Source organism: Paraniabella hibiscisoli (genome assembly GCF_022512515.1).
Taxonomy (GTDB): domain Bacteria; phylum Bacteroidota; class Bacteroidia; order Chitinophagales; family Chitinophagaceae; genus Niabella; species Niabella hibiscisoli.
Genome location: NZ_JAKWBK010000001.1, coordinates 2,696,222 through 2,751,358 on the forward strand (window position 1 = coordinate 2,696,222; position 55,137 = coordinate 2,751,358).

The 55,137-nt window shown below is 44.2% G+C and carries 75 protein-coding genes, 1 tRNA gene and 1 pseudogene (2 of these 77 only partly in view); 53 read left to right on the forward strand and 24 right to left on the reverse strand.

The features are described from left to right. The 6 genes from MKP07_RS38835 to MKP07_RS17025 all read left to right on the forward strand — a co-directional run. Positions 1-498 carry the 3' portion of a glycoside hydrolase family 9 protein gene (locus tag MKP07_RS38835; RefSeq protein WP_262919348.1) on the forward strand. The gene continues 270 nt to the left of window position 1, outside the view, so 498 of the gene's 768 nt are visible here — the last part of the coding sequence; its start codon lies beyond the left edge, outside the window; the stop codon is at positions 496-498. Continuing rightward, positions 495-1,610 (forward strand): glycoside hydrolase family 9 protein, encoded by a 1,116-nt coding sequence (locus tag MKP07_RS38840; protein ID WP_317235844.1) that lies wholly within the window; start codon positions 495-497, stop codon positions 1,608-1,610. The genes MKP07_RS38835 and MKP07_RS38840 overlap by 4 nt, the downstream gene beginning before the upstream one ends. 5 nt (positions 1,611-1,615) lie before the next feature. After that, entirely contained in the window at positions 1,616-2,179 is a 564-nt protein-coding gene (locus tag MKP07_RS17010; protein ID WP_240848243.1) for a polysaccharide deacetylase family protein, read from the forward strand. Positions 2,180-2,270: 91 nt separating this feature from the next. Continuing rightward, a tRNA-Lys gene (locus tag MKP07_RS17015) sits at positions 2,271-2,343 on the forward strand. A gap of 289 nt (positions 2,344-2,632) precedes the next feature. Next, positions 2,633-3,148 (forward strand): hypothetical protein, encoded by a 516-nt coding sequence (locus MKP07_RS17020; RefSeq protein WP_317236039.1) that lies wholly within the window; start codon positions 2,633-2,635, stop codon positions 3,146-3,148. Continuing rightward, positions 3,145-3,996 carry a site-specific integrase gene (locus MKP07_RS17025; protein WP_240848245.1) on the forward strand — a complete coding sequence of 284 codons (852 nt, stop codon included), beginning with the start codon at positions 3,145-3,147 and terminating at the stop codon, positions 3,994-3,996. The genes MKP07_RS17020 and MKP07_RS17025 overlap by 4 nt, the downstream gene beginning before the upstream one ends. Positions 3,997-4,264: 268 nt before the next feature. Here MKP07_RS17025 and MKP07_RS17030 read toward each other — a convergent pair whose 3' ends face one another. The 10 genes from MKP07_RS17030 to MKP07_RS38845 all read right to left on the reverse strand — a co-directional run bounded on the left by MKP07_RS17030 (position 4,265) and on the right by MKP07_RS38845 (position 12,812). Beyond that, on the reverse strand, positions 4,265-4,789 hold the full coding sequence (locus MKP07_RS17030; RefSeq protein WP_240848246.1) for a PfkB family carbohydrate kinase: 525 nt from the start codon (positions 4,787-4,789) through the stop codon (positions 4,265-4,267). Positions 4,790-4,833: 44 nt separating this feature from the next. Next, positions 4,834-5,304, reverse strand: coding sequence for a hypothetical protein (locus MKP07_RS17035; protein ID WP_240848247.1), 471 nt, complete (start codon positions 5,302-5,304; stop codon positions 4,834-4,836). Positions 5,305-5,314: 10 nt separating this feature from the next. Next, positions 5,315-6,463, reverse strand: coding sequence for a hypothetical protein (locus MKP07_RS17040; RefSeq protein ID WP_240848248.1), 1,149 nt, complete (start codon positions 6,461-6,463; stop codon positions 5,315-5,317). Next, complete coding sequence (locus MKP07_RS17045) at positions 6,460-8,400, reverse strand: ORC-CDC6 family AAA ATPase (protein ID WP_240848249.1); 1,941 nt, start codon at positions 8,398-8,400, stop codon at positions 6,460-6,462. Before MKP07_RS17045 ends, MKP07_RS17040 begins: the two co-directional genes overlap by 4 nt. Further along, entirely contained in the window at positions 8,390-9,547 is a 1,158-nt protein-coding gene (locus MKP07_RS17050) for a phosphoribosyltransferase-like protein (RefSeq protein WP_240848250.1), read from the reverse strand. Before MKP07_RS17050 ends, MKP07_RS17045 begins: the two co-directional genes overlap by 11 nt. A gap of 3 nt (positions 9,548-9,550) precedes the next feature. Further along, positions 9,551-10,657, reverse strand: coding sequence for an HAD family hydrolase (locus MKP07_RS17055; protein WP_240848251.1), 1,107 nt, complete (start codon positions 10,655-10,657; stop codon positions 9,551-9,553). 226 nt (positions 10,658-10,883) lie between these two features. After that, positions 10,884-11,147 (reverse strand): hypothetical protein, encoded by a 264-nt coding sequence (locus MKP07_RS17060; protein WP_240848252.1) that lies wholly within the window; start codon positions 11,145-11,147, stop codon positions 10,884-10,886. Further along, positions 11,144-11,437, reverse strand: a complete 294-nt coding sequence (locus MKP07_RS17065; protein WP_240848253.1) for a hypothetical protein — start codon at positions 11,435-11,437, stop codon at positions 11,144-11,146. Before MKP07_RS17065 ends, MKP07_RS17060 begins: the two co-directional genes overlap by 4 nt. A 206-nt stretch (positions 11,438-11,643) precedes the next feature. Beyond that, the gene (locus MKP07_RS42650; protein WP_394803579.1) at positions 11,644-11,976 is read right to left on the reverse strand and encodes an RES family NAD+ phosphorylase; all 333 of its coding nucleotides are present in this window, start codon (positions 11,974-11,976) and stop codon (positions 11,644-11,646) included. 23 nt (positions 11,977-11,999) lie between these two features. Further along, positions 12,000-12,812, reverse strand: coding sequence for a HEPN-associated N-terminal domain-containing protein (locus tag MKP07_RS38845; protein WP_262919349.1), 813 nt, complete (start codon positions 12,810-12,812; stop codon positions 12,000-12,002). Positions 12,813-13,121: 309 nt separating this feature from the next. Here MKP07_RS38845 and MKP07_RS17075 point away from each other — a divergent pair, with 309 nt between their 5' ends. The 12 genes from MKP07_RS17075 to MKP07_RS17130 all read left to right on the forward strand — a co-directional run bounded on the left by MKP07_RS17075 (position 13,122) and on the right by MKP07_RS17130 (position 20,705). Further along, positions 13,122-13,448 carry a helix-turn-helix domain-containing protein gene (locus tag MKP07_RS17075; RefSeq protein ID WP_240848254.1) on the forward strand — a complete coding sequence of 109 codons (327 nt, stop codon included), beginning with the start codon at positions 13,122-13,124 and terminating at the stop codon, positions 13,446-13,448. A 6-nt stretch (positions 13,449-13,454) separates the two neighbouring features. Then, the gene (locus MKP07_RS17080) at positions 13,455-13,745 is read left to right on the forward strand and encodes a hypothetical protein (RefSeq protein ID WP_240848255.1); all 291 of its coding nucleotides are present in this window, start codon (positions 13,455-13,457) and stop codon (positions 13,743-13,745) included. Further along, positions 13,738-14,721: an AAA family ATPase gene (locus MKP07_RS17085; protein ID WP_240848256.1), complete on the forward strand. Its 984-nt coding sequence runs from the start codon at positions 13,738-13,740 to the stop codon at positions 14,719-14,721. The genes MKP07_RS17080 and MKP07_RS17085 overlap by 8 nt, the downstream gene beginning before the upstream one ends. A gap of 171 nt (positions 14,722-14,892) precedes the next feature. Continuing rightward, a complete protein-coding gene (locus tag MKP07_RS17090) occupies positions 14,893-15,675 on the forward strand; it encodes a hypothetical protein (RefSeq protein ID WP_240848257.1) in 783 nt (260 codons plus the stop codon). A gap of 70 nt (positions 15,676-15,745) precedes the next feature. Beyond that, the gene (locus tag MKP07_RS17095) at positions 15,746-16,144 is read left to right on the forward strand and encodes a hypothetical protein (RefSeq protein ID WP_240848258.1); all 399 of its coding nucleotides are present in this window, start codon (positions 15,746-15,748) and stop codon (positions 16,142-16,144) included. Further along, the gene (locus MKP07_RS17100; protein ID WP_240848259.1) at positions 16,126-16,569 is read left to right on the forward strand and encodes a hypothetical protein; all 444 of its coding nucleotides are present in this window, start codon (positions 16,126-16,128) and stop codon (positions 16,567-16,569) included. The genes MKP07_RS17095 and MKP07_RS17100 overlap by 19 nt, the downstream gene beginning before the upstream one ends. A 201-nt stretch (positions 16,570-16,770) precedes the next feature. Further along, complete coding sequence (locus MKP07_RS17105; protein WP_240848260.1) at positions 16,771-17,025, forward strand: plasmid mobilization protein; 255 nt, start codon at positions 16,771-16,773, stop codon at positions 17,023-17,025. Positions 17,026-17,163: 138 nt separating this feature from the next. After that, a complete protein-coding gene (locus MKP07_RS17110; protein ID WP_240848261.1) occupies positions 17,164-18,240 on the forward strand; it encodes a relaxase/mobilization nuclease domain-containing protein in 1,077 nt (358 codons plus the stop codon). A gap of 88 nt (positions 18,241-18,328) precedes the next feature. Continuing rightward, positions 18,329-18,607: a hypothetical protein gene (locus tag MKP07_RS17115; RefSeq protein ID WP_240848262.1), complete on the forward strand. Its 279-nt coding sequence runs from the start codon at positions 18,329-18,331 to the stop codon at positions 18,605-18,607. Positions 18,608-18,697: 90 nt separating this feature from the next. Then, positions 18,698-19,720 carry a YWFCY domain-containing protein gene (locus MKP07_RS17120; protein ID WP_240848263.1) on the forward strand — a complete coding sequence of 341 codons (1,023 nt, stop codon included), beginning with the start codon at positions 18,698-18,700 and terminating at the stop codon, positions 19,718-19,720. Beyond that, positions 19,699-20,067, forward strand: coding sequence for a hypothetical protein (locus MKP07_RS17125; RefSeq protein ID WP_240848264.1), 369 nt, complete (start codon positions 19,699-19,701; stop codon positions 20,065-20,067). Before MKP07_RS17120 ends, MKP07_RS17125 begins: the two co-directional genes overlap by 22 nt. Further along, entirely contained in the window at positions 20,067-20,705 is a 639-nt protein-coding gene (locus MKP07_RS17130; RefSeq protein ID WP_394803664.1) for a TraM recognition domain-containing protein, read from the forward strand. Before MKP07_RS17125 ends, MKP07_RS17130 begins: the two co-directional genes overlap by 1 nt. Before the next feature lie 22 nt (positions 20,706-20,727). Here the strand turns inward: MKP07_RS17130 and MKP07_RS17135 are convergent, their stop codons facing one another. Genes MKP07_RS17135 through MKP07_RS17150 form a run of 4 tightly spaced genes read right to left on the reverse strand, consistent with a single transcriptional unit; the run spans position 20,728 to position 23,266 of the window. Beyond that, complete coding sequence (locus MKP07_RS17135; protein ID WP_240848265.1) at positions 20,728-21,372, reverse strand: response regulator transcription factor; 645 nt, start codon at positions 21,370-21,372, stop codon at positions 20,728-20,730. Continuing rightward, positions 21,338-22,162 carry a sensor histidine kinase gene (locus MKP07_RS17140; RefSeq protein ID WP_240848266.1) on the reverse strand — a complete coding sequence of 275 codons (825 nt, stop codon included), beginning with the start codon at positions 22,160-22,162 and terminating at the stop codon, positions 21,338-21,340. Before MKP07_RS17140 ends, MKP07_RS17135 begins: the two co-directional genes overlap by 35 nt. After that, positions 22,155-22,805 carry a hypothetical protein gene (locus MKP07_RS17145; protein WP_240848267.1) on the reverse strand — a complete coding sequence of 217 codons (651 nt, stop codon included), beginning with the start codon at positions 22,803-22,805 and terminating at the stop codon, positions 22,155-22,157. Before MKP07_RS17145 ends, MKP07_RS17140 begins: the two co-directional genes overlap by 8 nt. An 8-nt stretch (positions 22,806-22,813) precedes the next feature. Next, complete coding sequence (locus MKP07_RS17150; protein ID WP_240848268.1) at positions 22,814-23,266, reverse strand: hypothetical protein; 453 nt, start codon at positions 23,264-23,266, stop codon at positions 22,814-22,816. 343 nt (positions 23,267-23,609) lie between these two features. Here MKP07_RS17150 and MKP07_RS17155 point away from each other — a divergent pair, with 343 nt between their 5' ends. From MKP07_RS17155 to MKP07_RS17290, 30 genes and pseudogenes are all read left to right on the forward strand, one after another. Continuing rightward, complete coding sequence (locus tag MKP07_RS17155) at positions 23,610-24,452, forward strand: RteC domain-containing protein (RefSeq protein WP_240848269.1); 843 nt, start codon at positions 23,610-23,612, stop codon at positions 24,450-24,452. Between the two features lie 210 nt (positions 24,453-24,662). Continuing rightward, positions 24,663-25,208, forward strand: a complete 546-nt coding sequence (locus MKP07_RS17160; RefSeq protein WP_240848270.1) for a hypothetical protein — start codon at positions 24,663-24,665, stop codon at positions 25,206-25,208. Positions 25,209-25,259: 51 nt separating this feature from the next. Beyond that, positions 25,260-25,580: a DUF4134 domain-containing protein gene (locus tag MKP07_RS17165; protein ID WP_449589194.1), complete on the forward strand. Its 321-nt coding sequence runs from the start codon at positions 25,260-25,262 to the stop codon at positions 25,578-25,580. 10 nt (positions 25,581-25,590) lie between these two features. After that, on the forward strand, positions 25,591-25,920 hold the full coding sequence (locus MKP07_RS17170) for a DUF4133 domain-containing protein (protein WP_240848271.1): 330 nt from the start codon (positions 25,591-25,593) through the stop codon (positions 25,918-25,920). Next, the gene (locus tag MKP07_RS43815) at positions 25,917-27,428 is read left to right on the forward strand and encodes a TraG family conjugative transposon ATPase (RefSeq protein WP_262919350.1); all 1,512 of its coding nucleotides are present in this window, start codon (positions 25,917-25,919) and stop codon (positions 27,426-27,428) included. The genes MKP07_RS17170 and MKP07_RS43815 overlap by 4 nt, the downstream gene beginning before the upstream one ends. Continuing rightward, positions 27,416-27,532 (forward strand): annotated as a pseudogene (locus tag MKP07_RS43820) (TraG/VirB4 family ATPase); the annotation flags it as partial. The gene MKP07_RS43815 and the pseudogene MKP07_RS43820, both read left to right, overlap by 13 nt. A 37-nt stretch (positions 27,533-27,569) precedes the next feature. Next, positions 27,570-28,502 (forward strand): TraG family conjugative transposon ATPase, encoded by a 933-nt coding sequence (locus MKP07_RS43825; protein ID WP_317236040.1) that lies wholly within the window; start codon positions 27,570-27,572, stop codon positions 28,500-28,502. 13 nt (positions 28,503-28,515) lie between these two features. Next, entirely contained in the window at positions 28,516-29,184 is a 669-nt protein-coding gene (locus tag MKP07_RS17180) for a conjugal transfer protein TraI (RefSeq protein WP_240848272.1), read from the forward strand. A 17-nt stretch (positions 29,185-29,201) separates the two neighbouring features. Then, positions 29,202-29,837 (forward strand): hypothetical protein, encoded by a 636-nt coding sequence (locus MKP07_RS17185; RefSeq protein ID WP_240848273.1) that lies wholly within the window; start codon positions 29,202-29,204, stop codon positions 29,835-29,837. A gap of 5 nt (positions 29,838-29,842) precedes the next feature. Then, positions 29,843-30,478, forward strand: a complete 636-nt coding sequence (locus tag MKP07_RS17190) for a TerB family tellurite resistance protein (RefSeq protein ID WP_240848274.1) — start codon at positions 29,843-29,845, stop codon at positions 30,476-30,478. A gap of 6 nt (positions 30,479-30,484) precedes the next feature. Then, positions 30,485-31,522 (forward strand): conjugative transposon protein TraJ, encoded by a 1,038-nt coding sequence (traJ, locus tag MKP07_RS17195; RefSeq protein WP_240848275.1) that lies wholly within the window; start codon positions 30,485-30,487, stop codon positions 31,520-31,522. Positions 31,523-31,601: 79 nt separating this feature from the next. Next, a complete protein-coding gene (gene traK / locus MKP07_RS17200; protein WP_240848276.1) occupies positions 31,602-32,162 on the forward strand; it encodes a conjugative transposon protein TraK in 561 nt (186 codons plus the stop codon). 12 nt (positions 32,163-32,174) lie between these two features. Continuing rightward, positions 32,175-32,606: a hypothetical protein gene (locus MKP07_RS17205; protein ID WP_240848277.1), complete on the forward strand. Its 432-nt coding sequence runs from the start codon at positions 32,175-32,177 to the stop codon at positions 32,604-32,606. A gap of 32 nt (positions 32,607-32,638) precedes the next feature. Continuing rightward, the gene (traM, locus tag MKP07_RS17210; RefSeq protein ID WP_240848278.1) at positions 32,639-33,931 is read left to right on the forward strand and encodes a conjugative transposon protein TraM; all 1,293 of its coding nucleotides are present in this window, start codon (positions 32,639-32,641) and stop codon (positions 33,929-33,931) included. A gap of 118 nt (positions 33,932-34,049) precedes the next feature. Next, entirely contained in the window at positions 34,050-34,820 is a 771-nt protein-coding gene (traN, locus tag MKP07_RS17215; RefSeq protein WP_240848279.1) for a conjugative transposon protein TraN, read from the forward strand. A gap of 12 nt (positions 34,821-34,832) precedes the next feature. Next, the gene (locus MKP07_RS17220) at positions 34,833-35,318 is read left to right on the forward strand and encodes a hypothetical protein (protein WP_240848280.1); all 486 of its coding nucleotides are present in this window, start codon (positions 34,833-34,835) and stop codon (positions 35,316-35,318) included. A gap of 38 nt (positions 35,319-35,356) precedes the next feature. Then, on the forward strand, positions 35,357-36,334 hold the full coding sequence (locus MKP07_RS17225) for a hypothetical protein (RefSeq protein ID WP_240848281.1): 978 nt from the start codon (positions 35,357-35,359) through the stop codon (positions 36,332-36,334). Next, positions 36,310-36,678 carry a hypothetical protein gene (locus MKP07_RS17230; protein ID WP_240848282.1) on the forward strand — a complete coding sequence of 123 codons (369 nt, stop codon included), beginning with the start codon at positions 36,310-36,312 and terminating at the stop codon, positions 36,676-36,678. The genes MKP07_RS17225 and MKP07_RS17230 overlap by 25 nt, the downstream gene beginning before the upstream one ends. Positions 36,679-36,792: 114 nt before the next feature. Further along, positions 36,793-37,263: a hypothetical protein gene (locus tag MKP07_RS17235; protein WP_240848283.1), complete on the forward strand. Its 471-nt coding sequence runs from the start codon at positions 36,793-36,795 to the stop codon at positions 37,261-37,263. A 980-nt stretch (positions 37,264-38,243) separates the two neighbouring features. Beyond that, a complete protein-coding gene (locus tag MKP07_RS17240; protein WP_240848284.1) occupies positions 38,244-38,774 on the forward strand; it encodes a hypothetical protein in 531 nt (176 codons plus the stop codon). Next, entirely contained in the window at positions 38,758-39,000 is a 243-nt protein-coding gene (locus MKP07_RS17245) for a hypothetical protein (RefSeq protein ID WP_240848285.1), read from the forward strand. The genes MKP07_RS17240 and MKP07_RS17245 overlap by 17 nt, the downstream gene beginning before the upstream one ends. Before the next feature lie 4 nt (positions 39,001-39,004). Further along, positions 39,005-39,316, forward strand: a complete 312-nt coding sequence (locus MKP07_RS17250; protein WP_240848286.1) for a J domain-containing protein — start codon at positions 39,005-39,007, stop codon at positions 39,314-39,316. 51 nt (positions 39,317-39,367) lie between these two features. Further along, entirely contained in the window at positions 39,368-39,529 is a 162-nt protein-coding gene (locus tag MKP07_RS17255) for a hypothetical protein (protein ID WP_240848287.1), read from the forward strand. Positions 39,530-39,614: 85 nt separating this feature from the next. Then, the gene (locus tag MKP07_RS17260; RefSeq protein WP_240848288.1) at positions 39,615-40,409 is read left to right on the forward strand and encodes a DUF3560 domain-containing protein; all 795 of its coding nucleotides are present in this window, start codon (positions 39,615-39,617) and stop codon (positions 40,407-40,409) included. A gap of 75 nt (positions 40,410-40,484) precedes the next feature. After that, positions 40,485-40,943, forward strand: a complete 459-nt coding sequence (locus tag MKP07_RS17265) for a DUF6908 domain-containing protein (RefSeq protein ID WP_240848289.1) — start codon at positions 40,485-40,487, stop codon at positions 40,941-40,943. Between the two features lie 185 nt (positions 40,944-41,128). Further along, positions 41,129-41,410 (forward strand): hypothetical protein, encoded by a 282-nt coding sequence (locus MKP07_RS17270; RefSeq protein ID WP_240848290.1) that lies wholly within the window; start codon positions 41,129-41,131, stop codon positions 41,408-41,410. Between the two features lie 35 nt (positions 41,411-41,445). Further along, positions 41,446-42,129 carry a ParB/RepB/Spo0J family partition protein gene (locus MKP07_RS17275; RefSeq protein ID WP_240848291.1) on the forward strand — a complete coding sequence of 228 codons (684 nt, stop codon included), beginning with the start codon at positions 41,446-41,448 and terminating at the stop codon, positions 42,127-42,129. Between the two features lie 17 nt (positions 42,130-42,146). Then, the gene (locus MKP07_RS17280) at positions 42,147-42,632 is read left to right on the forward strand and encodes a hypothetical protein (protein ID WP_240848292.1); all 486 of its coding nucleotides are present in this window, start codon (positions 42,147-42,149) and stop codon (positions 42,630-42,632) included. After that, positions 42,578-43,258 (forward strand): hypothetical protein, encoded by a 681-nt coding sequence (locus tag MKP07_RS17285; RefSeq protein WP_240848293.1) that lies wholly within the window; start codon positions 42,578-42,580, stop codon positions 43,256-43,258. The genes MKP07_RS17280 and MKP07_RS17285 overlap by 55 nt, the downstream gene beginning before the upstream one ends. An 82-nt stretch (positions 43,259-43,340) precedes the next feature. After that, complete coding sequence (locus MKP07_RS17290) at positions 43,341-43,817, forward strand: hypothetical protein (RefSeq protein WP_240848294.1); 477 nt, start codon at positions 43,341-43,343, stop codon at positions 43,815-43,817. A gap of 227 nt (positions 43,818-44,044) precedes the next feature. On the opposite strand, the gene MKP07_RS17295 is transcribed toward MKP07_RS17290, so the two are convergent. The 10 genes from MKP07_RS17295 to MKP07_RS17335 all read right to left on the reverse strand — a co-directional run bounded on the left by MKP07_RS17295 (position 44,045) and on the right by MKP07_RS17335 (position 50,260). After that, the gene (locus tag MKP07_RS17295; RefSeq protein ID WP_240848295.1) at positions 44,045-44,512 is read right to left on the reverse strand and encodes a cyclophilin-like fold protein; all 468 of its coding nucleotides are present in this window, start codon (positions 44,510-44,512) and stop codon (positions 44,045-44,047) included. A gap of 7 nt (positions 44,513-44,519) precedes the next feature. Beyond that, positions 44,520-45,488, reverse strand: coding sequence for an alpha/beta hydrolase (locus MKP07_RS17300; RefSeq protein WP_240848296.1), 969 nt, complete (start codon positions 45,486-45,488; stop codon positions 44,520-44,522). Between the two features lie 109 nt (positions 45,489-45,597). Continuing rightward, positions 45,598-45,738, reverse strand: coding sequence for a DapH/DapD/GlmU-related protein (locus MKP07_RS41250; protein WP_317236041.1), 141 nt, complete (start codon positions 45,736-45,738; stop codon positions 45,598-45,600). Continuing rightward, positions 45,705-46,235, reverse strand: a complete 531-nt coding sequence (locus tag MKP07_RS17305) for an LbetaH domain-containing protein (protein ID WP_317235845.1) — start codon at positions 46,233-46,235, stop codon at positions 45,705-45,707. The genes MKP07_RS41250 and MKP07_RS17305 overlap by 34 nt, the downstream gene beginning before the upstream one ends. 24 nt (positions 46,236-46,259) lie before the next feature. Continuing rightward, positions 46,260-47,090 (reverse strand): helix-turn-helix domain-containing protein, encoded by an 831-nt coding sequence (locus MKP07_RS41255; RefSeq protein ID WP_240848297.1) that lies wholly within the window; start codon positions 47,088-47,090, stop codon positions 46,260-46,262. Positions 47,091-47,198: 108 nt separating this feature from the next. Next, positions 47,199-48,272: a DNA polymerase IV gene (gene dinB, locus MKP07_RS17315; RefSeq protein WP_240848298.1), complete on the reverse strand. Its 1,074-nt coding sequence runs from the start codon at positions 48,270-48,272 to the stop codon at positions 47,199-47,201. A 17-nt stretch (positions 48,273-48,289) separates the two neighbouring features. Further along, on the reverse strand, positions 48,290-48,571 hold the full coding sequence (locus MKP07_RS17320; RefSeq protein ID WP_240848299.1) for a hypothetical protein: 282 nt from the start codon (positions 48,569-48,571) through the stop codon (positions 48,290-48,292). Continuing rightward, entirely contained in the window at positions 48,571-48,972 is a 402-nt protein-coding gene (locus MKP07_RS17325; RefSeq protein ID WP_240848300.1) for a GIY-YIG nuclease family protein, read from the reverse strand. Before MKP07_RS17325 ends, MKP07_RS17320 begins: the two co-directional genes overlap by 1 nt. Further along, on the reverse strand, positions 48,957-49,679 hold the full coding sequence (locus tag MKP07_RS17330; protein ID WP_240848301.1) for a nucleotide excision repair endonuclease: 723 nt from the start codon (positions 49,677-49,679) through the stop codon (positions 48,957-48,959). Before MKP07_RS17330 ends, MKP07_RS17325 begins: the two co-directional genes overlap by 16 nt. A gap of 11 nt (positions 49,680-49,690) precedes the next feature. Next, positions 49,691-50,260, reverse strand: a complete 570-nt coding sequence (locus MKP07_RS17335) for a S24 family peptidase (protein WP_240848302.1) — start codon at positions 50,258-50,260, stop codon at positions 49,691-49,693. Positions 50,261-50,550: 290 nt separating this feature from the next. Here MKP07_RS17335 and MKP07_RS17340 point away from each other — a divergent pair, with 290 nt between their 5' ends. From MKP07_RS17340 to MKP07_RS17360, 5 genes are all read left to right on the forward strand, one after another. Further along, positions 50,551-51,285 (forward strand): ImuA family protein, encoded by a 735-nt coding sequence (locus MKP07_RS17340; protein ID WP_240848303.1) that lies wholly within the window; start codon positions 50,551-50,553, stop codon positions 51,283-51,285. A gap of 118 nt (positions 51,286-51,403) precedes the next feature. Then, the gene (locus MKP07_RS17345; protein WP_240848304.1) at positions 51,404-52,810 is read left to right on the forward strand and encodes a Y-family DNA polymerase; all 1,407 of its coding nucleotides are present in this window, start codon (positions 51,404-51,406) and stop codon (positions 52,808-52,810) included. Between the two features lie 36 nt (positions 52,811-52,846). Then, positions 52,847-54,004, forward strand: coding sequence for a PHP domain-containing protein (locus tag MKP07_RS17350; protein ID WP_262919351.1), 1,158 nt, complete (start codon positions 52,847-52,849; stop codon positions 54,002-54,004). A 19-nt stretch (positions 54,005-54,023) separates the two neighbouring features. Continuing rightward, on the forward strand, positions 54,024-54,896 hold the full coding sequence (locus MKP07_RS41260; RefSeq protein ID WP_317235846.1) for an error-prone DNA polymerase family protein: 873 nt from the start codon (positions 54,024-54,026) through the stop codon (positions 54,894-54,896). Next, positions 54,893-55,137, forward strand: the 5' end (the start) of a protein-coding gene (locus tag MKP07_RS17360; protein ID WP_240848305.1) for a helix-hairpin-helix domain-containing protein. Its footprint extends 919 nt past the window's final position; only the first 245 of its 1,164 coding nucleotides appear in the window; its start codon is at positions 54,893-54,895; its stop codon lies off the right edge, out of view. The genes MKP07_RS41260 and MKP07_RS17360 overlap by 4 nt, the downstream gene beginning before the upstream one ends.

Genomic DNA, 55,137 nt, shown 5'->3' on the forward strand with positions numbered 1-55,137 from the left:
GAAGGTGCTTATTACCTGGAAGCCGGTGGAGTGAAGTCGCCGGTCTTTCGTATTCAAAATAGCACCTACAATGGAACTGCTGATTTTATATTAAAATATATGCGCCAGCAGCGAAGTGGTTATAATCCTTTTTTAAAAGATAGTTGTCACCGGCAGGATGGGTTTATTGTATATCATAAAGATCGATCCAAAGATTCCACTTACATAGATGTATCTGGTGGATGGCACGATGCCTCCGATTATTTACAGTACCTGCCTACATCGGCCAATGCTACTTACCAGATGCTTTTTGCTTATACGCAGCATCCTCAAAGTTTTTCAGATCATTATGATGCCTGGGGCAATGAGGGCGCCAATAAGATTCCAGATATTATTGATGAAGCCAAATGGGGATTAGATTGGCTGGTAAAGATGAATCCTGGTAAGGGTGAATACTATAATCAGTTAGCTGATGACCGGGATCATGCCGGCTTGCGGCTTCCACCAAAGATAGTGTGAAATATGGGCCCGGTAAGGGTTGGGCCAGACCTGTTTATTTTATAACAGGGCAGCCGCAGGGCGAAAAGTATAAAAATAAAACCCGTGGTGTAGCTTCCTCTGCCGGTAAGTTTGCTTCAGCCTTCGCATTAGGTGCTATTGTAATGAAAGAGTTTTATCCCGCATTTGCCAAAACTCTTATTGCAAAAGCCAGAGATGCTTATGAGTTTGGCCGGCAATACCCGGGTAATACACAAACCCTATCGGTAAAGGCACCCTATATTTATGCGGAAGATAATGATGCCGATGATATGGAGCTGGCGGCGCTATCCCTTTACCAGCTAACGAGGCAAAAGCGATACCTGGATGAAGGTATCCGATATGCAAGATTGGAGCCTGTAACGCCCTGGATGGGCGCTGATACCGCTAATCACTATCAATGGTACCCTTTTGTAAACCTGGGACATTATTGGGGAGCCGAATTGGATATAGAACATAGGGACGAATATATCGCCTTTATAAAGCAGGGTATCGATAAGGTTGTAGCGCGCGGCAAGAATACTCCTTTTCTCAATGGAGTTCCTTTTATATGGTGCTCCAATAACCTGGTAGCAGGTATTTTAACGCAAATGAGTTTGTATAAAAAGCTAACTGGAGATCAACGCTACAACGAACCAGAAGCGGCACTGAGGGATTGGTTGCTGGGGTGTAATCCCTGGGGAACAAGTATGATCTGCGACTTGCCGCAATCTGGAGTTGCTCCGAAGGATCCGCATTCTGCTTTTACTTATCTGTATCAATACAAAATATCGGGTGGGCTGGTTGATGGTCCTGTATATGGCAGCATCTGGAATAAACTGATCGGTATAAAACTTTACGCTGAAGATGAGTATAAAGATTTTCAGTCCGACCTGGTAGTGTATCACGACGATTTTGGTGATTACTCTACAAATGAACCGACCATGGATGGTACTGCCAGTCTTAGTTATTATTTATCATCACTCCAGGATAATAGTGCTCAAAACGAGGTGTATGATTCAGAGGGAGCTGTTATCAAGCTTGATCCGAAAGAAAAGAAAGTCTACCTGCTTTTTCAGCGCACGAATTTGGCGAAGGTGGTAAGAAAATATTAGATGTATTGAAAGCACAAAGGGTAAAAGGGAATTTTTTTCTTACGGGAGATTTTTTACGTAACAAAACTTTTAAAACTACGGTTCAGCGGATTGTTCGTGAAGGGCATTATCTGGGTTCTCATTCCGATCGCCATTTGTTATATGCCGACTGGAGCAAAAGGGATTCTTTATTGGTGACCAGGGATTCATTTCAGCATGATTTGGACCGGTCTTTGTTGGAAATAAAAAAGGCAGGTGCAGGCAAGGGGCAATGGTATTTGCCGCCTTACGAATGGTATAATAAAGAAACGGTAGGCTGGTGCAGGGAGAATGGTTTGCGGGTGATCAGTTTTACACCAGGCACGGGCACTAATGCAGATTATACCTGGCCTCAGTCGCCCAATTACCGAAGCAGCGACAGTTTGCAGCAAAGATTGTGGAAGCGTGAGAGGCAAGATGGATTAAATGGTAACTTTATTTTGATACACTTAGGCACAGATCCTCGTAGGAAAGATAAGTTGTATGAACACTTAAATACGATGATCAATACATTGAAGAACCTGGGGTACTCTATTGAGAAATTATCGTGATGAAAAAAAAGTTTGATTTTATTTTAAAAAAGTTTGGTGCAATGGCTTAGGGTTTCTATATTTGCACTCCCAAACGGGAAAAAACAAGGTCGATTTCGTAGCTCAGTTGGTAGAGCACAACACTTTTAATGTTGGGGCCCTGGGTTCGAGCCCCAGCGGAATCACAGACAGCACTCATTATTGAGTGCTGTTTTCGTTTAAACTAATGATACGGAGCCGTTTGCAAAAAACTCATATCGAACCGATATTAAACTAGCTTAAAAAAAGGGGACCTAAAAGGGGACTTCCTTTATAAGCTAAATTTAGGTCCCCTTTTTGGCCGCCAGGATTGGATAAGGTGAGCAATTTTTAATCTTAAAAATTCTCATTTATGAAAGTCAACGAGAAACTTTCGATTCTTTTTTCCTCAGTCGTAAACGGGAAAATCCTGTTACCCGCCTTGCTCCAATTTACATTAGGATCACTATTGATGAAGACCGCAAAGAGTTTTCGTCCGGTCAGCAATGTCTTGTTACAGACTGGTGTAATAACCGAAAAATTGTCACAGCGAAAACTCCTCAGGCAAGAGCAGTAAACAATGAACTTACCGAAATCAAAGCTTCCCTATTAAAGCTTTATGATGTGTTGGAGTTGCAGGGTAAAACCGTATCCTCTGACATACTGCGAGAGGAATACAGGAAGAGCAAAGGGGTTATTGCTAAAAAGTCACAGCCTGTCAGCTCTAAGAGCTCTTGTGGTTCAGAATCGGGTCCTATCATCAGTAATAAGCAAGGTCAGTCGGTCGCTACGGCGGTTGGAAACTTTGATATTCGTAAAACCGTATTAGGACTTTCTGAACGGGCGAAGGAATTAGATCTTGAGAAACGAAAGCTGGATAAGTACAAGCATGAATTAGTAAAAGCCCATCATGTTGCGCAATATGAAAAAATAGAGATCAGCTTCAGACCGATATCGAGAAGGCTACTTTGAAAGCGGCAGTATACTTTGAACATGTAGATATAGTAACTGTTGCTCTACTTGATCTATCATTCGAAATCTTGCTTTATTATTTGAGAAGAGCGGTTGCGGGAACTTGTGCGTTTTCAACTATTAGACGCCATTGCGCTACTCATGAAAAAATCCAGGCGTTTAACTGGTATCGCTTTAAGGACGCCGATTTGCCTGCTGCTGGCATCAAGATCAAATATGCGAAAGAAATCTATGAGTATTTAACTATAGTTGATGTCTGCGATAACAACGCCGCGATGAAGCATATTAAGTTGATCAAACAGGTGTATGATCGCGCCGTGGAAAATGGGTATCAACTAATCAACCCTCTTCATAAGTTTAAGTGTACATACATTGAGCCTGAGCCAGCAGCTTTGGAAATGGAAGATATACTTAAGTTGATCAATACAGATTTTGGGGACTCTCTCAATGAGAAGCGAGACGCGTTCATTTTTAGTTGCTTCACTGGTTACGCTTATGAAGAAGTCAGGCGGTTTACTTATGATGATATTTACACCGGCCTGGATGGAAAGAAATGGTTGAGGATTGCCAGGACTAAAACGATAAATACAGGTGGCTTTACGGAGCGTGTTCCTCTACTTCCTATTGCGGTTGATATTATTGAAAGGTACAAGAGTCATCCTTGCCGACTTGTCTCTAATAAACTGCTGCCGGTAGCTTCCAATCAGGCTTACAATAGCGACTTAAAGATAATTGCCAGGACATGTGGGATATCATTAGATCTTACTACACATGATGCTCGTCACACGTTTGCAACAACTATCACGCTGGAGAATGATGTTCCACTATCAACTGTAGTAAGATGCTAGGGCATAAATCGATTAGGACGACAGAAAGATATGCAAAGGTTACGAAAAGAAAGATCAGTAAAAATATGCAACAGGTTGAAGCGCTTTTATTTGATAACGGTAATTTGATTACGATCGCTGAAACCAAAGCTCTGAAATCTTGATGGTGAAATTATGTAGAATATTGTTCTGATCAGTTTTATATACAATCAGCCTTAGCAGTCGCTAAGGCTGATTTCTTAGATTGCTTACTGAATATTGGTACATTTAACTGAATCGAGAATCTACTTTAAAAATCAACGTTGACCAACAATTTGCTTATTGATAATTTCATTTCACCTTGGATAGGTTTATCTGAAACTGTCTTAAGTGTCTTTTCGTCAAGCTTTCCATATGTCAACAATTCTGATGTAAGCGTCTTTAGTTTTTGACTTCCGATACTGTACATTAAGCCTCTGGCACCTACAAATAAACAGCTTATTGCGGCGTAAGATTGTCCGGAATTAATGGCGTTCGACCAATCTTTCACGTTTAATGAGGAAATTTTTGGTGTTTGCAATTCTGCCAGATGTGCAATTATACCGGCAGAACACCAATCGCCAGCACCTGCAGTATCCCTCACGTTTGGAAGCTTAAAGGGTGCTAAATAATGCCATTTTCCAACTTTACTCTTATTAGTACGAAATTTAATTCCATTTGAGCCAAGAGTTTCAATTTCAACTTTTGCAAACCCATAAGGGAATTTTACTTCAAAATTGGGAATCCTCTCATGCGAAAACTTTACAATGTCGACAACTCCATTACATTCTTTCAAAAGATTTGTTTCGTCATCTTTAAAAGAAGACGGCTCATAAAAAACTACTGCACCATGTTTTTGTAAAACTTAGCTAATTCTATAGTTCCTCGGGAAAGCCGGTCAAAATAGAATAGATTGCATTCACTTACTGCATCGACGATAACGTCAACAGCCTTTGCTAGAACTGGCTTATAGGACGGTAAATATTTCCCAGTTTCTGGATCGCGAAATTCGAATCGATGCGTGATCTCTCCATCTTTACCAGACTTCAATCGTTGAATTATAATCGGCGTGCTGCCATCAGGGGTTGTCGAAATTAGCTTAGTCTTTACTCCCCATTTGGAAATATCTCCCAATAGCCTATTTGTAGCTTCATTTGAAGCTAAACGTGCAATAGGGTAACTGTTATATCCAAGAAATGAGAGGATAGTGAGAACATTACCGCAAGAACCGCCTGCGGTTATTATAGGAGCTGTCCCAGGAGTGCTATTGATAATGATATCTAATGCAACCAAACCTGTGCCCAGTATCATAAATTTATTTCTAGTCATTTGGAAAATATGGATCCCCTGCAATCCACAGATGGAAAAGCTCGTTCATTGTCAAAACTCCCTCCTGCTTCGCTGAATCTTCGTCAAATTTATGACTAATGGATTCAACATGTTTAATCCCGACCCTTAATTTTTGAATACTCTCTAAACCCTTTGCTTCAAAAATGGCAAGGAATGCTCCAATTGTAAGTAGCTTGCTAGAAAGGGCCGATACTACAACCTTACAACCTCCCAGAAGCTGAAACGATTCAAAATATCTATCTATTGTTTTTTTTATTAATCTGTATACCTGGAAAGGATTTTGCTCGTCTCCGTAAATGATATTTTTGACATCAAAGTCATCATCATTTAACAAGCCGTCCTTATAATAAACCATTAGATCATCTCCTCTTCGTAAATTGTTTGAGGGAAAAGGCAATACGATACAGGTAGATACAGGGTTGATGGAACTTTTTATTTTAGAAAATTGATCCATTTGCTTTTCCCCTAAGACAGCCACCCATACTTCTTTGAAATCTTGAGTATTGGCCGTGTTTTGTATTCCAAGCCCATGGATGAATTCAGCTGATTGTTCTTTGCCATCATCTTCAATCTTATTGTCCAATTTGAAGTTCTCACTTACAATAACGTGCAAGTTAATCTTTGCTTGACTAGCCACGTTAAAGTCGTCAATTAAAGCGAGAAGCTTGTTTAATAAAGGCATAAATATTGCCCTTGGCATGGCGCTTATGTCGACAACCACGTCTGAGTATTCTTTGATGGTGTTAATATCATCAACAATTTCGTAGGCTCGGATAGAAGCTATGCTTCTGTCCTCACCAGACCTAACTACGAGGGGCTTGATGCTAAAAGTTCCGTCTGCTTTCGTCAACAGACTTTTAACCTCGTCCTCATGCTGTTGAACTCTTTTATCCGATGGTTGACTCTTTTCGTCATCGGACTGGTAGTATCGCAAAAGTAGCGCGTCTCTTTTCCCATTACCTCCGAGACTATAAATTGTGGAAATTCCATCGGTGGTTCTAGGATCAAACCCAATTCCAAGTATATAAAATATATCTCTGTTACCGGCAGCAAGGTATTCCTCCCAAAACTGGTTACATTGATTTGTGCCTTTCGTCAAAATGTAATCGTTCCATCTCATAAGCCTAGCTCTAAAGGTTTTGATTGTTTTTTATCTAGTAGCCAATTGTTGAGCTCGGATAGTTTTCTCTCTTTAAATTTTCCATTAGCCAATGGAAGACCGTATCTTACGCAATAGAGACGATTGAGGTACAGCACCATCATGAATTTCCCTTTAACCTTATAGTTCAACCTAAAGTCGATTAGGTTGTAAGCAATACATGTAGCAATACATTTTGCCAAGCCGTTATATGAATGCGTTTCATCTTGTAGAACTACATCCTTCAGAAATGCACGCTCATCCATCGTAATAGCGACGCCGTTTATTCCTGGAGAGTTCCATGCATTCGGAGTATATGTTTGTTCCTTGCAAAAATCGCCAATGTTGTTTATGAATTGCTTAATCGTAGCCGCATTAGGTACACGGCTATCCAATTCCCTCCATCTATCTTCACAAAGTAGCTTGATATAATGCTCTTGCTTTTTGGTGGATATTTGTACTTGACTTTGATTGTTTCGCGATATCTTCTTCACGTGCTCGACAACAATGTTCTCGAACAATTTTCCACATATGGTTAAAAACTGCTCAATGTTCGAGGACGAAAGTCGGCTAATCTTAGCTGTTCCGTAATAGTAGGGAAACTTGTGTTCTTTATTTAAGAACAGCCTTGCTGCATCCCTAACATCTGATCCATCCCGCTGTTCGAGCTCCGCTTCATCCAGCGGGTCGTCAAACAAAACTTGCTGTTGCTTACCACGGTCTCGGTATAATAAGATTTCAAGGCTTCTCCACTCAATCAACTGTTCAGCTAATTCCTTACTTATTTGCTCTTTAGACTTAATCCAGGTATTATATTTCTGATCACCTTTAAAATCTTTTCCTATCCTTTGCTTTACAACACTTAAAGCTTCATCGATTTTATTTTGTTCTATATCCCATTCCTCTGCCAAATATGTAGTCAAAGACGTGGGTTCGCCTTCTGTAATTGTTGATAATCGCTTTTGTGCAATAGATTTCGTAAATTTCTCGAACTTTTCATATTTGCTGTTCCAATACTGTTCTAGGTTTATTAACCTAAAATCTCTGTCTGTAAGGTTTCCTTCTGAAATGATTTCATCCATACTAAGCGCCTGTAATCGCTCCGCTACCCAGACATTGATAGAGGGGCGCTTGTTCACCATACTATTTAAAAAATCTTTTCGCTGACTAGTGCTTAGATTGTGTACATCATCAAACATCACCAGTATTCGCTCCCGCAAAGGCTCGCCTGCAACCATAATATTCTTTGGAGAAAGAAGATCTAGGCAGTATAAATCTGACGATTTTTCTATGTCATTTGACGGTCGCAAATAAATACTATCAATCTCATTGCAGATAACTTCTTCATTTTTGCAACACCAGTCATAAATTTCTTTTCCGTTTGAAATATTGCGAAGTGGGTTAAAACTTACTTTTGAAGGATCTTGGGATATCGTGATAGCAGAAAGGCCGTCTGGAAAGGGTAATTTTTTTATCTTAGAGATTGAATAAAGAACCGAAAGTATTACCCTTACGTTTAGTAATGCAAAAAAGATCCTTGATTTTTGTGCAGGTTCTATACTTAGATATGAGATAGTGGAATATTCACTCGTAAACGGTATCAATGTCCCTACTACTAACGGATTAAGCTTTGCATCAAAGACATTTATTGCTTGGAGTTTTTTCAGGACATCCACAGTCTGATCATCTCTTCTCTTTCGATCACCGATGCTAAGTAACACTTCTGGAGTGAATAACCTCAACAACGTCGTTTTGCCACCCCCTGGTGAACTTCTAATAATATTAATTATATCCCAAACTTCTGAATAGGCCAAAACGTCTAAGACGTCCGAGCTGAATAATTTGATAAATCTATCGTCAATGCCGATATATTCTGAGGCTCGGGAAAAAATGGATTTACTTCTATTCTCATAATACACGATGTCTCGGGATTCTAGGGAAAAGGCCTTTAAAAATAGTTGAATATTCATAAGACCATAAAAGAGGAATTGTGTTGTTCGGAGTATTATGCGCCAAAATGAGTGGTAAAGCACAATGTCCGAACCCTAATTTTACATCACCATTAGTGTGCTTGTCTTCAATTAAATCTTTATCGTAATAAATGTCTTTCTTACAAATTGAATGTATTTCATGTGTCTCAGTTATTTTATAGTTTTCATGTATTTCATGTAAAATTACCAATTGAGGTTTATGTCCATATATCTCATGCAGTTTTTCAAAATTATCCTCAATTGTTTTTTTGGCTTGCGAAGTACATAGGTACAAAATTATATATATCTTGAGATCTTTACTGAAGGATTTGGCAACAGCCGACTGCGGAGCATTTGCCTCTTCTGAAGACGGCTCAGCAGCCTGTGGAAATATAGAAGAGTACAAGCTTGCTATTTTTCCTTTCAATTTTCCGGCTTTTTCGTTATATTTTAGATAAGAGGTTCCGCTCGCTGAGAAGTCATCGATAAGAAACAGCTTTTTAAACTTTCCTTCATCATCTGTCACTTTTCGATTAAAGTTGTGCGGCTTTTCGAGATCCTCAACTAATTCATCTCTCATCTTCAATAGCTTTTCATCAGAGAGTTCGTAAGTAAGATAAATCTGTTCATGACTTAACACGCCAGTATTTGCTCTCCTAAAAATATCTAATCGAGCGCCGTCGCTTAGTCCACAAAATAAACACTGCCTCAAGAGTATCCTGTATTCAGGACTATCAATTATTTTCTGGACACGATATTTGGGGATTTTTAGTCCAATGCTAGCATAATCGGTTAAGATTTGTCGAATGGTATCAGGAAAACATGCCTCCGCCAGTAGGTTAATTTCTGTAATGGAAATAAATAACAATTCACTTCTTAAGAACTTTAGCACAACCTTTCGGTCGTCTGGAGTAAATTGATTGAGCCAAATTGCAAGGTTTTCGATAAAGCGTTGCCCAGTGTCGTACTGCTGATAATCATCATACTTATAGGTCGCCATCGTCTGAAAATATTTTATCAACTCTGCCTGTTCATCTTCATCTGTAATTTCACTTATTACGGAGGATAAAAGGCTAATTGCGATATCACTTCTCATGATTTATAGGCTAATGGTGAAAGATTTATTATGCAACTCAAATTTATTAAGATAGTTAAGTGTTGCGAGAACTTGCCGAGTACTAGGTAGTCCGAAATTCCAGCAAGACATTTTATCTGTCGAAACTTCATCCACACTCAAGCTGTTGGAATGGCCTAACAATTCGTAATCGTTCCCAGGAAATCGGCCTTTATCTCCGATACATAGGATTTCTTGATGCTTTCCACCCGAGCTCTGGAGGTGGTTCATACAGCTAGCTATCACATTCAATTTAGAAACGTGTGGTTTAATAATAATATCCATTGAGTGGCTGGACTCTACGAAGGCAACCCCCTCAAAACGCTTGCTTGTTATAAATTCCCGAATTTGATCTTTAATAAAGTAGTTTTCTTTTGAAAACTCGATCGTCAATTGTTTAGCTCTAACTTGAATGTTAAGAGATTTTCCAAAATGATGTAGCAGTTGCAATTCAACTTCTTTCAATTCCTGACTTTCGTCTTTTGTATCTCGATGCGGGATTTCATCATCATTTAGCAGCCCTACGTCTGCCCCGTTATAATATCCAATGATTACATTCTTGTGATATTGCTTTTTTATCTTTCCTTGTAAGTCGGTACGTGCAGACTTTCCTCTCCCTGTGGCAATTCCAACAGTGATTCCTTTTGCCAATATCCTATTTAAAGCATTAGATACATTGATATTTATCCCAGTTTGCCTTTCGGTAGTGCCACACAATGTACCGTCGTAATCGAATATCACCGCTCCGTATGTCTTACTCTCAATATTACTCTTATATTCATGGTACGCAGTTTTCCATTCTTGTAACTCTTCGCTGGATAAAGTATATATTGATCTAGGACTGAGTTTCCGTTGCAGGGCAATTCTAAGCTCTTCTTTTATATCCGCTTTTTTCAAAGCGGATTTATATCGCAGATGATAAAGTTTCCGGCCAAAATCTGGTACGCCCGGCCTACCTGGGTCTATACCTTGCATCCGACCGATTGCCTCAACCAAATAAAATGACTTCACCAAGAGGTCGATCGAAGCAAAATGGCTATCAAAATCACTTTCTATCTTCAGGACCGGAACCGAAGAAGGTAATAGTTGCAAAGTTTTTAGAGCCAGGTCTCTGTTATCCGGTGTAATTAAGGCAATAATACAGGTATTGTTCCCCTCTTATCCAGCCAATGGTGCCTCCCATGGCCATAATTCCGATAGTCGCTGTACAAAATATTACCTAACGCTGCTTCAGAAAACTTAGACTCAAGATCGATCGCAACCGGGTGCCCATACCCACTATATAAAATTTGGAAAGTGAATGACGCTTCAACTCTGCTCACAAAGCTCTCAAGCTCTTCAAAAAGATTGCCGGAATGGAGATTTTGTCTTGATTTACATTTCCGTAAATTCTATTTAAAATAGCGAAGAATGCAACCAGCGAATTGGTCGCTAAAAAGCCGTCCTTTCCACTTGGATTTGACAGGTCTTTTATTATGTTGGTTGTTCCTTCACTTTCTCTCTTAAGCGGCGAACTTTTCGAAAGAGTTAAGCCTAGCAGCGACTTGGGCTCTTCGCTAGTTGCAATCTTTAACGCGGTCAATATATCTGTGTTTTCCCGCTGGCGCTTAAAAACAGGAGTGAGGAGTCATTAATTACGGGAACTGAATTTATTAATTCCAAAGGCGTCATTGCTTTAGCCAATTTTCCTTTCGACTGATGGAGATTATTTGCAAAATAGCACGCGCTGAGAGATCCACCAGATCCTATTGTAATTAATGGGCTATTAAAAGTTTTTTCTATGTTGAGTTTTAGATCTTTAATTTCAACTGCATTTGCCCATTCGTATGTTTTTTCCAAAAGCGAAAGTTCGCGAGTAAAAGGTTTGCCCATTGTTTATCTTAATCTGCTAAATGGTCAAATTTAACATTTTTAAACACGTGAACACACACCCTTAAAATATTAGTTACCAATCCTGTCGCTACCCCGTTTAGATGCTGATGGCGAAGATCTTCCTATAGTGTTTTAATGTCTAACAGTCTGCAACTTAACAGGCTTGAAAGGGATAGAAATTTTTAGTGATTTTCCTAGCGGAATCATTACGGTCGGTACGACCGAATTGACCTAGTTTGTAATGACTGAGGGAGAAAATTAAGTTGCCGTCTACAGTCATAATGATCGTAGAACAGGACCATTGCGTTATTTCCTGTGTTGCGGGATGAAGGATAAATGATACCCGCTACCTTTCTGTTAAACATGTATCTGAAAAATTCTGTGACTATCTGAGTTGGAACATAGTCTATGTGAACTTTTCCATCGCGATCTATTGGTTTGGAAAGATCATGGATAAAGTTTTTCAAGAAAATGACGTCGGCAAATTTTTTTCGTTTTGATTGATTAAAAACGCTTGGACTTGCAGGTAACTTACTCAAGTCTACAACAAGAATATTCTCTTTTAGGTAAATGTGACTGTTGTGTATTTAGATTGCTTCCAAGATTTGTCTATCGTCTCTTTCAACGTTGTTTCTACTTCAAACGCGCAATAAAACATCGATATGCCAGCCGGACTCATTCTGTTTGGGTTTTTGCAATGGGTGATCTCTGGAGCGCACATTTGCTCGAGAGCCAAAATTCTTTCATCTTTACAATGCTGACGACATCTAATCACCTCGGTTCCTGCTTCTAAACTCGTAAGTAAACCGTATCTATAAACCATTTTTTCGATCTCTCTCAATATGTCAAGCGGCTGGTGGGAGTATATGTCAAGTTCGTTCTGATAGGCGGGAAAAAGATACCGAACTTGATGCTTAACTAAATAGCAAAAGTGTGACCAGGAGTCTGGACGTGCGTGGTGCCCTTCACTATGCATCCCCTTTTCGTCGGCCCAGTGTTTATTGAAATCAATCCAATCTTCCATGTCATTAAATAAGGCAGCATCGTCAATATTAAGATCAAAGTCATCTTGGAGTATTTCCCAAGCATCTCTGTGTGGTACCAAATAGCCTCCTTCTGCAGAATCATATGAAGCGAATTCCACTGGATCGGTGAAATAGTAACTAACTGTCTCCATTAGAAATCTCATTATCTCCTCTAGTGGTCTGATTGCTTTCGTTCTCCCGCAGTAGTCACACTCATCAATTTGCTTTCCTCTTTTAATGAAACTTTTTATAGCTACGTCTTTAAAATGAGCGCTGCAAACATTCATGTCCGGTCCAGAGTTAAGTCCATAACTCTCGAGCTCATCAGCCCAATTCATAACGCCACTCATAGAAATATAAAGTTTAAATATTTAAAGATACTTTGATTGAATGAAGTTACTGATGCAATAATTATGTAAAAGCAGCGATAGAAAACCTCGTAATCAACCTATAATACTAACAAAAACACGGCATATATTTTTTTCCACGTTTGCTGCGTGATCATGACATATATACTTATGGTGAAACAACTTGAGAGATTTCGCGCTGATACTTCTTAAGCGAAAGAAGTGAGGTCTTAGATTTAATAAGACCACCAGTGCCTAGGTTGAGTGTTTCCGGCACCACGCGAAGCCAGTTTTGCTGGAAACATTTTTTGTATGTCTTCAGCAATTTATCACCAGGGCCGGGAAGGTAATGAGCTTCTTTCTTCGAGGCTCATTACACTCGGGGATCTTTATGATTTTCGCCAGCAGCTTCTCTCTGACATCAGATTACTCCTCAAAGAGTTTCATGGACAGCCGGTCAAGCGATGGCTCAAAAGCCATGAAGTTAAAAAGCTACTCAACATTTCGACCAGCACCTTACAGATCCTCCGTAAGAAAAAGGAGCTTCCCTTTACCAAGATCGGCGGCGTGCTTTATTATGACTCCAGCGAAATCACCCGTTTGTTGGCTTCGCAACAACACACTTCTAAAAACTCCTAATCAATCATGGGTACGAATAAAAGCGCAAAGGGCAAAGCGTCCGGTTGTATCCCGACACTTAACGAAGTCGTTATCTTTTTTGATCAGAAAGGACTAGTTAGAAAAGCAGCAGAAGCATTTTTTGCATCCCAACAACGCGGTAAATGGAAAACCGAGAAAGGTCTGCCTATCCGCAGTTGGAAAACGGTCGCCAATAAATGGATATGGATGTACCAATTGGCTTCCCGGCCACAAACCATAGAGCTAAAGTTACGGCTTCAGCTTCCTCCGGGCTATCAATTGCGGGGCAATGGGTAATACTAAAAAAATAACAGACGAGGTTTCCTTTTACTTTAAGCCGACCCTTAAATCATTTGCAAAGCTGGCAGAGGAAGCGAAGCTCCTGGAGGAAATGAAGCTTGTTTTGGGTCATTACATTCCTGAAGGAACGCTTATACACTTTCCCTCGCCGAGAGGTGTAGGTAAGACTTATTTCTGTATGCAGCTTTGCATGGCTGTCGCTTCAGAACTGCCTTCGTTCCTGGGGGAACCCATTACCCTACACGGAAATACACTGTACATTAACAATGAGCTGTCTGAAAAAACAATACGCAGAAGGTTGCTGGAACTACGAAATACCTGCCCCTTTTTGCCGGAGCAACGGTTTAAAGCCAGAGCATTTACCACAAAGAACAGTTTGACTGAAGATCTTCCTGCACTACTTCAGATCGTAGAACGTATCAAGCCGGTGCTTATCGTTATCGATAATCTCAGGATGGCCTTTACGGATACGGATACCAATAATAATAAGGAGATCACCAGGATGATGTACACTTTACTCGCGTTGTGCGAAAGCTCAAAGACAGCTATTGTTATAACCGATCATTTTAGAAAACACACTTCATCACTCTTAAGCGATAGCGATCTGCAAACCGGTAGCGGCGTTAAAACGGATCTTTCAGATGGAGATTTCTTTTTAAGAAAAAGTGGACAGAGCAAACACTTTCGATTATTGAAGCGTGGAAAGTCCCGCCACTTTGAAGAAGCAGATGATGCCAAGCTGCTGCGGTTAAACCCCGAGACTATGTGGTTTGAAGTGGTGGAGGAGCATGTGAACGAAGCTGAACATATAGGTCTGAAGAGCATTCGGCAAAAAGATGAGCAGCAGGATATGGCAAGGCTCCTGCAGGAGCAAGGCAAAACATACCGGGAGATTGCAGTGATCCTGGGCAAAAGCAAATCAACAGTTCATCGATGGCTGGATGCTGATAAGAGCAGCGATGAAAACAAATGATGAAGCAAGGCCCAAGATTTTGTCCCATAACGCTTCAATGCTCAGAAGTGGGACAAAAAATTTCTACAAACCATTATTACTCAACAATGCGCTTTAAAAAAGCGGGACAAAATATTATGGAAAACGGGACAGAACGGGACAAACTTTTTTCAAACATTTTAAATCAAAAAAATGCAAACACTAAAATTATTGCTGTTTATGGCAGCGTTGGTAGGAATAGTAAGCTGCTCTAAAAAGGACAAGATAAATGGAGCTGCCACTCAATCTCAACCAATCGGACATGCGACTGCCCAGGAAAACGTATCGCCAGATAATCATTTAAATCCTTACGATTTTGTTGGCAAGGAGCACAACCGGTTGCTGGCAATGGTAAGAGCGTATCTCGAGAGCGGTGGCGACAATACTGTAAGAGGACGTAACCTATTCCTTATGAAACACACCAGCACCCATACCAACGTAGAGCAATTGGATAAGGCTGTTTATCATGTTATTGCTGACACTGCCAGTCGTTATCTGGGTAATTTGTCAAGACTGCCTATTACCAGCGATGCCAAAAATGCTATCGTTCGAATCTACAAGCAGGTCAAAACTGTGAAAGACAATGGTGAGTTTTCGACTTTCAAGGCCCAGCTCGTCAAAATGGAAGACGGCTTTCTAAGCAGTACCAACTTCTCGGAAAAGGAAAAACAATTGCTTTTGTCCGCCGCTTCTGTTGCCCGGCATTCCACCTACTATTGGTTGAATGATGAGGAGCTGAATGTTTCCGCTGACGGCCGCACGGCATCCCGCAGTTTTTTCTGGAAGTTGATAAGGGCTGTTGGAGCAGCGTCGACTGATATCTCTTCCCTGGTAGAAACAATTGTAACAGACAATGATCTGCCAACTGCTATAACTGAAGCCGCCGCCGCCAGCAGCTGGGCCTACGATGCATTCGACTATATGATCGACTTCTGATAGATAACTATCCCTTTGTCCCGTTTCCATAATTACCGTAAACATTTTATCACCATAAAAACAAATCAACATGAAAGCAAAAATGCTCCTGGCAGTTGCCGTAATCGCAATGCTCAGCTGTCAGAAAAAACAAAGTACTTCTGTTCAGGAAGATCAGAATTCATTAGCAACTATACCCAATAGCGCGGGAAGACTTACAAAAAATGCCTACGACAGTACCGGTATCTACCATAACATGATGTTAGATTCAGCGCTCGTGTATGCACTTAACAATCGTACTCGTAACAGCGAACCGGCGCACAAAATCATTATGCAGGTTTATGCAAAATACTATCCGGTTGACGTGGCCCTGATACAAAAAGTAGCACCTGCTTTATTAGTAAGCATCAATAAAACGGCTGCTAGTCCGCTGGAAATGCTGGATCAAAAAGCGCCGGATTACCCTTTTTTATGCAGCTGTTTAAGATGATCAACCAGGCTGATCGCACCAGCTACGAACAATTTATAGCAGATATTGAGTCGTTAAAAGAGAAAGTATTCATCAGTGAGGAACTTTCTGCACAAGCAAAAGAGAGAGTGTTGGGTACCCTTGCTGTAGCGGGCAGCTCTGCATACAGATGGTTTAATTTGCACACGATCAACACCCATCTGCATTTCTTTGTACCCTTTCTGTCTCCTACGCAAGTGACACAAGGCGGCATTGAAGCAATATCTGCTGATGCCCGCGCTTACTTGAAAGCAAAAAAGATGGGCACTCCGAACACACGGCCAGGGTACTGTCGGCCATCGCCAGCGTGGAAAAATTCTTCGAGAACCTGTGGCCCTTTTAACCCTCGTTTTGGAAGGACTCTAATAAATCCAATTGACCTGAAATCGAACAACTATTTCTTTTAATCATACTGACAGAATAGCCTGTTTCCAGGGCTAATAACGGCGGCAAAAGCGAAGCCCGGCGAAGCCGTTTACCTTCCTCCTGAAAGGAGCAAGATGTACGTTTGTGGCACAAACGGCTCTTGCCTTTGCCTCCGAAGTCGCAAAGGATGTTAGAATAACGCTCGAAACTCGGTTATTCTGTCAGTTAAATAATATGGACTAATGAAAACGAGTAATGACCAAACCCCGGATAGCGACCGGAGAACTGAATGGTTAACGGTAAGGCTTACAAAAAATGAGCATCAAAAAATTGCCAGAAGACAGCAAAAAACGCTTAACCGTTCTCTAAGTGATTATGCACGAACAGTATTATTAGGCGAAGCCATCAGGCAGGTTGTTGTAGACCCGTCAAGGGATAAGACTATAGAAGAGCTGGTTAAACCGCAGGCAACTAATGATCATCTCCAACAATTTTAACCAGGTGGTTAAGCGTATACATAAGCTCTCAGACATTCCGAACAAAGAATTTTGGTTGAAGACCTGCACCGAACTTCAGAAAGATCTGCTGTCAAAAATTGATTGTATTCAGGAGGTGATTAATAAAATTTATGCAAAATGGTAGCGCGCATTGTTACTGGAAAATCTATAAAAGGAGCGGTTAATTATAATGAGGAAAAGGTAAGGAAGGGGTTAGCTACACTTATCGCGGCACAGGGATATACGGCGTCGCCGGAGCATTTGAGTTTTAAAGGGCGCCTGCTACGGCTGGAGCGGTTAGCCGCCGGCAATAGTCGGGCAAAAACAAATTGCGTTCATATCTCGCTGAATTTCGAACCCACGGAAAAGCTATCAGATGAAAAAATGAAACAGATCGCTGAAACGTATATGCAGGGAATCGGATTGGGTACGCAGCCCTTCCTGGTATACCGCCATACAGATGCAGGTCACCCACACGTGCACATTGTAACCACCAATATTCAATCAGATGGTCAGCGCATTTCGCTTCACAATATAGGCAAGGAAAAGTCTGAGCCAATAAGAAAGGAGATGGAGCAACGCTTTGGGCTGATCCCCTCGGAAGGCCGTGAGAAGGACAGCCCTTATTTAAAACCTGCTGACCTGGAAGCTGCATTATACGGCAAAAGTGAAACCAAGAAAACTATTTCTAATATTGTAAGGACAGTAGTAAGAGAATATAATTTTACAACGCTTGCTGAGTTAAACGCGGTACTTCGAAGCTTTAACGTGGTTGCGGACAGAGGCGAGCCGGATAGTAGAATGTTTGCCGCAAAGGGACTTTGCTATTTTATTACTGACGCGAAAGGTAATAAGGTGGGTGTTCCCATTAAAGCCAGCGCCATCTATAGTAAGCCAACGCTTTCCAGCCTCGAGGAAAAATTTGTAAAGAATGCCGAGCAGCGTTGGCGTTTTAAGACGCCGTTAAAGAATGCTATTGATAAAGCTATCACAGGGGTAAAGGATGCGGACAGGCTGGTAGCTACACTAAAGGCAGATAATATTGATGTAGTATTCAGGCGAAACCCCGAACGTATTTATGGTGTCACTTTTGTCGATCACCGTTCCATGTCCGTATTCAATGGCAGTGATCTGGGAAAAATTACAGTGCGGCTCATCTGCTGGCACGCCTCCAAACGGAGGATAAAGACCTCCGTAGCGAAATGCAAAAAATAAAGTCCTGTCTGAAAAAGCGTTTGGAAAAATAGATTTTGACCAGGGAGTCGCCGCAACTATCGGCCAGCTTTACAATCAAGGCCTCCGCTTGCTTCCTGGAAACTCTGATGCAGAATCCTTCACTATTGGCACAAAGGATAGTCGTGATTTTTCCTATGCAACAGTTCCACCGCAAATAGAAAAATACTTCAGGCACCATCTTACGGCCAGCTTGGTTAATGGAATTAACCGGTTAGCGAAGCTGACCCTACCGGGAGCATTTCTTGCGGCTCCCTTTCTTAATAGTATCAAAATCCTGCTGGAAGCACAGCAACAGGATGTTGCTTTTAATGTACGTAAACCCCATAAGCGCAAGCGGAAACGGTAAACTTTAATTGTCTCGCGTTACTGTTGACGCCACGGTTTGATTCGCTGTTATACCGACCCTCTCAATTTTTTCACTTAAAAAAATTGAGCAATGACAGGCGAAAACGAACAAGGGCTACGATCGGTGATTGATTTCACTCGGTTATTGAGCATTGCGGTGCTCCTTATTCATTTTTATATTATCTGTTACCCGGCTTTTAATAGCTGGGAACTGACGGCTTCGATCACCGACCGGTTGGTTGGTAATATCAGGCGGCTTCCGTTTTTTCAATCGGTGATGCTCGCTAAATGCTCTTCACTGGTCCTGCTGATCATATTTCTTTTAGGGGTTAAAGGCAAAAAAGATGGAACGGTCAACCTAAAGGCCGCACTTGCCTATTGTGGTTGCGGGCTGGCGCTTTATTTCCTGGCTAACGTGTTTCTTTTTGTTCCGGGTAGTACAAACGGGGTAGCAGCGGGTTATATGATCACCACCTCAATAGGGTATCTGATGATGATTTCAGGAGGGACTTATCTCTCTCGTTTGCTGAAAACCAAATTACGTAAAGACATTTTCAATAAAGAAAATGAAACCTTTCCCCAGGAGGAGCGACTGCTGGAAGATGAATACTCATTGAACTTCCCGGCACGTTACCGTTATGGTGGAAAGCTTAGAAATAGCTGGATTAATGTCGCGCCCTTTAGAAGCTGCCTTGTGTTAGGTAGCCCTGGAGCGGGTAAAAGTTATTACGTCGTTCGTAGTGTCATTGAGCAGCAAATCCGCAAAGGATTCTCCATGTTCCTTTACGATTTTAAATACGATGACCTGTCGCGGATCGCTTACAATTATCTTTTAAAATACCAAGGCAACTACAAGGTACCTCCTAAGTTTTATGTGATCAATTTCGATACGCCAATGCACCGCTGCAATCCGCTGGAGCCTCAGGCAATGCGTGATATAACAGATGCCACTGAAGCATCGCGGACTATACTACTGGGATTAAATCGCGACTGGATCAAGAAACAAGGCGAATTTTTCGTTGAATCACCTATCAACCTGCTAACGGCAGTGATCTGGTTCTTAAAAAGTACCAGAATGGCAAGTACTGTACATTGCCTCATGCCATCGAGCTGATGCAGGCCGACTACCGGGACCTGTTTCCGATTTTAGCTACAGATGAGGACATTGAAGCATTGATCAATCCTTTCATCAGCGCCTTTAAGAACCGGGCAATGGAGCAGTTGGAAGGACAGGTAGCGTCTGCTAAGATCGCACTGGCGCGCCTGTCTTCGCCTTCCATTTATTATGTTTTAACAGGCAATGACTTTTCGCTGAACATCAATGACCCTTCAGCGCCAAAGATCGTTTGTGCAGCTAATAACCCTGAGAAAGCAATGACCTATGGAGCAGTGCTGTCACTTTATGTTTTCCGGTTGATAAGAGTCATCCTAAAAAAGGACAGAATAAATGCAGTATTATAATAGATGAGCTACCTAGCATTTTTCTAAACGGCCTTGACAATTTTATAGCAGTTTGCCGAAGCTATCTTATTTCCAATATACTTTGCGTTCAAACCTATCAGCAATTAGTCAAAGACTACGGAAAGGAGCAGGCAGATGTGCTTATGAACCTTTGCGGTAATATTATCGCCGGTCAAAGTTTTGGTGCTACGGCTAAAGAGTTGTCTGAGCGTTTTGGTAAAATTGTGCAGCAGCGTGACAGCATTAGTATTAATCGGCAGGATACTTCTGTAAGCAAATCAACCCAACTGGACAGTGCTATCCCGGCTTCCACTATTGCTACTTTGTCGCCCGGCGAATTTGTGGGTATCGTGGCTGATAATCCAGATCAACCTATTGAGCAAAAGATCTTTCACGCTCAGATTCAGAATGATCACCAGGCTTTAAAGTCAGAATCGGAAAGATTTGTAGATATCCCCAACCCTAATAAAGTGGCGGAGCACGAGATTGCCGATCATTTTATCACCGTAAAAAATGATGTAACTAACCTGGTTAGAACATTGATAGCGGAAATAGAAGCCGATCCGGTCAAATCACGGCTTCTGCTTGAGGATAAGATGCAGGCTTCAGCGAGAGGTGGGACTAGAAGAAAAGGATAAACAGAAATATGCATGACGGTCGCTAACCAGTAATAATACCAATGTCATAGGCATAGGCAGTTAAGCCATTTCTTGATTTGCGGTTCAGCTTTAAAAGCAATTTGTCCCGATACGAATGAACGGTGCGCTCGCTGCAAATCATTTTCTCTGCAATTTCTTTATAGGAAATGTCCTGGTGGCAATAACCGAGGAATTCGATCTCTCTTGCTGTAAGGCCTGCTACCTGCCTGCCTTGACTTGTAATGAAGAGTTTGGACAGTTCCCGTGGTATATGGTAATCTCCTGCCATCAGGTTAGCCAAGGCTTCCAGGAACGTTTCTTTTTTCGAACTTTTGGGTAGAAAGCCTCGCGCACCTAGTCTTAGCATACTTAAAACACTATAGTCTACAGTATGCATAGTCAGTACAAGTACCGGCGTTTCGGGGTAACGCTGGCCAAGTAATTGCATGGTTTCGTATCCGTTTAATTCCGGCATGTTGATATCCAGCAATACAATACCCGGGAAAGAAGAGGTGCCCGCCAACTCATCCAATAGGGAAATAAGCTCACGGCCATTGCTGACCTCGTAGGCCAGGTGAAAATCGGCGGTATTATCCAGTACCAGTTTAATGCCCTCTCTGAAAAGATCATGATCATCCGCGATGGCGATGATTGTTTTTGTCTGCATTATATTCTGTTTTAAGTTTTATTGTTACCAGGGTGCCACCGAGCGAACTATTGCCGATCTCTAATTGGGCGTTAAGTAAGCTGGCCCGCTGTTTCATGCCGCTAAGCCCCATTCCTTCCCGGTATGCCTGCGGAAGGCCTTTACCATCGTCACTAACCATCATTACCAGGGTGTTCATGTTTTGCAGGTAGTCGATTGTTACCTCCAGCAAGCCAGCCGATGCATGATTGATCACGTTTTTGATGGCTTCCTGGGCAATGCGGAACAGAAGAATGATAGCTGGTCTGCTGATGGCCGGGAAAGCTTGCCGGTCGCAGTGATGGTATTTTACGTGTAACTTTTTAGTCAGGGACAAGAACTCAAGCTCCCGCCTTAGCGCTTCAATTAGTCCCAGGCCCTCAACCTTCGTGCCGCTCATCAGATGGCTCAGGTTACGCAACTCCTCTGTTGCGGTAATAACGCGTTGTACGGACCCATCCACGATGCGTCTTCCACGCTCTGTCAGCTTTTCTGTCTCCAAAGATTGGAGTGCCAGCGCGACTCCTGCAAGTACCTGTCCGATATGATCATGTATTTCTCCGGATACTTTGGTCAGGACCTCTTCCTGCAGCTCGAGCTTAGTCTTCATTGTTTCCTGTTCAAATTGTTGTTGCACTTCCTGTAGCCTTAACTCATAATTGCGTGTTTTATGCCGGGTTAAAAACACAAGCAATATGATGACTATGATAATCAGCACTACAAAAAGTGACCCATATACAAAAAGTACTACAACCTGGCTGGCATCACTCATAAATTGTTTTTTTAACAGGAAAACAAACAAATACAATACCGATGGAAAAATAACTGATCACTCCGACCATCCAGAGCATGTAGTAGGCTGTGGTGATATTACCGGGGTTGGCATGGTTTAGTTCCAAAAACCGGATCAGGATATAAATAAAATAGGCTCCTACCTGCTGAAAGAGTAATATAACAGTTATCCAAAAATGCGGATTGTGTGCGGGCGCCGGACTATCAAAATTCTTGGCATACTCGGCAAGCACGATAAATCCCATGGTGCAGACGCAAAGACCACCGAACAGCAAAAAGTTTGAATTGAAAGTATGAATAGGTTGAAGGTAAATGCTGTTAATGACAGATGCGCTAAGCCCTATAATACCTAGTGACAGTCCGATCCGGTTATTTTTAATTACCGGTGAAATACTTGTAAAGTACATTACTGTATTAAGGAATAACAGGGGCGCGAAAATATGGAAGACCGCCAGATTGTTGCGATAGATGGCTGCCAGGTAGAAGGCCGATATTTCACTGAAGAGCGTTAAACCTACCCAAACCACGATAAGCCTTAGCGGCCTTGAACGGCCACCAAGCCGCCACAAGCAACAGGCAAAGCTGAATGCCAGCACCACCAGAATAATAATACGGAGCAGCATGTTCTTGATTATTCGATTTGAGACTCCAGTGCGACATCCATACATAACTGAGGACAAGGCGCTGCATTATCCATTACCTTGCCTCTCACCAATTGATACTTCCCTTGTCTATTGACCCCTACAAGTATCAGTGTGTTTGGAAACTCGCCTGGCCCGGGTCTAACACCTCCATTGCCGGCATTGATCCAGTCCATAGTGTGACCCAGGAAAACTTTGAATTTAACGATCGATGTATCAGACAAATATTCTCTTATTGCTGCGGCGTCCAGCAACCAGGAACGGACTTCGTGATCTTTACCAGGGTATCCGACGGACTGAAGGTAGCTACTGATCATTCGATTGGCTTGTTCCTTCGGAATAAAATTAACGTTGCTGTCGGGTAGTTCGGCACCGGACGATTTGCTACATGAAATCCCGTAAGTGGCCACCACGGGTAGTAATAAGATGAGTAGAGGTTTCATAAAAATGTATTTGTTTACATATAATACAGTTAAAATTACAAGCTATGTAATCATCAGACAATCCGTCGAACGACTGAATTTTTGCTAAAATTCTTGGTAAGGACATGTTCTTTTAGCGCTGTCCGTTTATCCGTGCGTCATCAACCGATAAAAATTTCAGTCGAATACACATTGACTTCGCTCTATCCAGGTAATATTTTAGCAGTAAATGAGGATATCTACCAGCATTGGTAGATATAACTGAAATTATTTTCCATGGCCCTGTAATCGGTGTGGCTGTTGCAAATTTTTCTATTTTGCAGCCACGACTTGCGTATTGGGCTTGGTATAAGGAGTTTTCTTTATGAAAGACAATACGATCTATCAACTTTTAGACCTTCGTGGTGAACTTGAAAGCAAACTCTCAGCCGTTGAACTTTCTGATAAGGTCATACAGCGGTCCAATGTTGCATTTCATACGGCCCAGGAGTATCTGGTTAGACTGAAGGGACTGCAACCTGCCAGCTTTGCCAACGAAGCAGACGAGATTGAATATTACAAGACCATCAGCCCGCTGTTTCACGCATATCTCATTTTCTTTCATCGTGTTTTCCAACTGGAAGCCTCCGCATTTCCTTCGGAGCGCCTAAGGACCAAACAATATCGGAAAGAGCAAAAAGTAATTCGACTCTATGTAGAGCAGAACCTACAGGCTTACCGGTATTTTATAACCGGGGACGAGTCCTTTGATCGGGAATTTTTCTTGTCCAACCCAACACCGCCCCCCACTAATATCGAAGAAACAGAACTACTTTCTGATCTTCAGCATATCACTCCCATGACTTTAAAGTTTGCCCGTTTTATCGCCTACGAGAAGCTAAACGAATACCTGGATAGCCGACTTCACAGGGCAGGCAGTAGCAGTGTGCTGCCCGATGGTATTACCGCTGAATGGACCGACAAGAAAATTTATTTGCACCAGCTAACCTATGCGCTGGTATATAGTAAAAGCATCAACCACGGGAACATTACGGTTAAGGCCTTGTCCAGGATTTTCGAGATTATCTTCAATACAGATTTAAGCAATGTGCACCGGTCGCGCCAGGAAATGTACTCGCAAAAGGATGACGCTGCGTATCTGAACCTTTTAATCAGCCGGTATCATGCGGGGATGAGGGAAGCAGACGAGCGGCACAATAAGCGGTGATTTTTCATAACTGTCAAAATAAAAAGCGCTCCGAAAGGGCGCTTTTCCCGTTTTTGCTTCGTTTTTTCTCTTCTTAAGTACTACAAAACTTCTTCCGAGACAAAACACTACCAGTGCCCAGGTTGAGTGTTTCAGGCTTTCCACGATACCACTTTTGGGGTGTTAATGATGCAAACGACGCATCTGTTCTTCACCCCAAAAATTTGAAAAATGTTTTCAACAATCACCTGGTCGGAGTTCCTGATTATTGCAGCTGTTGCAGCTGCGGTTTACTACGCAATCATTTTGATCATTTATTACAGAAAAGACATCTTCAAAAGGTTTTCGGCCAAACCTTCCCATCCCCGCAGAAATCTTTCTATCCCCGTTACCAATGGTGTTATGGGTTCTGTCTTGTTTGACGATGATGATCTGACTCCTGAAAGCCCTCAGGCACCAACCGGGCAAAAAGCTCCGCCCATAGAAGAGGAAGAAGAGCCCTTTGGAGCCGATGATGATTTTGACGATGAAGCGGAGCAGGCCAGGCAGTATGCTCTGCTCGACGAACTGGTCAGCCGGTTAACTGATACAATCAGCAGCCGGCACCGGCTTCCGACACCCGAAGTGCTGGACTTGCTCAAAGAGCAGATTCAGGAGGCTGAGCCATCGGTATATCAGCCCTTTAAGGAGGCGATCACCGAGGATCTGATCAATAAATTCTATGAGTACCGTGGTACGCGGCTTACCACACTTGATCTGCGCCCTATCTGGCCCTGACACCATTTGCCGGTGTTGTAATTCCTTTCCTCTTATCTAAATAAATCCATTATGTCTTTAGTTAATAAAAGACATCAGCGCCTCGCTGCGCTGATGATGACCACTCTTTGTCTTTTGTCGGCTGCTGCGGTTGCCCAGGATGGTAATGCCGGTATCACAGAAGCTACCAGCAAAGTAAAAAGCTACTTCTCTACAGGAACGAACCTGATGTATGCCGTAGGTGCTGTAGTCGGTCTTGTAGGCGCTGTCAAGGTTTTTAACAAATGGAACTCGGGCGATCCGGATACTAATAAAGTAGCGGCAGCGTGGTTCGGCTCCTGCATTTTCCTGGTGGTCGTTGCTACAGTGCTCAAAAGCTTTTTCGGCGTATAAAATTCTTGTTATGGCATCCAGCAAGTATACCATCAACAAGGGCATTAATAAGCCGATTGAGTTTCGGGGTCTGAAAGCACAGTATATCGCTTACCTGGCGGTAGGCCTGGTGGCGCTACTGTTACTGTTTGCTATTCTATACCTCACCGGGCTTTCAACATTCATTACGCTTCCTATAGTTGGCCTGTGTGCGTTTGCACTGTTTAGCTATGTGTATCGCTACTCCCGCAAGTATGGCGCTCATGGACTTATGAAAGAGGCCGCTTACCGCAGCTTACCCGAGGCCATTAAAGCCAAACGACTCTATAACCTGCTCCAACCACAAAACAAAAATCAATGACAACTATATTTTTAATATTACTCCTTACCGCCGGTATAGCAGCTATTCTTCATTTAAAGGAGTATAAAGATGTGCGCAAAGACCTGCTTAGTCTATTGCCCGTTTACAAAATCGAGCGTGATTATATTTTATCTAAGCAAGGGGATTTTACCGCGGTATTTGAATTGACGCTACCGGAGATATTTACTACCGGAGCCGACCAGCAGGAACAATTACACCAGGCCTGGATCAAGGCCATCAAACTCCTGCCCAAGCACACGGTGCTGCATAAGCAAGACTATTTTTTCAAGGAAGGATACCAACCCGACTTTGAGACAGAAGCGTTTCTTTCCAGGGCAAGCGAAATGTTTTTCAACGAACGCCCCTTTCTGAATCATAAATGTTACCTGATGCTCACCAAGAAGGCGGCGGGCAGAAAGCCGTCCAGTTCCGTGATGTCGAACCTGCTTCGCAAAAGAATGATATCCGGTAATGTGGACACAAAGGCTATTTATGAGTTTGCTGATGTACTGGGGCAATTTGAAAGGGTGTTGACGGATACTGGCCTTTTATCACTGAGGCGCCTGAAGGCAGATGCCCTTGCCGGCAGCAAGCATAAGGCTGGCCTGCTGGAGGCATATCTCTACCTGGATAACGCAAAAGGTACACCCACATTATCTGATATTGTTTTTAAGCCGGAATGGAAGATCGGTGAGAATTACATGCAGCTGTACACACTCGCAGATGCGGAAGACCTTCCGGCACAATGCGGCAGCAGCCTGCCTTACGACAGGTATAGCAGCGAGCGGACGCGCTTTACCGTTGGTTTTGCGTCGCCAATGGGGCTGCTTTTAAACTGCAATCATATCTACAACCAGTTCATTGTAATAGATGATATGCAGCTGACTATGAAGAAGCTGGAAAGCAAACGTCTTCGTCTTCAGTCCTTATCGGCCTATTCCAGGGAAAATGCCATCGCCCGTGATGCAACTGCTGATTTCCTGAATGAAGCGATATCACAGGGCAGGTTACCGGTTAAGGCACACTTTAATCTCCAGGTATGGACAAATAATGAGCAGGAACTAAAAGACCTGCGCAACGCAGCGGCTTCCGCCATTACACAAATCGATGGACAACCCCGGCAAGAGATCAAGGGAGCGCCCCAGATTTTTTGGGCAGGCTTACCGGGTAATGCAGCTGACCTTCCCTTGAATGAATGTTTTGATTCGTTTGCAGAACAAGCTGTTTGTTTTCTCAACATGGAAACGAATTATCGTAGCTCCATAAGCCCGGTAGGTCTGCGTTTAGGGGACCGAATAACCGGTATGCCGGTTCATGTGGACCTATCTGATGAGCCGATGCGCAAGGGGATCATTACCAATCGGAACCGCTTCATAATTGGCCCGTCCGGGGTCTACCGGGCCATTTTCTCAGAAAGTGGCCCGGTAGACCCAAACATGGAAGCGGAAAAAGTTTTTTTACCAATCATCTCCAACGCAGCTATTATGAACAGGGTGCTCACTGCGTAATTGTAGATGTTGGACACAGCTATAAAGGTCTTTGTAAACTGGTCGGCGGTTATTATTTCACTTACGAAGAGCGCAACCCAATTAAGTTCAATCTTTTTTTATAGGTGACGGTGATACGTTAGATACTGAAAAAAGGAGTCGATCAAAACGCTGCTCCTGGCATTATGGAAGAAGGACAACGAATCATTCCGGCGGTCAGAGTACGTAGCGCTCTCCAATGCACTCACTGGTTATTACGAGTTTTTAGAATTAAATGAAAAGGTATTTCCCTGCTTCAATTCCTTTTATGATTACCTGAAGGATGCTTTCGTAAAAAGGTTACAGCAGGAGAAGGTAAAAGACCGTGATTTTGATATTGACAATTTCCTCTATGTACTGAGGCCTTACTACAAGGATGGCGAATTTGATTACCTGCTTAATGCGAACGAGAACCTGGATCTTTTACAGCAAAGGTTTATCGTATTCGAACTCGACAACATCAAGGATCACCCCATCCTGTTTCCTGTGGTGACCCTGATCATTATGGAGGTCTTTATTTCCAAGATGAGGAAACTTAAAGGTATCCGAAAGATTATTCTCATCGAGGAAGCCTGGAAAGCTATCGCCCGGGAAGGTATGGCGGAGTACATTAAATACCTTTTTAAAACGGTCAGAAAATTCTTTGGCGAGGCAAATGTAGTTACTCAGGAAGTCGAAGATATTATCAGCTCGCCAGTCGTAAAGCAGGCTATTATCAATAACAGTGATTGTAAAATACTCCTGGACCAAAGTAAGTATCAAAATAAGTTTGACCAGATACAGGAACTGTTGGGCCTTACGGAAAAAGAGAAAATGCAAATCCTGTCGATCAACAAGGCAAACGATCCGGCCAAAAAATACAAAGAAGTATTTATAAGCCTGGGAGGACAACTAAGCAAGGTCTATCGTACGGAAGTTTCACTGGAAGAGTATTTGGCTTATACCACCGAGGAGGCCGAGAAAATGAAAGTGCAGCAATATGCCGAACGGTTCGGCGGCGATTATCGTAAGGGTATCGCAGCCTTGGCCAGGGACATACGTGATAATAAATCATAAAAATAATCAGGACATGAAAAAGATATTCGTTACAGCTATACTAAGTCTCGTGCTGGCACTGTCGCCTCATCGTAGTCATGCTATTGTCTGGAAGGTATTTACGGAAGCCGTCAAAAAGGCATTGAGAGCGGCGGACCTTGCCATTCAGCGGTTACAGAACAAAACCATCGGTCTTCAGAATGCGCAGAAGGAAATCGAAAATACGATGTCAAAGCTAAAGCTTCGCGAGATATCAGACTGGGCCGAGAAGCAAAGAGGCCTTTTTGAAAAATACTACGATGAGTTGGCAAAGGTGCGTAACGTAATTGCTTCTTATAAAAAAGCAAGACAGGTTATCGCCGGTCAGTTACAGTTGGTGGAAGAATACCGGCGGGCATGGGCACTACTAAGACAGGATAAGCATTTTACTGCCGAGGAGATCCGTTACATGGAGCAGGTATATTCCGGAATCCTTACCAGCAGTCTCAGAAATGTGGAGCAGCTCTACCTGGTACTGTCCGATCACAAGACGACGATGACCGATGGCAAACGTTTGGAACTGATTACGCAGGCTGCCATCGGGCTGGACGAGAACCGCTCCGATTTGAAGAAGTTCAATAACCAGAATTTTCTTTTAAGCCTCAATCGTTCGAGGGATATGCTGGATGCTGCTAACACAAAACGTATCTACGGGATTCAATAACCTTACAACCTAGCAATATGAACAAGATAGTAGGAGCATTGCTATTATGCTTGCTGGCTTGTACCAGTTCGGCCCAAGGTATCTTCAATCAAAAAGCCACGCAGATCAAAAGATACATGGAACAGATAGGACTACTGCGTACGTATCTAAGGCAAGCCGAGCGTGGTTACCAGATCGTAGACAAAGGGCTTCATACCATCAGGGATATAAAAAGAGGCGAGTTTAACCTGCACGACCTCTATTATAAATCGTTTAAGTCGGTGAACCCGGAAGTACGGCGACTGTCGGAAGTGGATGCCGCTGTGCAAACCGGTACGGCCATACTCAGGCAGGCTTCCAAAATGGTTCGGGTTAACAATAGCAGTGAATTACTGGAGGCTTCAGAAAAAAGGTATGTCGTCAGTGTTTTGGGTAAGATCATTGATGACGCAGAGAAAGATCTTCAGTACCTGGATGATTTAATTACTACTGGCCGGATGGCACTTACCGATGATGAGCGGATCAAGCGGATTAACCAGGTATCCATTGTGCTTCAGCAAACCTCAGTAGTGTTACAAAGATTTACGGCGGAGCTCCAGGTTTTACTGCGCAGCCGTGCCCGGCAACACAATGATAGTGAGCAAATGAACCGATTGTATAACCTTAAAAAATAATCGCGATGAAAAAATGGATAACATACCTGCTTTTATCTTTCCTGCTTTTGGGAGGTTACAAGGCTGGGGCACAAGCCAACGAAATACAGCAGCTGGCGCTTAATATCCAAAAGCTGACACAGTTCCGAAAGATACTCAGGAATATGTATACCTCTTACCAGATCATACGCGGCGGATATAATAAGGTAAAAGATATCACCAGCGGCAACTACTCCCTGCACGAAGGCTTCCTGGATGGCCTGATGGCCGTTAGCCCGGCAGTCCGCAATTACAGGCGCGTAGGAGATATTATCACCAATCAATCACAGATTATAAAAGAGTATCGCCGGGCTTTTGCCTACTTCAAACAGTCCGGTGTTTTTAACACCCAGGAGATAGCCTATATGGGTACCGTGTATGATAACCTGCTGGAAAAGAGCCTGGCTAATTTAAACGAGCTGACTATGGTCGTTACAGCAGGCAGCATGCGTATGTCGGATGACGAGCGGTTGACCGCTATTGACCGCCTGGCTTCAGATGTGGATCAGCAACTCAGCTTCCTGCGCTCTTTTAATAATTCCACAGGAGTGCTTACCAGTCAGCGCAAGCGGGCACAGCAGGAAATTAAAGCTGTAGAAAAAATGTACAACCTAAAACAATAAGCCAATATGAAAAAGAAGATTCAATGGATGGTGGTACTGCTATTGATAGTACTACCGAGTACACTCTATGCACAAGGGCGCGCAGAGGAAATAGCAGGTTTACAAAGTATCCTCGAACAATTGTATGATGAAATGATTCCACTTGCAGGTGATATTGTAAAAATCGGTCAATCCCTGGCCGGTTTTGGGGCAATGCTCTATATCGGCTACCGGGTGTGGGGCCATATTGCAAGAGCGGAGGCCATTGACTTTTATCCATTGCTGAGGCCCTTTGCACTGGGATTGGTGCTGGCTTCTTACATGCAGGTGATCAGCTTATTCAACTCGATATTAAATCCGACCGTCAGTGTGACGGCAGCTATGGTCAAGGACTCGGATGCCGCTATTAAAAAATTGCTGAAGGATAAAGAAGAAGCGATCAAGCAATCCAAAGAGTGGCTGATCTACCAGGGAGCCAATGGCGAAGGGGACAGGGAGGCCTGGTATAAGTACACACATCCTAATAGCACAAAAGATGAAGGCTTCTTCGAAGAAATTGGTAATGACATCCGCTTTAGTATGAGTAAATACTATTACCAGTTCAAGAACAGTGTGAGCCAATGGATGTCTGAGATTTTGCAGGTCTTGTTCCAGGCGGCTGCCCTTTGCATTAATACCCTGCGCACTTTCCACCTGGTGATCTTGGTTATACTTGGGCCTATTGTTATTGGCCTAAGTGTCTACGATGGATTTCAGCACTCGCTTACGCAGTGGATCGCACGCTATATCAACATCTATTTATGGTTGCCTATCGCTAATATTTTCGGGGCATTGATCGGTAAAGTGCAGCAAGGCATGATCAAGCTGGATACCAGCCAGGTCAACAATACCGGCGATACCTTTTTCAGCCCAACCGACACAGGCTACCTTGCTTTTCTGATTATCGGTATTATCGGCTACTTCACCGTACCATCTGTTGCCAACTACGTGATCCATGCCCACGGCGGCAACGGTTTGCTTTCCCGGGTTAACCGCGTTTCGGGTATGCTCACAAGCAAACGATAAATGCACTCAAAAAGATATTTATGTTCCGCCAATTTAAAAATATAGAAACGGCTTTTAAGCACATTAAGGTTTTTTCCTGGTGCTGATTATTGCAGTTACCGGTATTTGCCTGACCACCATCTATTGGGCGATTACAGGAATTGATAAAATACAGCAAAGGGTATATATCATCTCGAACGGCAAGTTGCTGGAAGCTGAAGCTGCCAATCGGAAGGATAACCTGAAGATTGAGCTGGAAGACCATATCAAGACCTTTCATTTTTTCTTTTTCACCCTTGCCCCTGATGATGTGCAGATCAAAGCACAGCTTTCCAAAGCGTTATACCTGGCTGATGGCAGCGCTAAGGCCCAGTACGATAACCTTCGGGAAAACGGCTATTACAGCAATATGGTATCGGGCAATGTCAGCCAACGTATAGAGCCGGATAGTATCACTATTTCAGTAGATCGAAAGCCTTATTACTTCCGGTATTACGCACGACTGTATATCACACGGCCCACGTCCACAGTTACCCGCAGCATGGTGACGGAGGGCTATATCCGCGACGGCTTGCCTATCAGTTCTAATAATGTTCACGGTTTTTTGATCGAGCGCTGGGCCACACTCGATAACCGGGATATCGATATCAAAGCACGTTAAAACCTGTATCCGATGAAATCTATCCATAATAATAAAAAGGATGTTGGCGAAGCTTCCATTTCGCGTCGGCTTTCCCGTTGGTGCAACCAGCAACAACACCGCTTAGCCGATATGCTGAACCGCAGCACAGCCCACTGGACGGGCTTTCAAAAGAAATTGGCGCTGGCCCTTTTCTGTTTGACAATGGGAGCCAATAGCGGTATTGTTCTATACCAGTCATTGTCCGGCAAAGCAACACGAAAGCCGTTAAGACCTGATGCGATCAGCACGATATATCTCCAAGCAGATAGCGTTTCCGCTTATGTAGCTGGCAGGCAAAGACAATTACTAAAGGCAAAGATCGACAGCCTTATTCGTGCTGACTCGGGGCGCGTACAACTGGAGCGCCTTCGGCGGGCGCATCCTGGCCTTTGGGATAGCCTTCAAACCCTGATTGCTGAATAATTATATCCACATACACTATAAATGCAATAATTATGAACGAACAACTCAAAAGAAAGCGCAGGTTGCTTGTCGTCCTGCCGGTAATTGCGATCCCGTTTCTTACCCTGCTGTTCTGGTCGATGGGCGGAGGTAAAGGAGATAACGACGGAACGCCGGAGCCATCTTCCGGCCTCAACACCAATCTTCCGGGAGCCGGGCCGGACGATAAGAAGCAGGACAAACTCTCCTTATACGATCAGGCGCTGAAAGATTCCCTGGAAATGGAAGAGTTCCGCCGTGCCGACCCTTATGGAAAAAGGCAATTCCTGTCTTATGCAGACAGCGCCAGATACGCCGATAGTTTGCGTGGCCTTACCCTGGGAAGCAATATCTATTATCCGGGTAACGCTCGTTATGACAATCTGGGAAGTCGTGAGGCCGAAGACCGCCTGAGCGAAAGATTGCATGACCTGGAAAATCAGCTGGCGATGGCTGAATACAAGCGAAACGATTACCGGGCAAGCAGCAATGCTATGGCAGAAGTAGACCAGCTACAGGCTTCGCTGGAAGCCGGCACCCTGGCGGGTAGTGCACCGGGTGCACCGGACGCCGAGCTGGAAAAAATTGACGGTATTCTGGAAAAAGTGATGGATATACAAAATCCAGGGCGCGCCCGCGAAAAAGCCAAAGCGGAATCCGAGAAAAATAAAGGGCTGGTTTATTCGGTATCGGCTCCGGTGGAAGATACCCGCGCCGATCTGTTCGGAAACAGGGGAACAACAAAGATCAAAGATGCAAAAACCGCTGAAGCGGCGATCCGTCCGGTTACGGCCAATTTTTATGAGCTGTCCGGTGACGGCCCGGATGACCCCGAGGCAAACAAGGCAGTTCCCGCTTTTGTACATGAAACGCAAACCCTTGTTTCGGGTGCTACGATAAAAATGCGCCTGGCCGAACCAATATATATTAACGGGGTGATGATCCCTAAAGGAAATTATGTGTTTGGCACCTGCCAACTGGAGGGTGAGCGCATGCAGATCGAGGTAAAAGGTATTCGTTATAAAAATGCACTATTCCCCGTTTCCCTCGCTGTTTACGATATGGATGGTATTACCGGCATTCGCATACCCGGGGCCATTGGCCGGGATGCTACCAAGCAAGGAGCCGACCAGGTTTTACAGGGGTTGGATATACCTATGATGGATCAATCCTTTGGAGCGCAGGCCGCCAGTGCCGGTGTACAGACCGTAAAATCTTTGTTCGGTCGTAAAGCCAAGCTGGTGCGCGCCACCGTTAAGGCCGGTTACCCTGTGCTGCTCATCGACCTCAATAAACGCAATCAATAATCTTTTCATCCTTAAAAACTACTTTTCAAATGAACAAGCTATTATTTATAATTCTATTGGCATCCGGCTTTGGGAGCCAGGCCCAGGCGCAACCTGCGCGTACCTTTTTAATGAGGCATTGCAGGAACCCTATCATTTATCGGTAAGCGATCAGAAGACGACTATACTTGTATTTCCCGCGCCTATAGCCAGTAATGGTGTAGACCGGGGAACAGGGGATATACTGGCAAAAACGGTGACGGGTGTAGACAATGTGCTGAAGGTTAAAGGAGCGGCACCGTCATTTCCCCAAACCAATCTTACCGTAATTACCACCAACGGTAAGATCTATGCTTTCCGCGTGGATTACAACGCTAACCCGGACGACCGGCCTATTGATATGGGCAAGCAACAATTGCAGGAAGCACAAACGGCATTCTTTAAGTCGCGCACTCTTAATGATGCGCAGGTGGAAATGGTAGCCCGCAGTATTACGAAGACGACACCCTTTATGACAAGGCCCAGGGAAAAGATGTTTAAGATGTCGGCGGTGTTGGATGGTATTTATACCTGCGAGGATGTGATCTTTTACCGGCTTTCGCTTAAAAATAGCTCACCCATTGCCTACGACCTGGATTTTCTGCGCTTTTATATAAAAGATAAAAAACGGATAAAGCGTACCGCAGAGCAGGAAAAGGAATTGCAGCCGCTTTATGTTTATAAAGAGCTGGACAATACGATACCAGCCGATGGGCATAGCACCATCGTAATTGCTTTTCCCAAATTCACCATTGCGGACAAGAAGCATTTTATTATGCAGTTTTTTGAAAAAGGCGGTGACCGCCACCTTCAATTGAAAATGGAAGGCAATGATATTATACAGGCCCGCCAGTTAAAATATAAATTCTAAATCTTTTAGGTTATGACCAATCGCATCGAAAAGGGGCTGGAATCCTGGCACCGGCAGGAAGCACGTTTTGCATCGATTTTCGGTAAGAAAGGTTTGCAGGGAAAGACCTTTGCAAAGATACGTCTTGCTGAAATGCGCAAGCTATACCAACGGGTGCAGCCACCCCGCAATTTAGAAGAGCGGGTTTCGGTAAAGATGCTCCGAAGCGCCAACCGCAACCTGGAACGTCAGCTTTATCCCGGTCGTATGAACCGTGTAGCTCGCAGGATACTACGTGCAGCCGGCGATTTCGCTACCCGTACACTCAAATGGCTTGTAACTAGTCCTGTGGGAGCGAGCGACCAAAGGTACCTGGCCTCCGGCAGGCAAAAGCAGACCGAAAGAGTAGCGATAACTAAGACGGCAGCGGCACGAAAACCCACAGTTGTACGTATGCAGCCCCGGCAGCACCAGGCGCTTGACCTGGGCAAGCAGCAGTCCAAAGGCATACGCCGCTAACAACGTAACAATATTAATCACAATAAAATTTGATTGCAATGGAATACAGTATTGATGAGAATCTAAAATACCTGGACAATGGTCATTTTTATTTAGGCTTTGGTAAAGGGCATAGCGAAGAGGTCTCAGCGAATTTGAACAACGGCGTGGAGCAATTCAGTGTTAACCATCCCGACAGATTCCACGGAAAGGAAATAGACTACAGGATCGACCATAAGCGTTCCGCCGAAAGCGGTTGGATCAGTATATCCGGATTTTTGCTGACACCCAGGGAGAAGCCTGAAGCGCAACAGTATTTTGGCGTATTTAAGAACAGGGGTTTTACGGCTAAGGAAGCTTTCAATCTGGTGGAAGGCCGGGCTGTCTGCAAGGACCATTGGAAAGATAATGAGAAGTATCAATCCTGGCATGTACTGAATTTTGAGAAAAAGACTGCTAAAGGAAATGCCAAGATTGACAATTACCACGAGAATTATGGTTATGATGTAGCAAAGGCCTTGCAAAATCTGAATTGGAGCAAGGTTACCGGACAAGGGATGCCGCCCTGGGCAGAAGAAAACCTGAGAAAAGGTGATCCGCTTCGCGGGACACTGGAGGTGAATGGTATGGACGTAGAAGCTAATATTATAGCCAATCCAAAATCACGGGAAGTACTGGGTGTTGATGATGAAGGTAAAATCATTGCACGCGCCGAAGGTCTATCTGAAGCCTATCAGCAGAAAAAAGGAGTGCAGCCAACTACCGATCTTCAAACGGATCAGCAGCAACAGACAACCACCAACTTATCTCAGGAAGATCAGATGCAACAGCAAGAAGTGGTTACTAATGATCCTGCTCAAAAGGGAATGGAACAATACGTGGAAGATAGGCAGGTACACCACGAAGAAGTGGAGCGCCCGGTTATAGACGAAATAATATCAGATGAGCAAATGGCAGCGCAGGCCGCTGAATACTTTAGTAAAAATACCGCTGATGAAGGTCTCGACCCTTTTTGGGAGAGCTGGCCCGTGATCTGAACGCTGATGTTTCTGAACTCAACGACATTCCGTTTATGCCCGATGATCCCACTGTGATGGACCAGCAAGCAGGCAAAGACGTTGACACCGCGGGTACAATAGCGGAGTCTGGCAAGCAGATGAATGAGCCAGGGAAAGAATTGGCAGGTAAAGAAGTCAACCAAAAGGGGCCTGAGCTTGCAGGAGATACAACAAAGGTTGAAGCTAAGAAGGCAGCGGATGATAAAAAAAGTAACCACAGAGAGAAAACCTCCAGTAAGACAAAAGAAAAGGTCGAACGTATCCCTCCCAGGCAGCACACACCGCTTGATGACAGGGGACCATCGAAAGGCAAAAAGCGTTAGCCGTTGGGCGTTCCCCGCCCGTGGCGGGTCGGGCTCTTGTTTCAAGCCCCGCAGCAGGCGGGGCTTTTCCCTGCAATCCCTAACGCATGAATTGACCAGTTTTAAAATAAGTATATGAAATCATTGAAAAAAATATTGGACGAATGGAAAGCTGGTAAGGTATCCGGTTCAGTTACCATGTACCGGTTACTGGCACCTAATGTGCAACTGGTACAGCTATGGCCCGAATATAAGCCCGGTGAATCGATTCCTGCCGACCTGCTACCACGTATAATTTACCTGATCCTGGAAGATAGCCAGGCGGTAGGAGCCGTGGAGCCACAGGAAGATAACTTGCAGGCTGTGATGCTATCGCAATGGCGGGGAAAAGGCATATTTAGCAAGGCTATGAAAGAAGTCATCCTGCCGCATATCCTGCAAAGCAAACCCCTGCAGCGGCTGCAGTTGCAGCGTTCTGAGTATGGCGACAGGAGGGTTGGACAGCTCAAAAAAATGGCTTTGTCCATGGGTTTTATCCTGTTGAAAGAGGATGCGGAAATCCGGCTCGTGCTCGATGCTTCTAAAAAAAGGTTACCCATTTTATAGGTGGCAAAGACCAGCTATTATCTCCGGAGCGTAAGACGACCATCCGTCAGGACCTTTGTTATATGGCTTACCGGTTGCTACTCATTCGTTCTGAGATGGAACTTACCGAAGGTGTGTCGTACAGCTCCGATGCCATCGGCGATATTATAAGAAACTTACAATATCATACAACTTCGTAGAGGGTTAAGGTGTAACAGCCATCGCCGCTTCCTGTCCAGGAGGCGGCTTTTTTTTGCTGGTGAGCCAAAACTGTTTGCCGTGCTACCAATAGTCTGCAGATTATATGGTAGAAGAAATGATCAAAGGGATCAATCAAAAAAATATCAAATAAGCATTAAGAAAGCCAGCACTTTTTTACAGGCGGCACAGTAGACATAACACCCTCCCCTCCGTCATCTAAGTGACTAATGTTGCTACTGAGCTTTTCAGCCGCTTTTCACCCGTCTGCTTTACCCGCCCCGTACCTGCTAAGTGCCCGGTCATTACGTTGAAATGTTATTCCGGCATGACCCATTCAAACGGGACAGCGAAGCTACGATCCTGGCAAAGACAGGAGCGTGTCTGCGGCCGCCATAGCAGGGCCCGCCTTGCCACGGGTTTTTCAAAAAAATCTCCACCGCCCTTTAGCCGCCTAACAAAAAATATAGGCGGCAGGCGGTCGTATTTTTTTGAAAGAAACACGCTCCGGTCTTCACCAGGATCGTAAAACAGCTTCGGTTTGAAAGGGCAATGCCGTCAGCTTTCAAACGTAACGATGACCGGTGGCTTAGTAGCCGAGTTGCCGCGAGTAACACAACGGAGCAAATTGGCTTCCTGAAAAGCAAATAGCCTAGTAAGCGCTTCACTCAGAGACAGCGGGTTGGTTGAAATGTCCCAATTGTTCGCTACCTGTGGAAAAAGCGTCTGCCGGTATGCTGCCGGTACTGATGAGCCTTGCAAGGCGAAACGCTAACCTGATTGTGTTACAAAAAAATAAGCTCATGAAATTTTTCAACGATTGTACGACGCTCGATGAAGTGAAGGCCTTGTACAGGAAACTGGCTTTTGAGTACCATCCGGACCGGGGTGGAGATACGGCTATCATGCAGGCCATTAATACGGAGTATGCATATGCTACAGCACTCCTGCTTAAAGGCGCTAACCTGTCCCAGGAGGATACCGATAAAGAAATCCGGTTTTCCGATGAATACCGAAAGGTAGTGGAAGCCATCATTAACCTGCCGGGTATCAGGATAGAACTGGTGGGTTTATGGATTTGGGTGACGGGTGAGACAAAGCCTGTACGCAAACAACTACGTGAAGCAGGTCTTTTCTATGCATCCAAGAAAGAAGCCTGGTATTACCGAAGCTCAGATCTTAAGGAGCTCCGCAGCAGTCAGAAATCCCTGGACCAGATACGCAGCAAATACGGCAGCGAGGAGGTCAAAACCGGTAAGACGAAAAAAGTCCTCATTTTCTGGGTGCCTGATTATTCACTTTTTAAAATACATAGCTATGCTACCCTCTATTAGAATTTCCAAAGAGTTGGCGCTGCCCGATACTGATCAATGGCAGTTTCGCTTTAACGTCCGCAGTGAGACCTCCAACCGGCTTTACACCATTGCCCAAAATAAAAAGAAGCGGCATTGGGGCTGTAGTTGCCCGGCCTGGAAACGCTACCGGCATTGCAAACACCTGGATGCTATAGGTATCCCCGGTTATGAAAAACCTTATGAAGTAAATCTTATCAAACAATGACCCTATGGCTAAGAAAGGATTTTTAGAAGGTTATAAGACCTATGATACCACCGATGGTTTTGGTCATGCAGGCCAGTGGCGTAGTGCCTTCCGCGAGCGCATGAGTAAGGAGGAAGCTACTGAAGTATTACAATCCCAGGAACTGACTCCCTACCAGCTATTAGGTGTTACTACCGGTGCCACAAAAACCGAGATCAAACAGGCTTTTCGTAAGCTGATCGCTGAGTGGCACCCGGACCATAACCAGCACCGCACCAGCGAAGCAGAGGAAATGAGTAAGAAGATCATTGCTGCCTATAGCCTGCTTACGAGTTAATCCATTTTTTATACTCCAAACGGGTACACCGTTACCGTACACTTTCCTGCAATGAAGACTACCGTATTAAAGGCAAGCAAAGAACTGGCAGAAGATATCTCAGGTGATCTGCTGTCGCGCCGCAGCGCTACTAACAAACCTGTTTTCAAGAGAACCGAAATTGAAAATGGCTTTGAGATCAGCGGGCGGCGAAAGGATGAGGAGAGATCATAATCTTTCGCTTTGTCGATGATCAAGGGCGAAAGCGATTTGATTATGATGAACGATTACTGATTTTTTATTAACACAAACAATTATTATGAAACACAATTTTGAAGAGCGCAGGCAGAAGCGGATTGACTATGCCAAAAAGCAAGCTGCCAAAAACGAGCAGCTATCAGACGAGCTATATAACCAGGCATCCAAAATGAGTTCAGCCATTCCGTTTGGTCAACCTATCCTGGTAGGCCATCACAGCGAAAAAAGAGACCGTAACTACCGGGATAAAATTCATAACAAGTTTGGTAAAGCGTTTGAGGCTAGTGATAAGGCTAACTATTATGAGCGAAAAGCAGAAGCCATAGAAAGCAATGATGCGATATTTTCTGATGACCCGGGTGCACTGGAAAAATTAAAAGCTCAGGTGATACGACTGGAGGCCAACCAGTCTTTTATGAAGGAAGCCAACCGTTTTATACGTAAAAAAGACGAAGCTGGCTTTTTAAACATGGAGTTTGGTACACCTGAATTGTGGAAGCAGTTGAATACACCCGATTATTTGGGTCGTGTTGGTTTTGCCAGCTATGCCTTCTCTAATAACAGCACGAGTATCCGACGGATTAAACACCGTATCCAACAACTGGAGCTGTTGGAAAGCCGTCCGGCCTCGGAAGTGCCTTTCCCGGGAGGTATGGTAAAAGAAAATAAAGAAGCGGGCCGGGTACAGTTCCTCTTTGATGAAAAACCATCGGAGCAGATCCGAAAAATACTAAAGGGTAATGCTTTTCGGTGGAGCCCCAATGAAGAAGCCTGGCAGCGACACCTCAATGCCAACGGCATATTTGCCGCCAAAGCAGTACTGAAAAAACTCCTGGAAACCCAGCCCGGCTGCTAGCCTCCGGCGTTTTGCTCCCCAAACATTTATTGAACTATTTAAAACCGTATACAGCGGTTACTGTATCGTCATGTCATGAAGCGACTAAATGCGAAAAGCACCCGGATATTCTGCGTGCTGATGGATAGCCTGGTAGACAACTACCGTAAAATCGAAAACAAACCTTACATGCCGCTCTCAATGGAATTTATTGGCACTGCACAACTCCAACCTTACGGACTGGCTATGCTGTATAGCCTTTGCCATTACTATAAACAAAACGGCGATTTAATGCAAGACCCCGAAATGTGCTTTGCAGTGGTAGACAATCGAGAACGGTCTAAAGATTATACAGCGGTGTATGTCGTTCCCTATATGTACCAGCAGGCGAACCTGGGTATTTACCAGGAAAGCATACAAATAGAGGAGGGTTGCTTCTTTAGCTCATTTGATGAGCGCCAGCAGGCACAACATGCAGGGTTTGCTGACACCTGGCTGGATAATATAGAGCAGCAAGGCTTCCTGTTGGGCCTGCAAGAAGGAGCGCCCGAATAGCACACGGTAGCGTAAAGATTACTGTATTATTTTTTAACCGGGCTGCCAGTGAAAAGGCAGCCCTAATTCATTTTTATTATGAAACCACTAATGCACCTGAACCTGGTGGAAAGAGCGCAGCTATTGCATGATCTTTTCCTGAAGAAATCCCGAAGCTAGTCAGCTATATAGATGGCTTGTGCGCGGTGATCATTGAAGACCAAGAGCAAAGCAGGGCTTGCTGGTCGAACGGTCTCATCAGCTTCGATGGCTGGCTAAATCTGGCTACAGAAATTCAGGCTATCATCAAAAAGCATGGGAACCTCCTGTATAAAAGGCATAGCCTGTTTGCTACCGAATTATTCGGATGGACCAAAGGCCTTGTAAGCGCTCACTGCCTGATCGTATATGTTACTACACAACAGCTCCCCAATCCTAAGTTTAAAGCGATGATCGAAATCCTCTTCGACCAAAGCGCTTCTGCTTAAATCATTATTTAATCATTTCTCAAAAACAATCAATTATGGAAACCATAGTAAAAAAGCAAGAAACGAAAGCGGTACCCGCCAAAGGCAAGGTTATACCGATTGAAGAGCAGTACTACCATCTGCCCGTATCAATGATCGAGGTTTCGCCATCGAACTACCGGAAGTTCTATGACCAGCAGGCGCTGGAGGAATTTGCCGAACAGCTAAAATCGACCGAGGTAGAAATACTGCATCCCATAACGGTACGTCCAATGGGCAAAAAGTATGAGCTGGTTTACGGTGAGCGCCGGTTCCGGGCGGCACTACTGGCGCGGCTTACCAGCATTCCTGCCAAAATCCAGGATATGACCGATATCGAGATGAGAAAGCGCCGCTTAGCAGAGAATATCCAGCGAGAGAATCCGCATCCGCTGCACGAGGCTTTAGATATTAAGGAACTGATGGAAGTAGAGGGGAAAACCACACTACAAGCTGCACAGGTGTTGGGCAAATCGGCTGCCTATGTTCATAACCGCCTCAAGCTAGCGGACTTAATAGAACCGTTACAGGAATTACTCATCTCAGGCAAGCTAACGGTAAGCGAAGCCGCTGAGCTCGGTACCCTCGCTAAAGACTCACAGGAAGAGTTTTTACGCAGCATTGTACTGGCTGGAAAGAAAAGAAGCATTTTTCGATCAGTAATGTACGGTATTTCATTGGTCGCTATAAATACGATCTGAAAAAAGCACCTTTTAATGTGAAAGATAAGAAGCTGGTACCGGAGGTTGGGGCCTGTACGGCTTGTCCGTTTAACTCCGCTACGCTCAAGACTCTTTTTCCTGAGATGGCAAAGGAAGCGGTTTGTAATAACAAGACCTGTTTTAAGAATAAATGTCTTGCCAGCGCTGAAGCTATGATCAAGGCTGCGCTTGAAGCTTACCAGCCTGTGGCGATCCTGTTATCACACCAGGTAAATGAAGAGTATAGTACGCTGATCGATTCACTGCCGGAAACCGCAGACTTGCCCCGCTATAATTTCTATGATGTCAAGAAATTTACCGAACCGGTAAAACCGGAGAAAAGTCTTTACCTGGTATGGGATGAACAAAGGGAAAGTCCGTGCCGGACCGCGAAGGATTCAGCCAGGCGATTCGGGAGTACAGGGAGGATCTGGCTGAATACAAAAGGTTGCTCTCGGGCGAAGGCACGCTATTGGGAATTGCTATATCCGGTGCCGAGATAAAACCGGTCTATTTTAATCCGGATATAAAGGATGCACCTGAGTTTTCTGCAAGCGGCCAGGTTACTGCAAAAGAAGTACAGCAGGCCATTAAGGACGGCTCGGCTACACCTGAACTGATCCGCAAAGAAATAGATCGGATCAAAAGCCGAGAGGACCGGTTTAAAGAACTGGATCGTAAGAAAGTCCAGGAGCGACTGCACGAGGAGTTTGCCGCTGCATTGGAACAGGGTAAGCTGAAAGCGGGGCTTACGGCAGCAGACAAGGCGGCTGTGCGCTTCATCGTGTACGAAACGCTGAACTACCAGCATAGGGATGCAATGAAAAGATTATTGTTCCCCAAAGGATATAAAGACAATAAGGACTTCTTTGAGAAACTGGCTGCTATCAGTGACGTGCAGTTTGCAAAACTGATCAGAACTGTAATTGTTGGCAACTACTCCAGTAAGGTGGAAGATACGACGTATGGTTTATGTCTGTACCGAATTGCAGAGGCCTCAGGCCTGGATGTAAATACAATCGAAAGTGACCAGGGCGATAAAGCTGCTGAGCGCCAGGCGCGCCTAAAAGAGCGTACCAAAGGCTTACAGGCACAAATCAAGAAGCTGGGTATTGACAAGGCTGCCTGATAATAGGGTTGGATAAGGGTAAAGGTGACTGCTTCGGCGGTCACCTTTCATTTATTATACCAGTAAACTAAAAGCTCAGACTATGGGTAGAAAACTATCTTTTGACCAGCTCTGTAGGCTGCGCAGGCTGCGAAAAGCCAGGCGGCTTTGGAAAAAGCAGCCGTTGTTCGCTTATTTGTATATGTCGATGGAATATCCGGGTTATAGTTACCAGGAATTTGTGGATGATTTAAGAAGGCGCAGTAAACCTATAAAGCGAAAAGTTAAAAACGACATGTTTCGTTATGGCCGGTACGCTCGCATAAGGAGCCTGATAAATAGGTACGAACGAACCGGGAACCCCGATGATGCGCTTGCTGCAATGCGGTTGGTTCGGGTGCTCCGCAAGCCTTACCGGGTACTAATCAGGATCGGCAACGAATATATCGAATACCGTTTTGAAGCCTTTATACCCATTGATGATATAGAAGGGTTATGCACCTCTTTGCAAAATTGTTTAACAGAAACGCAAGCTGATGAAATAGTTAATGCTTTTAGGAAAGCGCATCGGGGTATTTAATTGAAGCATTGTATGCCCGAAAGGAGAGCTGCCGGGGGGCGGGTCCGGTGTCTGGGGGAAAGTATTTTGTTTTTTGAGTTGTGGTCTTACCTATCATTACCGCTTTTTTCAAACGGGGTGACCCAGACGGAGTACCGATTTTTTGGTTTGCAATATCCAACTATAGGACCGGTCTGCCTTTACCTTTTCTTTCGGGCCGGCGTTATCAATCCTTGTTGTTATAAGACTTATTCGAAAGTAATGGTTACGTTTCCCACGCCTAATGCTGTCGCCAAACCCGATGTGTCATCAATGGTGCCAAGCCGTGTGTAACTGTATGAGGTTGAAAAAGTTTTATAAAACAATACCAATGTCCTGGAACCATACAGCATTATATCTCCGTTTTGTATCGTTCCCGGATTAGACGAATGTGCCGGAAGGCTTTTTGACAAGTCAAAATATTTCTCATTGCCGTTCAATTCAACCATGTTGATAGTTAAAGGCAACATATCTTTAAATGCCTTTGCTGCATTGTTATCGAACAGTGTAATAGTAAAGGTTTTTGAATTGACCTTTATCTTTATTTTACCATTTGTCACAGGGGTATTATTCTCTGTGTTGGTATTGTTCTTATTATCTTCTTTGCTACAAGAAGATGCACTGCTTATAAAAATCGACATAAGGGCTAAAGTCATTAAAAATGAACGCTTCATCATCCTGGTATTATTTTAAATGCTCTTTAAAGAATGTTTCTAATTTACCAAACGGGATAAGGTCTGTTTTGTCATACAAATCCACGTGAACTGCATTAGGGATAATCAGTAACTCTTTCGGCTCAGCCGCCATTTTATAAGCATCTTCGCTGAAATAACGGGAATGCGCCTTTTCTCCCGCAATCAATAACATGGGTCTTGGTGAAATCTCTTTAATGTAAGTTAAAATAGGCATATTCATAAACGATAATGCATTGGTAGCATTCCAGGCACCGGTTGAGTTTAGGGAACGTTCGTGATAACCTCTTGGGGTGCGGTAATAATCGTGATATTCCTTTACAAATTGTGGTTCATTGCCTTTGAGTTTTTCGGGATTTAATATTGCTCCGGGAGCGAATGTTCCTGCTTCTGCATCTTTCCAGCGTTGCTCCCCCAATTGCTCTAATGTTTTGCTGCGTTCTTCCAAAGTAACAGCATCATTATATCCTTTTGACATTACTCTTGTCATATCGTACATACTTGTTGTAGCAACAGCCCTTACACGTTTATCAATAGCAGTAGCATTTAAGGCGAAACCTGCGAAACCACAAATCCCGATGATACCGATTTTGCTCCGGTCAATATTTTTCTGTATACCAAGATAATCTACTGCGGCACTAAAATCTTCTGTATTGATGTCGGGTGATGCAACGGCACGAGGTTCTCCACCGCTTTCTCCTGTATAAGATGGGTCAAATGCTAATGCAGCAAAACCACGCCCGGCCATTTGGTTGGCATATAATCCTGAAGATTGCTCTTTCACCGCTCCAAAAGGTCCACTAATAGCAATGGCTGCTAAAGGATCGTTGCCCCGCTCTTTTGGAAGATACAAATCTCCGCTAAGCATGATGCCGTAGCGATTTTTAAAAGTTACCTTTTGCCGTGTTACTTTATCACTCAGTTCAAATGTATAATGTTCTTTCTTTGTTGTATCGTTCATGTTCTCTCGATTTTTGTTTACTTGTACTTTGGCTCTGATTACAGGATTGACCTAAAAACATTAGGGTCGCAACAGCAAGCATTGATAATATTTTCATGTTATTTCTATTTTAAATTGCTTTAATGATTTTTGCAGGAATACCTCCTACAACTGTATTATCGGGAACATCTTTTGAAACGACCGCTCCTGCGGCTACAACAGCATTTTCGCCAATAGTTACTCCTGGAAGTATGGTTGCGTTCGCTCCAATCCAGGCGTTCTTTTGATGTGGATATGACCCGGCACAAGTGCGTGCCTGCTTTCGCGCGAAACGGGATGTCCCTCTGATAACAAACTTACTTTTGGTGCGATCTGTACATTATCTTCAATTGTGATGCCGCCTAAATCTAAAAATGTACAATCGAAGTTGATGAATACGTTCTTCCCGATTCTGGTATGCTTTCCATAATTGATATACAAAGGTGTAAACACCGCTACACTGTCATCAATTTTGCTATCTGTGATCTTGCTTAATAATGCTCTGATGCCTTCCGGCTCGGTAGTATTGTTCATTTGCAGGAGCAGCTTTCTTGTACTGTTTGCTGCCTCACGCATTTTATGAGCTTGCGGGTCATCTGCAGGAATGATTTCTCCGTTCCTTAACCGTTCAAAAATATCTGCTGTTCTTAATCCTGTTTGCATCACTTTTTTAATAGATAATGCAAAATTAAAAAGCAAGCCCCGCAGTGACTTTACTGCGAGGCTCAAGTTTCTTTACTTAGAAGCTCAATTTTATATCAGGGCAACGTCAGCGGGAGGAACGCCATATTGTCTTTTAAAGGCAGTAGAAAAATGGGAAGGATTTTTAAATCCGACTTCGATATATACGTCTTGTACTTTTTTGCCCTCTTCCTTTAATTTAATATAGGCCGCTTCCAGACGACGTTTGATGAGCCATTTCTGAGGAGTAAGGTTGCTGATCTTGCTAAAATCTCTTTTAAAGGTAGCCAGGCTACGGCCTGTATACGAAGCAATCTGCTCCATAGTCAGATCATCCATATAGTGATCTTCCAGGAACTCTATGATGTCAATCTTCCAGGGTTCTGTAAAGTCGAAGAGAATAGGGAAAAATACATCAGATTGATTGAGCAAGGCGAAGATGCCTTCCTGTAGCTTTAAATGAGCCACACCGTCTGAAGGTTTCATGTTCTCATCAAAGTAAGGTGTCAGGGATTGAAACAGGCTGGTAATATCTGCCTTTGGCTTAATGCTGAAAACATTCTTATCCGGTATTATTACTTTCTCGGGAAGATCAGCCTTACTTAGCTTGCTATAAAATTCCCTTAGTATTGCGCGATTAAATGTCAGGGATATGCCTTTGTACAGTTCTTCGCCTTTACTATTCTTGTACATCATCAACCGGTGGTTACGCCGGATAAAAGCGCATTCGCCCGCTTGTATAGTGATCTTTTTACCGCTATCCTCTATAACCTGTTCACCTGAATATAGATACAGTAAAACATGTTCGGGCGTAGCATGAATGCACTTTTCACTATAATCAGAAAAGCAGGAAAGAAATATGCCTGAATAGTTTAGGGTTCGTAATGTATCTGCTGCTTGCACGTTATATACTAATATTATTTTACAAAGGTAGTCATTGAATGGACTGCCATCTTTACTGCCGGGCTCAATTTACATTATTGAGCGGCTCACGTCAGCTGACGTAAACCCTTAGAATAGGCTCAATTGACTATCTTCCTTTTTATGGACGGGTAGTTCAAAATTTGAAATTCCTATTCCCAGCAGCCGAACCTTTTTGCTGTCAACGGGCGCATTATTTAAAATAGTAATGGCAGCCATTTTTAAATCGGCTTCTGTATGAATTAATTCAGGCATCGATAAGCTGCGCGTAATGATGGTGAAATCATGGAATTTAAACTTTACCGTTATAGTTCTTCCTTTTAGACCGGATCGCTGAAGCCTTTCTGCCAAACGGGATGAAAGTGTTTCCAGTTCCGGCAGCATTTCCGCTCTGGTAGTCAGGTCTTGTTGATAGGTATCCTCCACACTGATTGATTTTGTCTCCCTGTGCGGTTGCACCGGCCTGTTATCAACGCCTCTTATTATATGATAGTAAAAACGCCCTGCCTTGCCGAAATGACGCACCATTTCCTCCTCAGACAATTTTTTAAGATCGGCTCCGGTATGAAGCCCCATCCCTTGCATTTTTGCGGCAGTTACCTTTCCCACACCATAGAATTTTGCTACCGGCAGCTCCTCCATAAAAGACTCAATTTTGGAAGGGCCGATAAAGGTCAAGCCATCCGGTTTATTCTGATCAGAAGCGATCTTGGCAACAAATTTATTAATGGAAACCCCGGCAGAGGCCGTAAGCTGCAGCTCGTCTTTAATAGCGGCACGGATCTGTTTAGCTATCTCGATTGCTGAACCAATACCTTGCTTATCGTTGGTCACGTCCAGGTAAGCTTCGTCTAAAGAAAGGGGTTCGATAAGATCGGTATAGTAATGGAAGATCTCCCGAATATGGCGGGACACAGCTTTATAGGCATCGAACCTGGGAAATACAAAAATAGCTTCGGGGCACAAGCGTTGGGCCGTCTTGGAAGGCATTGCCGAGCGAACGCCGAACTTCCTTGCTTCATAGCTTGCTGTAGCTACAACACCGCCTCTGCCTTCTGGCATACCACCTACAATCAGCGGCTTTCCCCGATACTGCGGAAAATCACGCTGTTCCACCGATGCGTAAAAGGCATCCATATCAATATGAATGATCTTGCGGTACATTGTCGTTCTGAATGGCTTTATTGATATGCAAAACTTTTATTGCTGATTGAAACAACTTTCTTCGGATACCTGCAAATAAATGAAATGACCAACTGCATGACGTAATGGCTACTCGCGTAGGATGTAAGGCTGCTTTTAATATCGTCTAAGGAGAAAATATCAGCGCCATTGTCAATATAACCCATTCCATAAAAATGCCCGTTTTCTACCCAAAGGCAACTTTTCTCATTACTGTTTCTTCCCTTATCAATAATATAAAATGTTCCTGCATCTTCTTTTAGAAAAGAAAGTGCCTTCATTACCTTTTCGTTGTAAACTTCAGCAGAATGGTTTGCGGTGCAGAGTAAATTGTTTTTTTATCAACCAGGCTGCATAGCTCGCAGCTGCTCAAACGGCATAGCGAAGCACATAGACCAAAACGTCTTGACAACTCACGCAGTTTACTGATCCCGCCCTGATGTGTAGTAAATACCTGGACAGGTGCCGGGTTTTTGCCCAGCTTGGAGATTTTCATCCTGAGATAACCTTTCGGGTCTTCGTGTACGAACAGGCCGTATTTGGCGTCGTATTTTTTAAGCGCCTGGTTATACTTAGGAAAAAGTCTCTTTATTTCCAATGCTTCCAATATAAGCGCCATCAATTCGGTCCCACATACCTCATAGCTGATAGAGGCTATTTCGCTGATCAGGCTTTGACGCAACCGCTACCGTTATTTCTTTTAAAATGCTGAGCGACCCGCTTTTTCAGGTCATTGGCTTTACCCACATAGATAGCCTGCCCCTTATCGTTATGAAAATAGTATACGCCGGGTTTATTGGGCACTTGCTCAAAATCATCTCTTAACGTATCCGGTACCACCTGGGGCTCTATATTACCTCTTTCCAAAAAAGCAGGAACAACGCCCTCGCTATCCCACTGCAATAATTGCTGAAACAACAATACCGTTGCATCGGCATCGCCACCCGCCCTGTGCCTGTTGTTCAACTCAATTTCCAGCGCATCACACAACTTACCCAGGCTATAAGAAAGTAATCCTGGCCTGATCGCTCTTGACAGTTGTATGGTGCATAACTTGCTCGCCTTATATTGGTACTCGGCTATTGCCAAATGATGTTTTATAAACGAGTAATCGAAATTGACATTATGGGCCACAAATATCCGGCCGTTGAGCATTGAGAATACCTCCATTGCTATTTCACTAAAAACGGGACTATCCTGAACCATTGCATCATCAATACCAGTCATAGCTGTTATGAATGGCGGTATACGTTCAATAGGCTTGACTAAACTGTCAAAACTGGCTACAATAGCATAACCATCAAAAACCCGTATCGCAATTTCTATGATGCTGCCGCCATTTGTAGCATTACCCCCGGTTGTTTCTATATCAACTATTGCATATTCCATATACTGGCTGCCTATCTTTTTATATTAAGCACTTCAGACCTCAGTTCCTGGAGTATTGATTTAACTTCCTGCATGTCGGTCATTGGTTCCGGCATTTCTTTGGACTGGTAGCTATAAAACTGCCATATCTCTAATATATCGGCTATATCGACCGAGTAGGGTCGGTAACTGGTATTTAGTGATTCCAATAAAACAGTTCGGTCCTCTTTTATCGTAACCAGCTTAAACACAAAATCATTGTCACCGCTGAGGATCACGATACAGGCGGTCCGTGGTTTGATGCTTTGCCAATCCTCTACATAGCGCCCGATCACATCGCTGCCATCAGGTACCGGTAGCATAGAATCGCCCGTAATCGGGAACATCCTGAAAGTACCTTTAGGAATATTGGGCAAATTGAATTTAGGCAGCGTTGAAATAAAGTCGGGGTCATTAAACCCCTTGGCATATCCTGCTTTTGCCTTTACGGGAACATACTCAATGTTTTCTTTATTGGTTTTATCCACTGTTATGGCTAACACACGCAGCTGCCCACCCCGTATGTATACATCGCTGCCGGCTTCGAGTTCCCGGAGCCTCAATTCTCTAATTTGGAAAGATCAATCTTTATAAGTGTATCGATACTGATCTTAAAAAACTGGGAATATTTGAGTAGATCTTCCGGCCCCGGAGATTTGACGCGGCCGCTTTCCATAGACTCTACTTTTTCTGAGTAATGCCGAAAGCTTCAGCAAGCTGCGCCTGAGTCATTTTCTTCCTGGTTCTCAGGAATTTAAAGTTGGGAACGAAAAAAGTTTTTGGCGTGTCCATAAATAACGCTAACATTATTAGGTGAGTAATACTAATATTATTAGCAAATTTATGAAAATTAATGGGACAAGCAACAGAGATACAGGAAAATGTGGTGGAGCGTTTGCGACAGGAAATCCTTGCTATGCAAGGCCTGCGTGTCCCCCTGGAGAATGAACTGCGTGATACGGGCCTGGGGATTATTAATAACGCATTTCCCAATCAAACCTTCCCGGTTGCAGCCACTCATGAATTTATTAGCGATAATGCCCAAAACGGTGCGGCCTCTTCGGGTTTTATGGCGGCGTTACTCCGCATATTAATGTGTAAAGGCTCCTGCCTTTGGGTAAGTACCAGGTGCCGGATATTTCCTCCCGCCCTTAAGGCTTTTGGCATATCACCCGACCAGATGATCTTCATTGATGCCAGGACCAGTAAGGACGCACTTTGGATTATTGAGGAAGGTCTGAAATGCCAAACGTTGGCCGCCGTAGTGGGTGAAGTGCAGGAGCTGGGCTTTACCGAATCCCGAAGACTTCAGTTAGCTGTTGAAACGTCGCGTGTTACCGGTTTGATACACCGGTACGGTAGTTTACCCACCAATGTTACCTGCGTTTCCCGGTGGCGGATTACGCCAGTTGCCAGTATAGGAGAACCTACGATTCCTGGTGTTGGCTTTCCGGGTTGGAATGTCGAATTATTGAAAATAAGAAATGGAAAGCCCGGCAGGTGGCAGGTAGCCTGGAACCCCGATGGATTTAAGGTAGTCCAGCAACCCAAAGTAATAGAACATTTACCGGCAAGAAAAACAGGATAGAGATGCAGCGATATATGTGTATATGGTTTCCTTATCTGCTGGCAGATAGAGCTATCCAGCTCCGGCCCACTTTGAGCAAAGTCGCCTTTGTTCTGGCGGCCCCTTCCAGGGGGGGCGTATGATTGTTCATTCGGCCAGTATCGAAGCTATTAACAAGGATATTCACCCAGGTATGGTAGTAGCTGACGCAACTGCAACCCTGCCTGCACTTAAGGTTTACAATTATAAGGAAGGCGTGTGTGAAAAGCTGCTGGCTGAACTGGCAGACTGGGCATTCAGGTTTACACCTGTTATCGCTGTCGAAGCTCCTGACCGTCTTTTAATGGATATAAGCGGCTGCCCACATCTGTGGGGAGGTGAGGAGCAGTACCTGGCCGATGTTGTAGCTAAACTAAAACAACGAGGCTACCATGCTAATGCCGCGATTGCCGATACCATTGGCGCTGCCTGGGCCGCTGTCTGCTATGGCAGACCCGGGCAGATCATTCCACCGGGAGGGCAGCAAACAGCGCTTAGCAGCTGGCCACCGGCAGCACTGCGGCTGAGTCCTCTTATCCTGGACCGGATGCACAGGCTGGGTTTTTATAAAATAGGCAGCTTCATCAATATGCCCGGCACGGTACTCCGCCGTCGATTCGGGCAACAGTTGCTTACCCGTATCGGGCAGGCCTTAGGCACAATGCCCGAACAGCTGACTTCTGTACTACCTGCTGTGATCTTCCAGGAACGATTGCCTTGCCTGGAGCCAATCAGGACCAGGACCGGAATAGACATAGCCTTAAAAACCTTATTGGAAGCACTTTCCAAACGTTTGTTGAAGGAAAGTAAAGGACTGAGAAAGGCCATCTTTAAAGGCTACCGGTTAGATGGCAATATCCAGCAGATCGATATTGGAACGAATAGGCCCGTTCGCAACGTAGCACACCTGCTGCAGTTGTTTTCACAAAAGATAGAAACGATCCGGCCTGCATTGGGTATAGAATTATTTATACTAGAAGCTCCCGTAGTAGAGGATCTTTCGGCGCAGCAGGAATCTTTATGGACCGCCTTAGGCGATAGCGACGCCAATACGGAACTGTCAAACCTGTTAGATCGGATTGCAGGGAAAGTAGGGAGTGCTGCCATTCGACGTTACCTGCCCGCAGAGCATTACTGGCCGGAACGATCTATGAAGATCAGCCATTCCATTTCCGAAAAGCCGGATACCTTATGGCGGGTAGATCGCCCACGGCCCATTTGTCTTTTAGAGCAGCCGGAAAAAATAGAAGTAACAGTGCCGGTACCAGATTATCCGCCCATGCTTTTTATCTACAAAGGGCTTATTCATAAAGTAAAAAAGCAGACGGGCCTGAACGTATTGAACGCGAATGGTGGATGGATAAGCAAACGCAGATCAGGGATTACTACCGCGTTGAAGACGAATCGGGTGCGCGGTATTGGCTATTCCGGTCGGGTAAATATGACGAAGGAAACCCTCAATGGTATTTACATGGATTTTTTGCATGATAGTTATGAAGCAGTATGATTACATAGAATTACAGGTTACCTCGAATTTTAGTTTTTGAGGGGCGGCAGCCATCCCGAAGAATTGATGCAATACGCGGCCGAACTGGGTTATCAGGCAATTGCACTGGCCGATCATAACACATTGGCAGGGATTGTAAGGGCGCATGTGGCGGCTAAAAAAGCAGGCGTAAGATTCATACCGGCTTGCTGTCTGAACCTCGTGGACGGGTTCAGCTTGTTGGCGTATCCAACTAATAAAGATGCTTACAGCAGACTTTCGGCATTACTTACTGTAGGCAATCTGCGTACAGAGAAAGGCAAATGTGAATTATATAAAAAGGATGTTTACGAGCATGCTGCAGGAATGAAATTTATTATCATTCCACCTGCCAGCTTAAATGAATGGTTTGATTTTGAAGAGGATTTTAAAAATGCTGTAAGGGAATACAGTGACCGGTTAGGCAGACACGTTTACCAGGGGGCCATTTGTTCCTACCAGGGAGATGATGCCAAAAAGCTTTTCAGGCTCAATCAACTGGCTGAGCGTTACCAGGTGCCGATGGTTGCTATCAACGACGTTCATTATCATGATAGGGATCGCAGGGAGCTTCAGGATATCCTTACCTGCGTCCGGGAAAAGAAAACCATACACAATGCAGGCTACCTGCTTTGTCAGAATGCAGAGCGTTATATGAAACCTGCCAAAGAAAAATGGCGCCTCTTCCGCCAATACCCTGAAGCGATCCGCCGCACAGGCCAAATAGCAGATGCCTGTACTTTTTCGCTGGATGAGCTGCAATACGTTTACCCGGAAGAGCTGACCACAGAGGGACATACACCGCAACAAGAACTGATTAGGCTTACCTGGAAAGGAGCGGCCGAGCAGTTTGGTAACGATATACCTGAAAAAATCAGGGAGACGATCAACATGGAACTTGATTTTATCGAAAGAAGAAATTATGCGTCCTATTTCCTGACCGTATACGATTTTGTCTGTTTTGCCCGCAGCCGGGATATTCTTTGCCAGGGGCGTGGCTCGGCCGCCAATTCAGTGGTGTGTTATTGTTTAGGTATCACTTCCGTGAACCCGTCAAAATTTAAGGTCTTATTTGCCCGGTTTATGTCCGACGCACGCAATGAGCCACCGGATATTGATGTGGATTTCGAACATGAGCGGAGAGAGGAAGTAATGCAATATATCTACAGTAAATAGAAGGCACCGTGCCGGCATTGTGGCAACGGTTACTGAAGTGCATTGGAAGGGAGCTGTAAGAGATGTAGGAAAGGCGATGGGACTTTCTGCAGATGCAGTAGATCACCTGGCCAAATCATCTTATGAGTTCACAGGGGATTGGTTTGACGGAAAAGTGACCGCAGGTAATGGCTTTAAATCGGATGACCCTCATTTATTAAAAACGCTTGAGCTCACGCGGCAATATATCGGTTTTCCCCGGCAATTAGGACAGCATACTGGAGGGTTTGTAATTACTCAGGATAGACTTTCAGATCTATGCCCGATCCTGAATGCGCGCATGGAGGACCGGACAAATATCGAGTGGAATAAAGATGATATTGAAGCGCTGGGCTTTTTGAAGGTAGATGTGCTGGCGCTGGGGATGCTTACCTGCATTCGAAAAGCTTTTGATCTTGCCAGGAAACATTATAATCTGAAACTGACCTTAGCCAATGTACCCCAGGACGATCCTGATGTCTACGAAATGATCTCACATGCGGACACGGTTGGCGTTTTTCAGATCGAGAGCCGGGCGCAAATGTCCATGTTACCACGTCTGCGGCCTAAATGTTTTTATGACCTGGTTATCGAAGTAGCCATTGTTCGCCCAGGTCCTATACAGGGCGACATGGTGCATCCTTATCTGCGACGCAGGAACGGAGAAGACCCGGTTGAATACCCTTCTAAAGAGCTGGAGGAAATTTTGGGACGAACATTAGGGGTACCGCTGTTCCAGGAGCAAGCTATGGAAATAGCCATCGTCGCGGCGGGTTTTACCCCGGCTGAGGCAGATGGTCTGCGCAGGAGCATGGCGACCTTTAAAGCGAAGGGCAAAGTAAGTGATTGGGAAAAAAGCTCATTAGCGGTATGATGGCAAAGGGTTACCCGGAAGACTTTGCCAAACGCGTATTCCGGCAGCTGGAGGGATTTGGTAGTTATGGATTCCCCGAAAGTCATGCGGCTAGTTTTGCCTTACTGGTTTATATATCCTGCTGGTTGAAACACTACTACCCGGATGTGTTTGCGGCAGCGATCCTCAATAGTCAGCCTATGGGATTTTATGCTCCGGCACAATTGGTATCGGACGCACGTAAACATGGTGTAGCAGTAAG

Excerpts from the sequence above, each read along its gene's own strand:
- MKP07_RS17035 (WP_240848247.1), bottom strand. The coding sequence starts at position 5,304 with ATGATACTGGGCACAGGTTTGGTTGCATTAGATATCATTATCAATAGC.
- MKP07_RS17040 (WP_240848248.1), bottom strand. The coding sequence starts at position 6,463 with ATGAGATGGAACGATTACATTTTGACGAAAGGCACAAATCAATGTAAC.
- MKP07_RS17050 (WP_240848250.1), bottom strand. The coding sequence starts at position 9,547 with ATGAGAAGTGATATCGCAATTAGCCTTTTATCCTCCGTAATAAGTGAA.
- MKP07_RS17065 (WP_240848253.1), bottom strand. The coding sequence starts at position 11,437 with ATGGGCAAACCTTTTACTCGCGAACTTTCGCTTTTGGAAAAAACATAC.
- MKP07_RS38845 (WP_262919349.1), bottom strand. The coding sequence starts at position 12,812 with ATGAGTGGCGTTATGAATTGGGCTGATGAGCTCGAGAGTTATGGACTT.
- MKP07_RS17075 (WP_240848254.1), top strand. The coding sequence starts at position 13,122 with ATGTCTTCAGCAATTTATCACCAGGGCCGGGAAGGTAATGAGCTTCTT.
- MKP07_RS17080 (WP_240848255.1), top strand. The coding sequence starts at position 13,455 with ATGGGTACGAATAAAAGCGCAAAGGGCAAAGCGTCCGGTTGTATCCCG.
- MKP07_RS17085 (WP_240848256.1), top strand. The coding sequence starts at position 13,738 with ATGGGTAATACTAAAAAAATAACAGACGAGGTTTCCTTTTACTTTAAG.
- MKP07_RS17090 (WP_240848257.1), top strand. The coding sequence starts at position 14,893 with ATGCAAACACTAAAATTATTGCTGTTTATGGCAGCGTTGGTAGGAATA.
- MKP07_RS17095 (WP_240848258.1), top strand. The coding sequence starts at position 15,746 with ATGAAAGCAAAAATGCTCCTGGCAGTTGCCGTAATCGCAATGCTCAGC.
- MKP07_RS17100 (WP_240848259.1), top strand. The coding sequence starts at position 16,126 with ATGCAGCTGTTTAAGATGATCAACCAGGCTGATCGCACCAGCTACGAA.
- MKP07_RS17105 (WP_240848260.1), top strand. The coding sequence starts at position 16,771 with ATGAAAACGAGTAATGACCAAACCCCGGATAGCGACCGGAGAACTGAA.
- MKP07_RS17110 (WP_240848261.1), top strand. The coding sequence starts at position 17,164 with ATGGTAGCGCGCATTGTTACTGGAAAATCTATAAAAGGAGCGGTTAAT.
- MKP07_RS17120 (WP_240848263.1), top strand. The coding sequence starts at position 18,698 with ATGACAGGCGAAAACGAACAAGGGCTACGATCGGTGATTGATTTCACT.
- MKP07_RS17135 (WP_240848265.1), bottom strand. The coding sequence starts at position 21,372 with ATGCAGACAAAAACAATCATCGCCATCGCGGATGATCATGATCTTTTC.
- MKP07_RS17140 (WP_240848266.1), bottom strand. The coding sequence starts at position 22,162 with ATGAGTGATGCCAGCCAGGTTGTAGTACTTTTTGTATATGGGTCACTT.
- MKP07_RS17145 (WP_240848267.1), bottom strand. The coding sequence starts at position 22,805 with ATGCTGCTCCGTATTATTATTCTGGTGGTGCTGGCATTCAGCTTTGCC.
- MKP07_RS17150 (WP_240848268.1), bottom strand. The coding sequence starts at position 23,266 with ATGAAACCTCTACTCATCTTATTACTACCCGTGGTGGCCACTTACGGG.
- MKP07_RS17155 (WP_240848269.1), top strand. The coding sequence starts at position 23,610 with ATGAAAGACAATACGATCTATCAACTTTTAGACCTTCGTGGTGAACTT.
- MKP07_RS17160 (WP_240848270.1), top strand. The coding sequence starts at position 24,663 with ATGTTTTCAACAATCACCTGGTCGGAGTTCCTGATTATTGCAGCTGTT.
- MKP07_RS17165 (WP_449589194.1), top strand. The coding sequence starts at position 25,260 with ATGTCTTTAGTTAATAAAAGACATCAGCGCCTCGCTGCGCTGATGATG.
- MKP07_RS17170 (WP_240848271.1), top strand. The coding sequence starts at position 25,591 with ATGGCATCCAGCAAGTATACCATCAACAAGGGCATTAATAAGCCGATT.
- MKP07_RS43815 (WP_262919350.1), top strand. The coding sequence starts at position 25,917 with ATGACAACTATATTTTTAATATTACTCCTTACCGCCGGTATAGCAGCT.
- MKP07_RS17180 (WP_240848272.1), top strand. The coding sequence starts at position 28,516 with ATGAAAAAGATATTCGTTACAGCTATACTAAGTCTCGTGCTGGCACTG.
- MKP07_RS17185 (WP_240848273.1), top strand. The coding sequence starts at position 29,202 with ATGAACAAGATAGTAGGAGCATTGCTATTATGCTTGCTGGCTTGTACC.
- MKP07_RS17190 (WP_240848274.1), top strand. The coding sequence starts at position 29,843 with ATGAAAAAATGGATAACATACCTGCTTTTATCTTTCCTGCTTTTGGGA.
- traJ (WP_240848275.1), top strand. The coding sequence starts at position 30,485 with ATGAAAAAGAAGATTCAATGGATGGTGGTACTGCTATTGATAGTACTA.
- MKP07_RS17205 (WP_240848277.1), top strand. The coding sequence starts at position 32,175 with ATGAAATCTATCCATAATAATAAAAAGGATGTTGGCGAAGCTTCCATT.
- traM (WP_240848278.1), top strand. The coding sequence starts at position 32,639 with ATGAACGAACAACTCAAAAGAAAGCGCAGGTTGCTTGTCGTCCTGCCG.
- MKP07_RS17220 (WP_240848280.1), top strand. The coding sequence starts at position 34,833 with ATGACCAATCGCATCGAAAAGGGGCTGGAATCCTGGCACCGGCAGGAA.
- MKP07_RS17225 (WP_240848281.1), top strand. The coding sequence starts at position 35,357 with ATGGAATACAGTATTGATGAGAATCTAAAATACCTGGACAATGGTCAT.
- MKP07_RS17235 (WP_240848283.1), top strand. The coding sequence starts at position 36,793 with ATGAAATCATTGAAAAAAATATTGGACGAATGGAAAGCTGGTAAGGTA.
- MKP07_RS17240 (WP_240848284.1), top strand. The coding sequence starts at position 38,244 with ATGAAATTTTTCAACGATTGTACGACGCTCGATGAAGTGAAGGCCTTG.
- MKP07_RS17245 (WP_240848285.1), top strand. The coding sequence starts at position 38,758 with ATGCTACCCTCTATTAGAATTTCCAAAGAGTTGGCGCTGCCCGATACT.
- MKP07_RS17250 (WP_240848286.1), top strand. The coding sequence starts at position 39,005 with ATGGCTAAGAAAGGATTTTTAGAAGGTTATAAGACCTATGATACCACC.
- MKP07_RS17255 (WP_240848287.1), top strand. The coding sequence starts at position 39,368 with ATGAAGACTACCGTATTAAAGGCAAGCAAAGAACTGGCAGAAGATATC.
- MKP07_RS17260 (WP_240848288.1), top strand. The coding sequence starts at position 39,615 with ATGAAACACAATTTTGAAGAGCGCAGGCAGAAGCGGATTGACTATGCC.
- MKP07_RS17265 (WP_240848289.1), top strand. The coding sequence starts at position 40,485 with ATGAAGCGACTAAATGCGAAAAGCACCCGGATATTCTGCGTGCTGATG.
- MKP07_RS17275 (WP_240848291.1), top strand. The coding sequence starts at position 41,446 with ATGGAAACCATAGTAAAAAAGCAAGAAACGAAAGCGGTACCCGCCAAA.
- MKP07_RS17290 (WP_240848294.1), top strand. The coding sequence starts at position 43,341 with ATGGGTAGAAAACTATCTTTTGACCAGCTCTGTAGGCTGCGCAGGCTG.
- MKP07_RS17295 (WP_240848295.1), bottom strand. The coding sequence starts at position 44,512 with ATGATGAAGCGTTCATTTTTAATGACTTTAGCCCTTATGTCGATTTTT.
- MKP07_RS17300 (WP_240848296.1), bottom strand. The coding sequence starts at position 45,488 with ATGAACGATACAACAAAGAAAGAACATTATACATTTGAACTGAGTGAT.
- dinB (WP_240848298.1), bottom strand. The coding sequence starts at position 48,272 with ATGTACCGCAAGATCATTCATATTGATATGGATGCCTTTTACGCATCG.
- MKP07_RS17320 (WP_240848299.1), bottom strand. The coding sequence starts at position 48,571 with ATGAAGGCACTTTCTTTTCTAAAAGAAGATGCAGGAACATTTTATATT.
- MKP07_RS17330 (WP_240848301.1), bottom strand. The coding sequence starts at position 49,679 with ATGGAATATGCAATAGTTGATATAGAAACAACCGGGGGTAATGCTACA.
- MKP07_RS17340 (WP_240848303.1), top strand. The coding sequence starts at position 50,551 with ATGGGACAAGCAACAGAGATACAGGAAAATGTGGTGGAGCGTTTGCGA.
- MKP07_RS17345 (WP_240848304.1), top strand. The coding sequence starts at position 51,404 with ATGATTGTTCATTCGGCCAGTATCGAAGCTATTAACAAGGATATTCAC.